Source organism: Schaalia sp. ZJ405 (genome assembly GCF_011038885.2).
Classification (GTDB): domain Bacteria; phylum Actinomycetota; class Actinomycetes; order Actinomycetales; family Actinomycetaceae; genus Pauljensenia.
Map to the genome: position 1 here is coordinate 1,841,242 of NZ_CP064952.1, position 57,169 is coordinate 1,898,410.

Annotated in this window: 64 protein-coding genes (2 of these 64 running past the window's edge); 4 read left to right on the forward strand and 60 right to left on the reverse strand. The window is 57.2% G+C overall.

Annotated elements, in window-relative coordinates:
- From G7Y41_RS07740 to groES, 4 genes are all read right to left on the reverse strand, one after another.
- Positions 1-766 carry the 5' portion of a carbohydrate ABC transporter permease gene (locus tag G7Y41_RS07740; RefSeq protein ID WP_165316087.1) on the reverse strand. 65 nt of this gene lie to the left of the window's left edge, so 766 of the gene's 831 nt are visible here — the first part of the coding sequence; its start codon is at positions 764-766; its stop codon lies beyond the left edge, outside the window.
- Positions 763-1,524: a carbohydrate ABC transporter permease gene (locus G7Y41_RS07745; RefSeq protein WP_231367272.1), complete on the reverse strand. Its 762-nt coding sequence runs from the start codon at positions 1,522-1,524 to the stop codon at positions 763-765. Before G7Y41_RS07745 ends, G7Y41_RS07740 begins: the two co-directional genes overlap by 4 nt.
- Positions 1,525-1,726: 202 nt before the next feature.
- Positions 1,727-2,779, reverse strand: a complete 1,053-nt coding sequence (locus G7Y41_RS07750; protein ID WP_165316085.1) for a LacI family DNA-binding transcriptional regulator — start codon at positions 2,777-2,779, stop codon at positions 1,727-1,729.
- Positions 2,780-3,076: 297 nt separating this feature from the next.
- The gene (gene groES / locus G7Y41_RS07755; RefSeq protein ID WP_165216346.1) at positions 3,077-3,373 is read right to left on the reverse strand and encodes a co-chaperone GroES; all 297 of its coding nucleotides are present in this window, start codon (positions 3,371-3,373) and stop codon (positions 3,077-3,079) included.
- A gap of 311 nt (positions 3,374-3,684) precedes the next feature.
- Here groES and G7Y41_RS07760 point away from each other — a divergent pair, with 311 nt between their 5' ends.
- Positions 3,685-4,941, forward strand: a complete 1,257-nt coding sequence (locus G7Y41_RS07760) for a class I SAM-dependent methyltransferase (protein ID WP_165316084.1) — start codon at positions 3,685-3,687, stop codon at positions 4,939-4,941.
- 78 nt (positions 4,942-5,019) lie between these two features.
- Entirely contained in the window at positions 5,020-6,258 is a 1,239-nt protein-coding gene (locus G7Y41_RS07765) for a glutamate--cysteine ligase (RefSeq protein WP_165316083.1), read from the forward strand.
- 340 nt (positions 6,259-6,598) lie between these two features.
- On the opposite strand, the gene G7Y41_RS07770 is transcribed toward G7Y41_RS07765, so the two are convergent.
- The 26 genes from G7Y41_RS07770 to glmS all read right to left on the reverse strand — a co-directional run bounded on the left by G7Y41_RS07770 (position 6,599) and on the right by glmS (position 37,343).
- Entirely contained in the window at positions 6,599-7,654 is a 1,056-nt protein-coding gene (locus G7Y41_RS07770; RefSeq protein ID WP_165316082.1) for a DUF4432 family protein, read from the reverse strand.
- Positions 7,651-8,706, reverse strand: a complete 1,056-nt coding sequence (locus tag G7Y41_RS07775) for an ABC transporter permease (protein ID WP_165316081.1) — start codon at positions 8,704-8,706, stop codon at positions 7,651-7,653. Before G7Y41_RS07775 ends, G7Y41_RS07770 begins: the two co-directional genes overlap by 4 nt.
- Positions 8,693-9,745, reverse strand: a complete 1,053-nt coding sequence (locus G7Y41_RS07780) for an ABC transporter permease (protein ID WP_165316080.1) — start codon at positions 9,743-9,745, stop codon at positions 8,693-8,695. Before G7Y41_RS07780 ends, G7Y41_RS07775 begins: the two co-directional genes overlap by 14 nt.
- Before the next feature lie 2 nt (positions 9,746-9,747).
- Positions 9,748-11,265 (reverse strand): sugar ABC transporter ATP-binding protein, encoded by a 1,518-nt coding sequence (locus G7Y41_RS07785; protein WP_165316079.1) that lies wholly within the window; start codon positions 11,263-11,265, stop codon positions 9,748-9,750.
- A gap of 87 nt (positions 11,266-11,352) precedes the next feature.
- The gene (locus G7Y41_RS07790; protein WP_165316078.1) at positions 11,353-12,381 is read right to left on the reverse strand and encodes a substrate-binding domain-containing protein; all 1,029 of its coding nucleotides are present in this window, start codon (positions 12,379-12,381) and stop codon (positions 11,353-11,355) included.
- Positions 12,382-12,414: 33 nt separating this feature from the next.
- A complete protein-coding gene (locus G7Y41_RS07795) occupies positions 12,415-13,164 on the reverse strand; it encodes a cupin domain-containing protein (RefSeq protein ID WP_165316077.1) in 750 nt (249 codons plus the stop codon).
- A 137-nt stretch (positions 13,165-13,301) separates the two neighbouring features.
- A complete protein-coding gene (locus tag G7Y41_RS07800) occupies positions 13,302-14,339 on the reverse strand; it encodes a LacI family DNA-binding transcriptional regulator (RefSeq protein WP_165316076.1) in 1,038 nt (345 codons plus the stop codon).
- A gap of 282 nt (positions 14,340-14,621) precedes the next feature.
- Positions 14,622-15,668: a tRNA (adenosine(37)-N6)-threonylcarbamoyltransferase complex transferase subunit TsaD gene (gene tsaD / locus G7Y41_RS07805; protein ID WP_165316075.1), complete on the reverse strand. Its 1,047-nt coding sequence runs from the start codon at positions 15,666-15,668 to the stop codon at positions 14,622-14,624.
- Complete coding sequence (locus G7Y41_RS07810; protein ID WP_165316074.1) at positions 15,661-15,900, reverse strand: hypothetical protein; 240 nt, start codon at positions 15,898-15,900, stop codon at positions 15,661-15,663. The genes tsaD and G7Y41_RS07810 overlap by 8 nt, the downstream gene beginning before the upstream one ends.
- 172 nt (positions 15,901-16,072) lie before the next feature.
- Positions 16,073-16,816: a succinate dehydrogenase/fumarate reductase iron-sulfur subunit gene (locus G7Y41_RS07815; protein WP_165216376.1), complete on the reverse strand. Its 744-nt coding sequence runs from the start codon at positions 16,814-16,816 to the stop codon at positions 16,073-16,075.
- Positions 16,813-18,792, reverse strand: coding sequence for a fumarate reductase/succinate dehydrogenase flavoprotein subunit (locus G7Y41_RS07820; RefSeq protein WP_165216379.1), 1,980 nt, complete (start codon positions 18,790-18,792; stop codon positions 16,813-16,815). Before G7Y41_RS07820 ends, G7Y41_RS07815 begins: the two co-directional genes overlap by 4 nt.
- A gap of 17 nt (positions 18,793-18,809) precedes the next feature.
- Complete coding sequence (locus G7Y41_RS07825; RefSeq protein ID WP_165316073.1) at positions 18,810-19,511, reverse strand: succinate dehydrogenase cytochrome b subunit; 702 nt, start codon at positions 19,509-19,511, stop codon at positions 18,810-18,812.
- A 330-nt stretch (positions 19,512-19,841) separates the two neighbouring features.
- Complete coding sequence (locus G7Y41_RS07830; RefSeq protein WP_165316072.1) at positions 19,842-21,011, reverse strand: FtsX-like permease family protein; 1,170 nt, start codon at positions 21,009-21,011, stop codon at positions 19,842-19,844.
- On the reverse strand, positions 21,008-21,778 hold the full coding sequence (locus tag G7Y41_RS07835) for an ABC transporter ATP-binding protein (RefSeq protein ID WP_231367273.1): 771 nt from the start codon (positions 21,776-21,778) through the stop codon (positions 21,008-21,010). Before G7Y41_RS07835 ends, G7Y41_RS07830 begins: the two co-directional genes overlap by 4 nt.
- A complete protein-coding gene (locus tag G7Y41_RS07840; RefSeq protein WP_165316070.1) occupies positions 21,771-22,997 on the reverse strand; it encodes an efflux RND transporter periplasmic adaptor subunit in 1,227 nt (408 codons plus the stop codon). The genes G7Y41_RS07835 and G7Y41_RS07840 overlap by 8 nt, the downstream gene beginning before the upstream one ends.
- A gap of 76 nt (positions 22,998-23,073) precedes the next feature.
- Positions 23,074-23,685 (reverse strand): hypothetical protein, encoded by a 612-nt coding sequence (locus G7Y41_RS07845; RefSeq protein WP_165316069.1) that lies wholly within the window; start codon positions 23,683-23,685, stop codon positions 23,074-23,076.
- Positions 23,686-23,858: 173 nt separating this feature from the next.
- Positions 23,859-24,260, reverse strand: coding sequence for a hypothetical protein (locus tag G7Y41_RS07850; protein ID WP_165316068.1), 402 nt, complete (start codon positions 24,258-24,260; stop codon positions 23,859-23,861).
- 684 nt (positions 24,261-24,944) lie between these two features.
- Positions 24,945-25,436, reverse strand: coding sequence for a ribosomal protein S18-alanine N-acetyltransferase (gene rimI, locus G7Y41_RS07855; RefSeq protein ID WP_231367274.1), 492 nt, complete (start codon positions 25,434-25,436; stop codon positions 24,945-24,947).
- The gene (gene tsaB, locus G7Y41_RS07860; RefSeq protein ID WP_165316067.1) at positions 25,433-26,128 is read right to left on the reverse strand and encodes a tRNA (adenosine(37)-N6)-threonylcarbamoyltransferase complex dimerization subunit type 1 TsaB; all 696 of its coding nucleotides are present in this window, start codon (positions 26,126-26,128) and stop codon (positions 25,433-25,435) included. The genes rimI and tsaB overlap by 4 nt, the downstream gene beginning before the upstream one ends.
- A 119-nt stretch (positions 26,129-26,247) precedes the next feature.
- Positions 26,248-26,808, reverse strand: coding sequence for a tRNA (adenosine(37)-N6)-threonylcarbamoyltransferase complex ATPase subunit type 1 TsaE (tsaE, locus tag G7Y41_RS07865; RefSeq protein ID WP_165316066.1), 561 nt, complete (start codon positions 26,806-26,808; stop codon positions 26,248-26,250).
- Positions 26,805-28,196, reverse strand: a complete 1,392-nt coding sequence (gene alr / locus G7Y41_RS07870) for an alanine racemase (RefSeq protein ID WP_231367275.1) — start codon at positions 28,194-28,196, stop codon at positions 26,805-26,807. The genes tsaE and alr overlap by 4 nt, the downstream gene beginning before the upstream one ends.
- 381 nt (positions 28,197-28,577) lie before the next feature.
- On the reverse strand, positions 28,578-29,717 hold the full coding sequence (locus G7Y41_RS07875; RefSeq protein WP_165316064.1) for a putative endonuclease domain-containing protein: 1,140 nt from the start codon (positions 29,715-29,717) through the stop codon (positions 28,578-28,580).
- A gap of 140 nt (positions 29,718-29,857) precedes the next feature.
- Positions 29,858-30,937 (reverse strand): ADP-dependent NAD(P)H-hydrate dehydratase, encoded by a 1,080-nt coding sequence (locus G7Y41_RS07880; RefSeq protein ID WP_165316063.1) that lies wholly within the window; start codon positions 30,935-30,937, stop codon positions 29,858-29,860.
- Positions 30,934-34,308, reverse strand: coding sequence for an AAA family ATPase (locus tag G7Y41_RS07885; RefSeq protein WP_165316062.1), 3,375 nt, complete (start codon positions 34,306-34,308; stop codon positions 30,934-30,936). Before G7Y41_RS07885 ends, G7Y41_RS07880 begins: the two co-directional genes overlap by 4 nt.
- A gap of 192 nt (positions 34,309-34,500) precedes the next feature.
- A complete protein-coding gene (locus tag G7Y41_RS07890; protein WP_165316061.1) occupies positions 34,501-35,433 on the reverse strand; it encodes a GRP family sugar transporter in 933 nt (310 codons plus the stop codon).
- Positions 35,430-37,343, reverse strand: coding sequence for a glutamine--fructose-6-phosphate transaminase (isomerizing) (glmS, locus tag G7Y41_RS07895; RefSeq protein ID WP_165316060.1), 1,914 nt, complete (start codon positions 37,341-37,343; stop codon positions 35,430-35,432). The genes G7Y41_RS07890 and glmS overlap by 4 nt, the downstream gene beginning before the upstream one ends.
- Before the next feature lie 118 nt (positions 37,344-37,461).
- Here glmS and coaA point away from each other — a divergent pair, with 118 nt between their 5' ends.
- A complete protein-coding gene (gene coaA / locus G7Y41_RS07900) occupies positions 37,462-38,418 on the forward strand; it encodes a type I pantothenate kinase (protein ID WP_231367276.1) in 957 nt (318 codons plus the stop codon).
- A gap of 56 nt (positions 38,419-38,474) precedes the next feature.
- On the opposite strand, the gene glmM is transcribed toward coaA, so the two are convergent.
- The 11 genes from glmM to infA form a co-directional block, all read right to left on the reverse strand.
- Positions 38,475-39,827 (reverse strand): phosphoglucosamine mutase, encoded by a 1,353-nt coding sequence (gene glmM / locus G7Y41_RS07905; RefSeq protein WP_165316058.1) that lies wholly within the window; start codon positions 39,825-39,827, stop codon positions 38,475-38,477.
- 256 nt (positions 39,828-40,083) lie between these two features.
- Positions 40,084-40,581, reverse strand: coding sequence for a 30S ribosomal protein S9 (gene rpsI / locus G7Y41_RS07910; protein WP_165216404.1), 498 nt, complete (start codon positions 40,579-40,581; stop codon positions 40,084-40,086).
- A 41-nt stretch (positions 40,582-40,622) separates the two neighbouring features.
- Positions 40,623-41,066, reverse strand: a complete 444-nt coding sequence (rplM, locus tag G7Y41_RS07915) for a 50S ribosomal protein L13 (RefSeq protein ID WP_165216407.1) — start codon at positions 41,064-41,066, stop codon at positions 40,623-40,625.
- A gap of 289 nt (positions 41,067-41,355) precedes the next feature.
- Complete coding sequence (truA, locus tag G7Y41_RS07920; protein ID WP_165316105.1) at positions 41,356-42,267, reverse strand: tRNA pseudouridine(38-40) synthase TruA; 912 nt, start codon at positions 42,265-42,267, stop codon at positions 41,356-41,358.
- Positions 42,268-42,356: 89 nt separating this feature from the next.
- Positions 42,357-43,106 carry an ROK family protein gene (locus tag G7Y41_RS07925; protein WP_165316057.1) on the reverse strand — a complete coding sequence of 250 codons (750 nt, stop codon included), beginning with the start codon at positions 43,104-43,106 and terminating at the stop codon, positions 42,357-42,359.
- Between the two features lie 166 nt (positions 43,107-43,272).
- Positions 43,273-43,845: a 50S ribosomal protein L17 gene (gene rplQ, locus G7Y41_RS07930; protein ID WP_165316056.1), complete on the reverse strand. Its 573-nt coding sequence runs from the start codon at positions 43,843-43,845 to the stop codon at positions 43,273-43,275.
- A 43-nt stretch (positions 43,846-43,888) separates the two neighbouring features.
- On the reverse strand, positions 43,889-44,884 hold the full coding sequence (locus tag G7Y41_RS07935; protein WP_165216414.1) for a DNA-directed RNA polymerase subunit alpha: 996 nt from the start codon (positions 44,882-44,884) through the stop codon (positions 43,889-43,891).
- 236 nt (positions 44,885-45,120) lie between these two features.
- Complete coding sequence (gene rpsK / locus G7Y41_RS07940) at positions 45,121-45,531, reverse strand: 30S ribosomal protein S11 (RefSeq protein ID WP_165216416.1); 411 nt, start codon at positions 45,529-45,531, stop codon at positions 45,121-45,123.
- Between the two features lie 91 nt (positions 45,532-45,622).
- Entirely contained in the window at positions 45,623-45,997 is a 375-nt protein-coding gene (gene rpsM / locus G7Y41_RS07945; RefSeq protein ID WP_165217729.1) for a 30S ribosomal protein S13, read from the reverse strand.
- Positions 45,998-46,277: 280 nt separating this feature from the next.
- On the reverse strand, positions 46,278-46,391 hold the full coding sequence (gene rpmJ, locus G7Y41_RS07950; RefSeq protein ID WP_003790577.1) for a 50S ribosomal protein L36: 114 nt from the start codon (positions 46,389-46,391) through the stop codon (positions 46,278-46,280).
- A gap of 42 nt (positions 46,392-46,433) precedes the next feature.
- On the reverse strand, positions 46,434-46,655 hold the full coding sequence (gene infA, locus G7Y41_RS07955) for a translation initiation factor IF-1 (RefSeq protein WP_003790580.1): 222 nt from the start codon (positions 46,653-46,655) through the stop codon (positions 46,434-46,436).
- A gap of 431 nt (positions 46,656-47,086) precedes the next feature.
- Between infA and G7Y41_RS07960 the strand changes: the two genes are divergently transcribed.
- Positions 47,087-47,314: a hypothetical protein gene (locus tag G7Y41_RS07960; protein WP_165216419.1), complete on the forward strand. Its 228-nt coding sequence runs from the start codon at positions 47,087-47,089 to the stop codon at positions 47,312-47,314.
- A 40-nt stretch (positions 47,315-47,354) separates the two neighbouring features.
- Here G7Y41_RS07960 and G7Y41_RS07965 read toward each other — a convergent pair whose 3' ends face one another.
- From G7Y41_RS07965 to rpsS, 19 genes are all read right to left on the reverse strand, one after another.
- Complete coding sequence (locus G7Y41_RS07965; RefSeq protein WP_165216422.1) at positions 47,355-48,275, reverse strand: type I methionyl aminopeptidase; 921 nt, start codon at positions 48,273-48,275, stop codon at positions 47,355-47,357.
- A 107-nt stretch (positions 48,276-48,382) separates the two neighbouring features.
- Positions 48,383-48,967 (reverse strand): adenylate kinase, encoded by a 585-nt coding sequence (locus G7Y41_RS07970; RefSeq protein WP_165216424.1) that lies wholly within the window; start codon positions 48,965-48,967, stop codon positions 48,383-48,385.
- Positions 48,964-50,256: a preprotein translocase subunit SecY gene (gene secY / locus G7Y41_RS07975; protein ID WP_165216427.1), complete on the reverse strand. Its 1,293-nt coding sequence runs from the start codon at positions 50,254-50,256 to the stop codon at positions 48,964-48,966. Before secY ends, G7Y41_RS07970 begins: the two co-directional genes overlap by 4 nt.
- A 346-nt stretch (positions 50,257-50,602) precedes the next feature.
- On the reverse strand, positions 50,603-51,082 hold the full coding sequence (gene rplO, locus G7Y41_RS07980) for a 50S ribosomal protein L15 (protein WP_165216430.1): 480 nt from the start codon (positions 51,080-51,082) through the stop codon (positions 50,603-50,605).
- 2 nt (positions 51,083-51,084) lie between these two features.
- Positions 51,085-51,270 carry a 50S ribosomal protein L30 gene (rpmD, locus tag G7Y41_RS07985; RefSeq protein WP_231367277.1) on the reverse strand — a complete coding sequence of 62 codons (186 nt, stop codon included), beginning with the start codon at positions 51,268-51,270 and terminating at the stop codon, positions 51,085-51,087.
- Complete coding sequence (rpsE, locus tag G7Y41_RS07990) at positions 51,267-51,959, reverse strand: 30S ribosomal protein S5 (RefSeq protein WP_165216435.1); 693 nt, start codon at positions 51,957-51,959, stop codon at positions 51,267-51,269. Before rpsE ends, rpmD begins: the two co-directional genes overlap by 4 nt.
- 28 nt (positions 51,960-51,987) lie before the next feature.
- Positions 51,988-52,359, reverse strand: coding sequence for a 50S ribosomal protein L18 (gene rplR / locus G7Y41_RS07995; protein ID WP_165217732.1), 372 nt, complete (start codon positions 52,357-52,359; stop codon positions 51,988-51,990).
- Positions 52,359-52,895 (reverse strand): 50S ribosomal protein L6, encoded by a 537-nt coding sequence (gene rplF, locus G7Y41_RS08000; RefSeq protein WP_165216438.1) that lies wholly within the window; start codon positions 52,893-52,895, stop codon positions 52,359-52,361. Before rplF ends, rplR begins: the two co-directional genes overlap by 1 nt.
- A 15-nt stretch (positions 52,896-52,910) precedes the next feature.
- Positions 52,911-53,309: a 30S ribosomal protein S8 gene (rpsH, locus tag G7Y41_RS08005; RefSeq protein ID WP_165216441.1), complete on the reverse strand. Its 399-nt coding sequence runs from the start codon at positions 53,307-53,309 to the stop codon at positions 52,911-52,913.
- 62 nt (positions 53,310-53,371) lie between these two features.
- The gene (locus G7Y41_RS08010) at positions 53,372-53,557 is read right to left on the reverse strand and encodes a type Z 30S ribosomal protein S14 (RefSeq protein WP_165216443.1); all 186 of its coding nucleotides are present in this window, start codon (positions 53,555-53,557) and stop codon (positions 53,372-53,374) included.
- 2 nt (positions 53,558-53,559) lie between these two features.
- Positions 53,560-54,105: a 50S ribosomal protein L5 gene (rplE, locus tag G7Y41_RS08015; RefSeq protein ID WP_165216453.1), complete on the reverse strand. Its 546-nt coding sequence runs from the start codon at positions 54,103-54,105 to the stop codon at positions 53,560-53,562.
- Between the two features lie 2 nt (positions 54,106-54,107).
- A complete protein-coding gene (gene rplX, locus G7Y41_RS08020) occupies positions 54,108-54,542 on the reverse strand; it encodes a 50S ribosomal protein L24 (protein WP_165216455.1) in 435 nt (144 codons plus the stop codon).
- A gap of 2 nt (positions 54,543-54,544) precedes the next feature.
- The gene (rplN, locus tag G7Y41_RS08025) at positions 54,545-54,913 is read right to left on the reverse strand and encodes a 50S ribosomal protein L14 (protein ID WP_165216457.1); all 369 of its coding nucleotides are present in this window, start codon (positions 54,911-54,913) and stop codon (positions 54,545-54,547) included.
- Positions 54,914-55,013: 100 nt separating this feature from the next.
- Complete coding sequence (gene rpsQ, locus G7Y41_RS08030) at positions 55,014-55,280, reverse strand: 30S ribosomal protein S17 (RefSeq protein WP_165216459.1); 267 nt, start codon at positions 55,278-55,280, stop codon at positions 55,014-55,016.
- Positions 55,281-55,285: 5 nt separating this feature from the next.
- Positions 55,286-55,519, reverse strand: coding sequence for a 50S ribosomal protein L29 (gene rpmC / locus G7Y41_RS08035; RefSeq protein ID WP_165216461.1), 234 nt, complete (start codon positions 55,517-55,519; stop codon positions 55,286-55,288).
- Positions 55,519-55,938 (reverse strand): 50S ribosomal protein L16, encoded by a 420-nt coding sequence (gene rplP / locus G7Y41_RS08040; protein WP_165216463.1) that lies wholly within the window; start codon positions 55,936-55,938, stop codon positions 55,519-55,521. The genes rpmC and rplP overlap by 1 nt, the downstream gene beginning before the upstream one ends.
- A 6-nt stretch (positions 55,939-55,944) precedes the next feature.
- Positions 55,945-56,751, reverse strand: coding sequence for a 30S ribosomal protein S3 (gene rpsC / locus G7Y41_RS08045; RefSeq protein WP_165216464.1), 807 nt, complete (start codon positions 56,749-56,751; stop codon positions 55,945-55,947).
- Position 56,752: 1 nt separating this feature from the next.
- Positions 56,753-57,124 (reverse strand): 50S ribosomal protein L22, encoded by a 372-nt coding sequence (gene rplV / locus G7Y41_RS08050; protein ID WP_165216465.1) that lies wholly within the window; start codon positions 57,122-57,124, stop codon positions 56,753-56,755.
- 31 nt (positions 57,125-57,155) lie between these two features.
- Positions 57,156-57,169, reverse strand: the end of a protein-coding gene (gene rpsS, locus G7Y41_RS08055; RefSeq protein ID WP_003790621.1) for a 30S ribosomal protein S19. 268 nt of this gene lie beyond the right edge of the window; the window shows 14 of its 282 coding nt (coding positions 269-282); its start codon lies off the right edge, out of view; its stop codon occupies positions 57,156-57,158.

The following is a 57,169-nucleotide window of genomic DNA, read 5'->3' on the forward strand; positions in this document are numbered from 1 at the left end:
TGATCGAAGGGATAGCGGCAAGAACGGAGCCGGCAGCGAGTGGACCGAGAGCAACCTTGCCTTCTCCACCGATGAACATCTTCAGGGTGATGGGGAGCGTGTAGTTTTCAGGGGATTGCAAAAGGACGAGTCCAAAGAAGAATTCGTTCCATGAGGAGACGAAGGCAAACAACGCTGTTGCAACGATTCCCGGGGCAAGCAGTGGGAAAACGATCTTCATGAGCACCGTCCACCTGGATGCGCCATCCATCGCACCAGCTTCTTCTAAATCGAAGGGAATATTCGCGACGTATCCCTGGAGCATCCACAAGGCAAAGGGCAATGTGTAGGTGGTATGGACAAGGGTGAGCCCGACGAGTGAATCCGTCAGGTTCATTGCCCGCAGGATGAGGAACAACGGGAGAATGATGAGGATTACTGGGAATACCTGACTAACCATCACCCACGCTGATCCAATTGCTCGGATTTTTCCACCGAACCGAGCCAGCAGGTAGGACGCGGGCAGAGAAATAGCAACAACAAGGAGCGTTGATGCTAACGCAACGAGAAGCGAATTCACTGCGGAACGTATGAGCCCTTGTTTTTCAAGCGCAACCGAGTAGTTACTCGCCGTGAATTGCTGGGGAATGATGTTGACGGATAACGAGTTGAGTTCCGCAGATGACTTGAAGGAGCATGAGATCAGCCAGATGAGAGGGAATGCCAGAAAAACGATGAACGCCGCAAGGAGAACATATTGACCGATTCGCCCAAGTGTCCGTGTCATTTCCCTTCCTTCCCTTCACGTAGTTGCAGCTTCAGGTAGATCGCAAGAAGTATCGTTACGATGACAACGAGGATGAGCCCCATTGCTGCTGCATACCCGATATTCCGATTCTTAAATGCTTCAATGTAGGTGAAGAGCATCGGAAGCATTGTTCTCCCACCGGGGCCACCTTCCGTCAGCACATAGACAAGCGAGAAGGAATTGAAGTTCCAAATAAAGTTGAGCGAGCTAATTGCTGCAATGATTGGAACCAGCGATGGAAGAGTGACGTAGCGGAATCGACTCCAAGCACCTGCGCCATCAATCTGCGCCGCTTCCATAGTTTCAACTGGAATTTGTTGAAGCCCCGCCAGCAGCGTCACCGTTGTCTGCGGCATCCCAACCCATACACCAACAACAATGACCGCTGGAAATGCAAGCGAGAATGATCCCAACCAGTTGATACCTGAGGGAAAACCGAAGAATCCTAGGAACGCATTGATCGGCCCTGCATTGGGTGAGTACAACATCCGCCACATGATTGCAACAACAACGGGCGGCATCGCCCACGGGATGAGCGCAAGAACTCGGGTCAATCCCCGAAAACGCAAATTTGCGTTGAGGAGCAGTGCGAGGATCATTCCAAGAATCATTTGGAGAACCGTGACCGAAACCGCCCAGACTAGTCCAATCTTGAAAGATTCCCAGAACATCTCGTTTCCAGCGAGCTTCTGAAAGTTATGAATTCCGACGAATTGATAGTGTGGATTACGAGTCAATCGCGCATCTGTAAATGCCAGACAAATCCCAATAAGCAGCGGTATAACAGAAAACAAAAGAACGGGAATGAGCGACGGCATCGCAAGAGCTATCGCTTCATTGCGACGTTCTTTATGCCGAAGCGATTGCGACGATCTGGAAGGCTTTCGAGCGAAGCGCTTTCGTGCAGGTTGAGATTGGTCAACCGCACGCGTGCGTGTTTCAGCTGCCATGCTCATTCATACGCTCCTCTCCGCTTGTTGATTCGGCAATGACTAACGTCGGTTCAAGGAAGGTAGCTTGGGGTTCCAGTTCAGGATTATCGAAGCGATCAAGAAGCCGCTGGGCCGCAGCCTTTCCACGATCCACAGCATGGAGCGAAACACTCGTAACGGACGGGATCATGACCTTTCCCAGGTCAATCGCATCCATTCCCGTCACCGCTACATCGGTGGGCACCGTCATTCCTGCGCGGATCAGTTCGCGAATAACACCGATAGCCAAGAGATCATTTGCAGCAATGACTGCACGCACACCCGGGACGGCAGCACTTCCTTCCCACAAACGCACAATTCTCCGGCCTGCCTGCGAACCGTCATCGAGGGTAAAGTCATCCACCCGAAGAGTCCGAGCCGACTTCACGCGACTACCAGCATCCTCGACTGCTTTATCAAAACCGTTTTGCCTAGCTGCACCCGGTCGAGTCTCCAGTGGACCATTAACGAAAACGAGGTCGGTATACCCCAATGCCAATACGTGCTCTACCGCAAGGACAATTCCCGCAGTTGAATCCGTAGCAACTGTGTCAAAGTCACCGTCCTCCACTGGCTGTCCGATGAGCACAACAGGAATGGGGCTTTCATTCAATGCGACAACCAATGCATCATTCACTCGGACCGTCGACATGATGACCGCATCGATAGAGCCATTAGAAAATGAACGCACCACGTCAAGTGCGCGGGTTGCGTCGGAATCGATAGGAAGCACGACGACTCGATATCCGGCCGGCGAGAGAACTTCGGTAATCGCCTTGAGCATCTCGACATATACCGGGTTTCCAATGTCCGGAACAGCGAAAGCGACGTTCATTGTGCGTCCTGCGCGCAAAGCACGCGCACGAAAATCGGGGATGTAGCCGAGTTCTTCAGCTACCGCATGCACTTTCGCAACAACGGCTTCGCTGGCACCCGTGCCACGCATCGCACGCGATGCCGAACCGATCGAGACTCCTGCACGCGCAGCAACTTGAGCGAGAGTTGGTTTCCGAGAGTCCATATCCTCACCTTCGAGGTTGGAAACGATTCCAATTTGACAAGATCGAGTATCACAGACTCTTCCAGCGCTTGTCAAGCACCAATGTGATTCACCTAGAATTTAGGCACAATATCGGCCAGTTTTGGACATCTAAAGCTTGGAGTACCACGTCTCATCTGCTATTGGAATCGTTTCCGCTTCAGCGGCAAACAAACCCCCGCACCCTCCCTAAGAAAACGTCATCTCATATCTGAACACACAACAAAACCCCGAGGCCTCCATACGGAGAAGCCTCGGGGTGATGGAAGACGCGTGGAGTCAGCGCTCAACGATCGCGAGCACGTCGCGAGCGGAAAGAATTTGGAACTCCTGACCGTCGTACTTGACCTCGGTGCCACCGTAGCGGCTGTAGATCACGACATCGCCGACCTTGACGTCGACGGGCACGCGGTTACCGTTGTCATCAACGCGGCCGGGGCCGACGGCAATGACTTCACCTTCCTGCGGCTTTTCTTTGGCAGTGTCAGGGATGACCAGACCGGATGCGGTGGTGGTCTCGGCCTCGACCTGGCGGATGACGATGCGGTCCTCGAGGGGCTTGATGGAGATCGACACTGTCGTACTCCCTTTCTTTTTCACGAAGAATTGGATCGTCCCTTGCCTGCCGTCGCGGGGGTCAGGAGTGGGACCCGACCGCGGCCTTGAGCCGCGTTCTATTGTCGAGTTTAGGCTTGCATTGGCACTCGAGCAAACTGAGTGCCAGTTTCGGTGTGCGCTCATCGCGAACAGGCCCTCCCCAGGTGCCGCGTCCTAAGAGATCAGGGCGATCCCTCCCCCAGCCTGGGTTCCTAGGCCCCACCTTTCCTACGAATACCCATGTGTCATTGACGAGGACGAGCGCGGCCTCAACCCCGTAGACTCATCGAGTGCCCTCGATTCTTGACCCAATCACATCGTCACCCGGCTGGCAGCTACTCCAGTCATTAGACCAGCGCCTCTCAACCCAGGAAGACCTGTCGCAGTCGCAACCCGTTGACACCGTGGCACTCGTTCACGCTTTAAGGAAGTCAGGAGTCGACGCATCATTAGCGTCCGCACTCGCCTCCCAAATTGAGCTACGCCGGCACGCGCGCACAAAATTTGGCGATTTTGCATCTTCAATGGTGTTCACCCGCGACGGCTTGGAACAGGCAACGCGAATGATGGTCGCCGCCCATCATGCGGGACGTTTCCGGGATGGGGGTGCTTCATTCGTTGCGGACCTGGGGTGTGGAATCGGTTCGGATTCCTTGGCCATCGCGGGCCTCGGGTTACGGGTACTTGCAGTGGATATTGACCCGGATGCAGCAGCTGCGGCAGCGGTGAATCTTCGGGCCTTTGACTCGGCGGAAGTCCAGCAAGGGGATATTGGGGATCTCTCCTTCGATGACCTGCGTCGGCGCGGCGTTGATGCCATCTTTGCTGATCCGGCACGCCGGTCAGGTTCCCACAAAGGTGGCGCTCGGATCACAGCCCCACAGAAGTGGTCACCGCCGCTGTCCACGGTGCTTGGCTGGGCCGATGTCATCTCGCGTGTCGGAGTGAAGGTAGCCCCGGGCCTCCCATACGACGCGATCCCGCGTGATTGGCACGCTCAGTGGGTGAGCGTCGACGGTGACCTGGTGGAAGCCTCCCTGTGGAGCCCTGCCTTGAGTCCCGAAGGTCCGGGGCGTTCGGCGCTGGTCATTTCTGGCGGACACGCCCACGTCCTGCGTGACACCTCGTCCTCGTCCCCAAATGATGCTGCGAGCGCTGTCGAGGTTGGCGATCTTGCGGACATGATTGCAGAGCCGGACCCTGCGGTGATACGTGCAGGGGGCCTGGCCACATTAGCTAACGACCTGGGTCTTCACATTGTGTCTGAGAAGATCGCCTACCTCAGCGCCAACGACATCGCACCGTCACCATTCCTCACGCGCTTTCACGTGCTCGATGTTGTCCCACTCAAAGCAAAAGCCATTGCGAACTGGTGTCACGCCCACGACATCAAGTCGCTGGAGATCAAGAAACGCGGAGTGAACATCGACCCAGCTGCGCTGCGTAAATCTCTCAAGCTCCAGGGTTCACAGTCTATTTCTGTCATATTGACACGTATCATGGGACGACATCGCGCAATTTTTGTTCAACGCTGCACAATTAAGTAATGTGCGGGCTTCCCCTTGAGGGGAGTCCACACAGCAGAAAAAGCCGGATCCGCCCTCGTCCCCGGGAGGCTGACGCTGATGACCATTGAATTCGCGGCATCTGACAGGTCGACGGTCGGCATTGAATGGGAGCTTCAGCTCATCGATGCCGAAACCAACGACCTGCGCTCAGATGCGGACACTCTCCTGCGCGCCCTGGAACAGTCGGGGCAAACGGATCACCGAATCGTCAAGGAAATGCTCCGTAACACGATCGAGCTGGTATCGGTTCCAGCTCGAAACGTCAGCGAATGTACCAAGGACCTTCAACGCCTGTTGTCGCAGGTCAAACCGTTCGCCAAGGAAATGGGCCTCGTCCTCGCCACCGCGGGCTCGCACCCCTTTGCGCACCCGCAGGACCAGGAAGTAACGGACTCAGTTCGCTACTCATCGCTGGTGAACCGGACACGCTACTGGGGACAACAGATGCTCCTCTTCGGCGTTCATGTTCACGTGGGGATCGAGGACGTCGAGAAAGTCCTTCCGATTCAGCGTGCGCTCTCAACGACCCTGGGTCAGCTGATCGCGATTTCGGCGTCATCCCCTTACTGGGATGGTATCGACACGGATTACGCATCGAATCGGACGATGATGTTTCAGCAGCTTCCAACAGCTGGGATTCCGCGTCAATTCGACACGTGGGAAGAGTTTTCTGATTTCACAGACCAGATGATCCGGGCGAACGCAATCTCCACGGTTGACGAGCTGCGGTGGGATGTCAGACCGTCTCCAAAGTTCGGGACACTCGAAGTTCGGGCATTCGACGCAGCAACAAATCTCCAAGAAGTCGGAGCATTCGCCGCCCTCACTCAGTGCCTCGTTGAGCATTTCTCCCGCCGAATCGACGCGGGCGAGCCTCTGGATTTCTTCCCCGACTGGTACATCGCGGAGAACAAGTGGCGCGCCGCTCGCTTCGGCCTCGATGCCGAACTCATCGTCGACTCACACGGGGGCCGACAGATCGCTCGTGAATGGCTCATCAACGTCGTTGCTGAGCTTCGCGCAATAGCGATCGAACTGGGGTGCCTTGAAGAACTTGACCGTGTCGGCGCCATCGCACGTCACGGCGGAGCCTACGAACGCATTCGCCACTCCGTTCACACCGGTCAGGTACCGGGCCACAAACTCCGAGACCACCACATTCGCGAGGTTCCGGCCCAAATACCTTTCAGGCCCCTTGGAGCCGTGCGCACTGAATCGCCACTTGCTTCACCGAATCTTTTCCTCGCCGTTGACCACATGCGAGAGGAAATGGAGATCGGTCACCCAATCTGGTGAGCTTAGATTCTCGTTGCGAATCCTCATGAACGAGGACGACGCGCGCCTTCGAGGCTCGTCTCCCCTACACAGCGATCATCGCTAGCTCATCAATCCAGTCATCAATCCGCTCCGATAGGTGGTCGAGCCTGCACCGGTCTTCCTCGGAAAGTGGCTTGAAGGGAAATAGGGTTGACATTCATGGAAATAAGGAACGACTAGACACAACTGGAGAAATGACCCATCCGTTCCTCGAATAAACAACCCATCTTCGCTGGCTACATAGCACACGAAAACTAGCCATATTCCTCCTCAACAGGTGATTGGAAAAAAGTCGAACGTTTGAGTGAGATCGTTATCATCATACATCGATCCGCGTGGAAAACACTCTTGATTCTCCAGGCTCAATATATAGCAATGATCCCTCTTGACGCGCTTCTTTACGCCCACCATCATGCGAAGTTGCAGGCTCAACTCCTAAGACATTGACACCTGGTGAAGGATTACGCCAAATGAGGAGATTCGACCAAGCCTCTCCATTAAAAGTCACACGAACTTTGTGCCCCTCCGGAGAGACTATCGACAGCCAACCGAATCTTGTAGCAGGTGCTAGAGAGCAATATGTTACCCCCTCTACAGCATCATTTTGAACAAGAACTGTCGGGAATTTTTCAACAACTGAGTCAGTTTTTTCGCGAAATCCCTGAATTCTGACATTAGAGTCAATGATAGATCCTGTTGAAACCAATGGAAACCCAAAATTAAGGTGATGTCTAAACATCAATCCAGAGCTGACGTAACCATCGTTAATGATACAGTCATCAACCACGATCGAACGCTGATTTAACGAAAAATGGAGCGTTCGCCTAAGCCGAAGATTCTCACGACCCAACGCCGCCTCGCGCATCTCACCTGAAATCCGTAATTCCAAACCGTCAGACCAGGATTCAAACCCACTGTTTGATGCATGTGAAAAGTGCGTTGACTCAGCGAGCTCACACGTCGACCGCTCGCAGGGAATCATTCCAATTCGTCCATGTAAACCAAACTTACGACCTCGATCTTCACTCGGCATGCCAGTAGAAACAAGACCGCATGTGGTTAGAAGTCCTCCCCCGAAGGAATGAAGCCATTCGTCGTCGATAGGATTAGTTCTTGCTGACGCAACAGTCCCTCTAGGGGAAATCCACGACAACTGACAATCGGATGCTTGCGCCCAGCCAATGTCCATACATCGATCAAGAAAAATCTCCGCAGAAATCCCTTGAGGGTTGAATACCTGTAGACACCTCATCCCATCAGCAGACCCATTTAACAATACCACCTCACGAACATGGATTAGTTGCTCAAAAGAGCCTACCAAATGACCAACTTTCTTCCTGAGTATTGTTGTCAATTCATCCGATACTGCTATCACACTTCACTCCTAAGAGGAACTGTACGAAGCTGAAATGTTCCGATCGAAATAGCCGCGATAAGAATTAAGCCGGTAACCACATATTGCCAATATGAAGCAACGCCTAAAAGATTAAGAGCATTCCCTAAAATTGTAAAAAGCACGGCACCTACGAAAGTACCCCAAACATTACCATTTCCCCCACGCATACTGGTGCCACCAATAATAACTGCCGCGATGACAGTCATTTCATATCCAATTGCCATATTACCCTCAGCAGAAGACAAGCGACCAGCAATAAATATCGAGGAAACAGAGAAACAAGACGAGGCAAATAGAAATGCAAGGATCTTTACGCGCCGAACGGGAACTCCAGCTAGATATGCAGCTCTCTCATTAGAACCAACCGCGCGGACATTGCGACCAAAATATGAGTGACGAAATAACAAGAATGTTAAAATTGCTATCACAATAAAGCAAATAAATGGAATTGGGATTCCGAAGATCGATCCATTCGTAAGTTCTCTAAAGTATTTCGACTGTATCGATAACACCTGTCCATCAGTGTAAATATAGGCAAAACCTAAAAATAGATAGAGCGAACCAAGTGTTGCAATAAATGGTGGAATTTTAATCGCCGATACTAGAATCCCATTGATCAAACCTAAAATTAGCGAAAGGAAAATCACGGCAAGTATGGCGAGACCAATCGTAGTAGAGGGCAGAATTCTAGCTAGTATGATCGAACAGATCGCGATTTGGCCACCGACTGAAAGGTCAATCAAACCGGCCGATATCAGAAGCATCATTCCCATCGCGGCAATACCGGCAAATGCACTTTGAAAAAGAACATTTGAAATATTGCCTGGACTCAAAAATGAAGACGTTAACGCTCCAAGAATCACGCATATGAGGACTAATAAGATCGTGATATAGTTGGCCTTTATAAGAGTCTTTAGTTTGCCTGCTGTAGAAACCCTTTGCTGTTCCCGATTATTTTGATTACCCATAGCACCACCCTCATATTTTACGGATCTCATCGCAATTTGTTTAGTTTGCTCAATGTCGGGCATCTCGATTTCTTTCCATCAATTGCGCTCGCTTCACGAGGGCTCGTTGAGTACTATCCAAGGCGAGGGCGAAAACCAAGAGAGCGCCCAGAGCTACGTACTGATAGAATGAGGAAACATTCAACAAGTTTAAAGATGAATAGATCATTGAGAGGACAAGCGAACCTAAGATCGTGCCAACGAATCTAGGACGCCCACCCATCATCGAGGTGCCTCCCAAAACCACAATGGCAATCGCCTTAAGTTCAAGTCCTGTTGAAATAGTGCCATTCACGATGCCAAGCTGGCTGGCCAGCAATAGACCCGCGATCCCTGTGAGGATGCCGCAAACAATGTAGGCGATGGTAACCACTCTTGCAACACTGACCCCCGAGTCCGCAGCGGCCGCAGGTGCGCTTCCAACTGCAATAACGTGCCTACCGAAAGCCGTCCGATTGAGAATCAGCCAAGAACACACGCCGACAAGAATAAGTACGACAAACGGAACCGGAACCCCAACAATCGCCGTTGTTGAAGCTGATTTGAACGCAGTAGAGGCAATGACGATAGGCGCACCCCCTGTAATGAGTAGAACTAATCCTCTGAAAATTGTCATCGTGGAAAGGGTAGCGATGAAGTCTGGAACCCTAAATTGTGTAACCAACAGAGAATTCCCAAATCCAGCGATGGCTCCTACACCAACTCCGACGGCCACTGCCGATACGGTTCCCCAATTTGCAGCTGCGATGGCTGCCGAACAAGCGATTAGTGCTTGTAGCGAACCAACTGAGAGATCCAGACCGCGAACCGCGATTACAAGAGTTTGCCCAAGACCGATAATACCGAGAATTGCAGAATCGATAAGCATATTTGTGACATTTGCTTGGGAAAGAAAATTCGGCACAAAGATCGCCGAAGTCACCAAAATGACTATAAAGGGGACGAATATACCGAGATTCTGCAGTGTATCTTTTAGGCGTGCAGCCCGTCGTGAAGCACCCTCAGACTGTATGCGATTCTGCTCGATTAACGACTCCGCGAAACCAGTATTTACTGAAGTCATCTTCAACACTCCTTTCTCAAATCTCGACCCACCGCAGCAGATACTATCGAATCTTCATTGAGCTCCGCGCCAGACAACTCAATGAATTTTTCTCCTGCAAAATACACCAAGCAACGATTACAAATTGTTGCTAGCTCGGATGCATCGGAACTCGAGATTATAATCGAGACCCCTATTTGCGAGAGACTCTTAATGAGCTGATAGATCTCAACTTTAGCTCCGACATCCACACCCCGGGTCGGTTCATTCAGGACCAGCACTGGACAGCCTGAGACGAGAGACCTCCCAAGTAAGACCTTTTGCTGATTTCCACCAGAAAGAGATGAAATACGCTGAGCATCATTTGCTACTTTTATATTCATCGATACGCGGAGCTCTTGAAATGCCTGCTTTTCTAATCGGGGAATTGGGATAATCTGATTGAGTCTAGATAGATTCTTTTTCTCTTTTGCAATTAGTGCGTTCTCAAGGACCGAAAGATGCGGAAGGATTCCTTCAGCTTTCCGATCCTCCGAAAGAGTGAAAATCCCATTCTGTATTGCGCTTCTAGGACCAGTAAGTTGAACTACCTGATTATTGATTATAATTTCCCCGTTAAGGACTGGAAGAACTCCAGATAGACACTTGCTTAGTTCAGCTCGTCCCGAGCCGACAAGACCGGCGAGCCCAAGTATCTCGCCGCGATGAAGGGTGAAACTGTGTCGGTGTGGATTTCCTGCAATTTCGATTTCATTTACCTCAAGAATAACGCTTGCGTTTTTTCGTAAACGATCTTCTTTCTGGAATTGTGCAGGCATTCTCCCCAGCATCGCAAGCACAATCGAATCCTCATTTTGCGTTTGCGAAGATGCTTCAAGAACTTTTCGTCCGTCACGCATGACGACGATGTCTGTAGATATTTTAAGAATTTCTTTTAAATGATGCGAAACATAGATTGCTGCTCGACCACTTTCTGCAATATTTTGAATAATTCTATGAAGATTTTTTGTTTCCGCCTCGTTTAACGTCGCGGACGGCTCATCCAAGATAATTAAGCTAAAGTCCAGAGATAGGGCACGCGCAATTTCGACTAGCTGCTGGTCAGCGATAGTCAATGACGATACGGATCTGGAAGGATCTAAATCGAGACCGAGCGTATCGAGCAGCATTTTTGCTCGTTCAGCGCTTTCTGCACGGTTTAGAATCACACCTTTTTTCAACTCATGTCCGAGGAAAATGTTATCTGCAACCGACATGTCTGGGACAAGTCGAAACTCTTGACTCACCACCGCAATACCAGAAGCTTGTGCCTCACTCGACGATGTGAATGTTTGAGTTGTTCCTCTTACCAAAATTCTCCCAGACTGTGGTTTTTCTATACCGCCAAGCATTTTTATAAGAGTACTTTTTCCAGCACCATTTTCACCGACAAGACCCAAAATCGTGCCACGTTTGACCGACATACTGACGTCTTTAACGGCGTGCACTCCCGGATATATCTGATTGAGATTTTCAATCCGAAGGATTTCTTCAATATCCATCCTTGTTCCTCATTCATAGTTCTGTTGCTATTGTCCCCTGATGGGGGCGTCTGCGTCCATCATACAGACGCCCCCTTTTGCGGGACATCAGTTTTGTTTCGCCTTCGATGCGAGGAACTGATCGAGAGATGAAGAATCTACCATCGTGACTGGAAAGAAGATGGTCTTCGTTTTCGAATCATCAAATTCGGGCGATTTGCCATCGAGAATTGCAAGAATTGTCTCTACGGCTTTTTTCCCTTGACCGTATGGGTCCTGAGCAACTGTTGCGCTCATTTTTCCTGACCTGATGAGATCGAGGGCTGATGGCGATCCATCAAACCCGATGAGAACAAACCCGTCAGCAACCGACTTTCCTGCTGTTTCCATTGCACGTTGCGCACCAATAGCAGAGTCGTCATTTGCAGCATAGATGACTTCAAGATCCGGATTCGCGGACAACATGTCCTGAGCTGCCGAAAATCCTCCATCTACCGTGTCATTTCCATCCAAAGACGCAACGACTTCAAGGTTGTCGGACTTTGCAATTGCATCTTTGAATCCGGAAACACGTTCTTCTCCAACAACAGATCCCGCATGAAGCTCAATGACTCCAATCTTGTGTTTACCATCGGTGTCTTTAAAGCGATCAATGAGATACTTTGCAGCAAGTTCGCCACCGTTCTTGTTGTTCGACTGGATGTAAACGTCGTAGTTTCCCCCTGTTCCGATGTCACCGATGACAACTGGGATCTTCTCCGCATGGGCAGCATCGATTGTCGACGGAAGGGCGGATGGTTGCACAGGGGTGATGATCAGTCCTGAGATCCCGCTGTTGATAAGGTCCAGGCTGCCAGACACCTGTTTCGCCTGCTCCGATTTCTGGTCAACTATCGATACCTCAACTCCAGCTTCCTTTGCTCCCGCTTTGACGCCTTCGGCATACGATTGCCAATACGAGTTCTGCAGGTCATAGACGGAGTACCCGAGTTTCAGAGGCTCTTTTTTAACAAACTCAAGCGGAGAATCCGCAGAGTTTTCACTGCCATTATTTCCTGTGTCGGCTCCTGAGGCGCAAGCGGACAACAGAAATAATGGCAAGGCCGAGAACACAGCAATTTTGCTTCGAATCTTCATGAACATCTCCTTTGATATCCAGATTGTTGTTGTTCAGATAATATTGGTCTTTAAACGCCCCGTGTTTGCTTGGGGAGCCAAAAATGTATTGTCATGCAACCCTTGCCAACCAGGTAGCGGAGCAATCTTGCCTTGCGCAGCTTCAGTGGGTTCGTGACTGTACGTCGATACCTCACGAACAACTAGAGGAACTTTCGAATCCGGAGGACACCGGAACGCATGCAGGTGTTTCCTGTGCATGACAAACTTTGGATCCCCGGCCTCGAGGCGCACATAAGATGTCAACTTTTCATAAGATTCAGCCCGCCCAACGGGTAACTCAACATTCGCTGGCCATGCCTCCCCGACTGGCATGCGCTCGAATTCCAGAAGTTCTTCGCCCATAGGATTAACTACATCCGGACAATAGAAGACCTCCATTGAGCCACTCACCACTTCGTAGCTCTCAGTCTTTCGTAGATGATAATGAGAAGCACAGAATTTTCCCGGATGTAGGATCATCAGTTTGTCACAAAGCCCTGAGTATTCCGAGTACTCCGCTGCGCCCAATGGAGCCCCATCTACAGCCGGCTCGTTCAACGACTCAAAGATGATCATCACTTCATACGGATCAGGAGTCCACAATCCATTTTCGAATGCATCGTACTGATCGTCACCGAAGACAATGCCTGCACTATCATTAATCATGTCGTCATCGACTGGGTATCTCAGTGCTTTCGCCAAGCTCGCCGCACTCAGAATCCATTCATCATACTCCCTGCGTGTAATGAAACTTCTGGACATACCGCCTCCAAATCTCGCATGGCACCATCGCCAAGATGAACCGGTTCAACGCTGAACCGGTTCAACTATACGACACCTGCGCCATGTATGTGGCCACTTTGATGTTTCTTTTTGATAACGTCAGCTCTTAAGGCGTCTCAGTAGATCTTCATCGTTGAGTTTCGAACAATAAGCTCCGGGCGGAAGGGTTCGTCTCTCAGTTCGAAGGGCTTATTGAGCAGTTGGCATGCCGCCGCAACACCAATGAGGTACGAAGGCTGGCGGACTGTCGTCAACGGAGGATTCAGCGCCGGCGCAAAGTCAACATCGTCGTAGCCAACAATCGACAGCTCATCGGGCACCAGTATTCCTAGCTCTTGGCAGGTTAATAGAACTCCAAGAGCAGTCATGTCGTTCCCACACATCACAGCCGTAATATCTGGGTTGTCTATGATCTTTCGAGCAGCTTCCCGACCTTCATTCACGGTAAGATCCCGCACAGTCATTTCTATCAGCTGTACGTTCCTGGGTGATTCAAAAGCTGCGATGGCGGAACGTGCTCCTTCCGCACGGCTGGCACACCACGGCACGAAGTGGGGACCGTTAATGAACCCGATTGTGCGGTGCCCTATTTCTAACAGATGCGACATTGCGAGTTTTGCCCCGAGCACGTCGTCTGCTCCGACAGATTCTTCTATTTCACTCCCTCCTCTCCTATGGTCCAGAGTCACGACACCGTAGGTACAGTTACCAAATTCTTCCCAATCTTCAGGCGAATCATAGATTGGCACATGAATAAGCCCATCAACCCCTTGGCTCCGATGCGCCTTGAGGATGCTCCGCTGTCGTTTCTTATCTTGGTGTGTTGAACTTACAAGCATCGTAAGATGTTCTGCCTCAATGACGCTCTCTACGCCCCGTAGTACGGAAGACCAATAGGGATTGCCAACGTCTGGAACCACAACGCCAATCTGTTTCGACCTATGCCCTCGAAGTTGTCCCGCTGCAATCGATGGAACGAACCCCAAACGGTCCATCACATCGCGAACCTTACTGAGGGTTTCTTCACCTACAATTTCGGGACGATTCAGCACGTTAGAAACGGTGCCAATGGATACACCAGCCTCTGCGGCAACTTGCCGTACACCTACAAAGCGGAACCCCGCTTTAGATTTCTTCGGTTCGTTTGAAACCAATGAATGTGGCCTTCCCGGATCCCATACTCTGTGTCACTTCGACACAACACCCATTTTGCCGCACTTTATCGTCAATCTCATGAAGAATCCTGCGGGCACGCGACAGAGTCCTTTAAACCGGATCAGTTTCGCCTAAAACTGCCATATTCTTCACTTGACTGCACGTACAGCAGATGTGTTTTCTCCTTCTACCGACACAACATCTGTCCCAACATACGTCTAGCCGAGCCTGATTCACAGCTAAGAATATGTTCAGCCCTGCGGCGAACAAGCTCCGCTCCGTTAACCCACAGAAATCTGCATGAGTGACATCCCCGAGTCAGGTGAGAACGTGTACGAGGACGGGGAGACTCCCGCACACACAAGTTCGGAACCAATCGCAGCGATCTGAGCGCCGTTATCCGTGCAGAAACGCAGCGGAGGCATCCGAACCGTCAAACCCGCAGCTGCCGCTCGTTCGGTGATGAGTTGCCGCAGACGCGAATTCGCCGAAAAACCGCCGCCGACGACGATGGTGTCGCATCCCGTATCGAGGGCAGCCCGAACAGTCTTTGCGGTGAGGGAGTCGTTGATCGACTCCGAGAATCCCGCGCAGATATCTTCGGCGTTGACAGATTCGCCGCGTTGACGAGCGCCCTCGATGTATCGAGCAACCGCCGTTTTCAGACCGGAGAATGAGAAGTCGTACTTGTGGAGTTCCTTGTCCTTGCCGGCAGCTAGGCCTCGCGGGAAACGGATGGCTTCACGATCGCCGGACTGGGAGAGACGGTCAACGTGGGGGCCTCCCGGATAGGGCAGGTCAAGCAGGCGCCCAACTTTGTCGAATGCCTCTCCCGCGGCGTCATCGAGGGTCCCTCCGAGTTCCTCAATGTCACGCGCAATGTCATTGACGAGAAGGATATTTGAGTGTCCACCAGAAACAACAAGCCCGATGAAACGCTCCGGCAACGGCCCTTCGGCCAGCTTGTCTACCGCAAGGTGCCCGATGACGTGATTAACTCCGTAAAGCGGTTTACCTAGCGAGGAAGCGAGAGCTTTCGCCGCGGAGATCCCGACCGTCAATGACCCAATGAGTCCAGGACCAGCAGCAACGGCGATAGCGTCGACGTCATCCAGGGTCACCTGGGCCTCGTCAAGCGCCGATTCAAGCACCGGGAGGAAGGATTCAAGATGAGCGCGCGAAGCAATCTCAGGGATAATTCCCCCGTACCTGGCGTATTGATCCATCGACGTCGCGGTCCGGTCAACAAGAAGCTCATTCCCACGAACCAGGCCGATACCAGTCTCATCGCAGGTTGATTCAATTCCAAGAACTAGCGGATTACTCACGATCGTCAAGTGTAGATCCGCCTACGCGCATGGACACAACGAGCATCGCGATTCCCGCGACAGCCAATGCTCCAAGCGACCACGGGAACAGCGAATCTGCAACTGCTTTAATCTCAGGTCCACCGACCATCACTCCCCCAATGAGTCCAAGGGAGAGGAGCCCGAACACAATCATCGCGGTCATGGCGATGATGCGGCCAATACGACCCGGTTTTTCTTGAGTGGTATCCATCGATATCCCTTCCGTTCGTCGCACGTTCCGACACATTCCAGGTGAAAGTTTAGTGCCCCGGAGAGATCTCATGTTCAGCGTTCTCGCCACACCGCGTCGTGCTGCACATCAAGAAACCCGGCCACCGCTCGGAGCTAGTCCGAACGATGGCCGGGCCACGTTTCACCAGGAATCAGACGCCTTTGAGGGCAGCCTTTCCAAGCTGACGGTTGAGCGTCGAAATGACATCCAGCGGGATCTGCTTCGGGCAGACGGCCGCACACTCACCAATGTTTGTGCACGAACCGAAGCCTTCTTCGTCCATCTGGTTGAGCATATTGACAACGCGCTTGTAGTTCTCCGGCTTACCCTGAGGCAGCAGCTGAAGGTGCGTGACCTTCGCGGAGGTGAAGAGCATCGCCGATGCGTTCGGGCAGGCCGCCACGCAGGCTCCGCAGCCGATGCAAGCCGCGGCTTCGAACGCGCGATCCGCATCCTGCTTGGGAACGGGGGTGGCGTGAGCATCGGGTGCCGCACCCGTGTTCACCGAGATGTAGCCACCGGCCTGGATGATCCGGTCAAGAGCCGAACGGTTGACAACGAGGTCTTTAATCACCGGGAAAGCCTCAGCGCGCCAGGGCTCAATGGTGATGGTGTCACCATCGTGGAAGGTGCGCATGTGCAGCTGACAGGTTGTCGTGACCTCCGGGCCGTGAGCGATGCCGTTGATGACGATGCCACACTGTCCGCAGATACCTTCACGGCAGTCGGAGTCAAACGCAATCGGTTCTTCACCCCGGGCGAACAGCTCTTCGTTGAGAACGTCGAGCATTTCGAGGAAGGAGGACTCTTCCGAAATCCCCTTCACTTGGTATTCGTGCATTGCGCCGCGATCTTCGGGACCGCTCTGGCGCCAGATCTTCAGTGTCAGGTTCACTTGTAGCTCCGCTGCTTCAGCTCGATGTTGTTGTAGATCAGATCTTCCTTGTGCAGGACCGGCGGCTGATCCTCGCCCGCCCATTCCCAGGCTGCGACGTAGAGGAACTTGTCGTCGTGACGCAGTGCCTCGCCCTCAGGTGTCTGAGACTCTGCACGGAAGTGACCGCCACAGGACTCTTCGCGGTGCAGGGCATCAATACACATGAGTTCGCCCAGCTCCATGAAGTCGGCGACACGGCCAGCTTTCTCAAGGGACTGGTTGAGTTCACCGATGGACTTACCGGGAACGCGGACGTTCTGCCAGTACTCCTTGCGGAGCTCACGGATCATGCCGATGGCCTTCTTCAGGCCCTCTTCGGTACGCTCCATGCCGCAGTATTCCCACATGATGTGGCCAAGTTCCTTGTGGAAGGAATCGACGGAGCGGGAACCGTTGACAGCCATGAGCCGATCGACACGAGCCTGAGCTGACTGCAACGCCTCCACAACATCCGGCGACGACTCGTCGAGCTTGGGAAGGTTAAAGCAGTGAGCAAGGTAGTCGTTGATCGTGTTCGGCAAGACGAAGTAGCCGTCCGACAGGCCCTGCATGAGCGCGGAAGCACCCAGGCGGTTAGCGCCGTGATCGGAGAAGTTTGCTTCGCCGGCAACGTACAGGCCAGGAACGTTGGATTCGAGGTCGTAGTCAACCCACAGGCCACCCATTGTGTAGTGGACAGCCGGGTAGATGCGCATCGGCACCTCGTAGGGGTTGTCACCGGTGATGCGTTCATACATGTCGAAGAGGTTGCCGTACTTGGCGGAAACAGCGTCCTTACCCATACGGCCGATCGCTTCGGCGAAGTCGAGGTAGACACCGCGAGCAACACCGTCAATCTTCGGACCAACGCCGCGGCCCTCGTCGCACATGTTCTTCGCCTGACGCGACGCAATATCGCGAGGCACCAGGTTACCGAAGGACGGGTAGATGCGTTCGAGGTAGTAGTCGCGGTCCTCTTCGGGGATTTCGCGCGGATCCTTTTCGCAGTCCTCGGCTTTCTTGGGCACCCAGATGCGACCGTCGTTACGCAGCGACTCCGACATCAGGGTGAGCTTGGACTGCTGATCACCGTGCTGCGGGATGCAGGTCGGGTGAATCTGCGTGAAGCAGGGGTTACCGAAGTAAGCGCCCTTGCGGTGTGCACGCCAGATCGCGGTTGCGTTGCATCCCATCGCGTTCGTCGACAGGAAGAAGACGTTACCGTAGCCGCCGGTGGCGAGCACAACAGCGTCAGCAACGTGGGTTTCGAGCTTACCGGTCGCCATGTCACGCGACACGATGCCTCGGGCGCGACCGTCGGACACGATGATCTCGACCATTTCGTGACGCGGATGTTCGGTGACGGTACCGGCCGCAACCTGACGCTCAAGCGCCTGGTAGGCGCCGATGAGGAGCTGCTGACCTGTCTGGCCACGCGCGTAGAAGGTACGCGACACCTGGACACCACCGAAGGACCGGTTGTCAAGGAGACCACCGTATTCACGAGCGAAGGGAACACCCTGGGCAACACACTGGTCGATGATGTTCGCGCTGACCTCAGCCAGGCGGTACACGTTGGTTTCGCGGGCGCGGTAGTCGCCACCCTTGACTGTGTCGTAGAACAGGCGGTACACGGAATCGTTGTCGTTGCGGTAGTTCTTCGCAGCGTTAATACCACCCTGCGCAGCAATGGAGTGCGCGCGGCGAGCGGAGTCCTGGTAGAAGAAAACCTCGACGTTGTAGCCCATTTCACCGAGCGAGGCAGCGGCGGCACCACCGGCGAGGCCAGTGCCGACGATGATCACGCGAAGTTTACGGCGGTTCGCCGGGTTAACCAGCGCGGCCTTGAACTTGCGTTCTTCCCAGCTCTGGGAGATCGGGACATCGAGAGGAGCCTTCGTGTCGGCGATCTTCTCGCCTTCGCGATACAGGCCCTTGATTAAGGTGTCAGACATTGTGTTTTAGACCTTCCTCAGGAAATGAACCCGGCAGCAATGGCGATCGGGGGAGCCATGAACATCACGAAGATCACGGCGCCGACGATTCCTGAAAGGACGACCATCAGGGAGCGAGTGGAGGGACGAACCCATCCCAGCGTCTGGAACATCGACCAGAAGCCGTGCGACACGTGGATGCAGGCGCATCCGACGAACAGCAGGTAAACGATGACCAGGAGCGGCGACTGGAACGAGGCGACCATGCGCTCGTACGGCGTCGCGTCGATGGTGAATCCTGTGCGGATTGTTCCGGTGGTGAAGTGAAGGATGTGGAAGACGAAGAGAAGGAAGATGATCACGCCGGACATGCGCATGGTCTGCGCGGCGTAGGCATCCGTCACCGATTTCTTCACAACGTAGCGGCTACGGCGAGCACGACGCGAACGCTTCCACGTGTAGGCCGCGGCAAATAGGTGAATGACGAGCATGAGCAGCATCGCAGCGCGGAACACCCAGATGAACCCACCCTTGGGGAAGATCGGGTAGAACGCGTCAACCTTCAGCCATTCGGCGTAGTGATCGTAGGCTTCTTGCCCCAAGAACATCTTGAGGTTGCCGTAAGCGTGGAAAAGCAGGAAGAGGACGAAGACAAAGCCCGAGATTGCCATCAGCTGCTTAATAAACACACTGGTGGTCCAAGCACGGCGCTTCTTCGTCGCGACATTTGTTGTGGCCATGCCGAAAGGATATCTGCCATCACACACCGAACCAAGGGCCCTTGTTCCCTTCGGCCCAGAATCCGGTGTTCGCGGCTGAGGTTTTCCTTGTTATTCCGCCAATTTTCTTCGTTTTTTCGGGGGACGAGGACGACTGCGCACCCCCTCAATATCGGGTGTGTGCACTCGCGAGAAAAGGAACATTTGTCAATCCATGAGTTGCTAATTTGCTGACACGGCGAAATATCCGTCAAGTCGCACCCAGAGGACGGATCGTAGGGATACGCGTGGAGGTACGAGGAACGAACACGAGGGGTATCGCAGCTCAGCCGCCGAAGAATCCCACGATATTTAGGGAACGCGCAGCTCCGTGAGCGGGTCACGCCACGCCGCCCATGTTGCGGGAATGAGCGCGGCGATGACGGAACCCGCAGCCATACCAACAACCACGGCAACATTGAAGTCCGGAGGAGGAATCACCGCTCCTTGAATCCCAAGCGCTCCGATTCCAATAGCAAATCCCGCGAGCGCACCGATAACACCGAGTGTCCACACCTGAGCGAGAACGAGGCCGACGATTGCACTGCGGCTAGCTCCCAGGGCGCGGCGCCGTCCAAAGTCCTTACGTCGCAGCAGCACAACGGTCCACACAACGATGATCGAGGCCGCACTGGCAGCCGCGAAGGAACCAATGATTAGCGTTCGGTTGGACGCGGTGATCTCCCCGGAAATCGCTGACCTCAGGTCAGCAAGCATCTTGGAGTTTGACACGGTGACGTTTTCGGATGGGACTTCCCGAAGATAACCGCGAACAATCGCGGTGACAACGTCCACATCCTCGGGGCGCGCAGCGCTGACGGCGAGTGCGGCAAGTGGTTCATCTTCACGCATCGGACGCGGGATCAGCAGCATCGGACCCATAACGTCAAGGTGTTCGGGGAGGGAGATGGAATCCGTGACAAGGATTTCCTCGCCGTCGGGAACGAATCGGGCAACGCCGACGCCGGCAGTAAATCCAAGAAGATCCGTTGCGTTCTTTGTTGACACTGCACGCGGGGGAAGCCCTGTCTCATCCGCAAACCCAAGGGTCTCCTCCGGGCTGGTTGTTTCGCCCGATTGAGATGTCTCCGCTTGGTTTAACGCGTTGACCCAATGAGGCATCCGCGTCCCGATATTTCCATAAACCGCTCGGGTACTCACGCGCGCACCTTCTGGATTGACGGCCGCAGTCACATCAGCTGCCGGCCCGAATCCGGTGACCGATTCAATGAGGTCGTAACTCTTGAGGGTTTCCACCAAAGTGGCATTGAACTCCGGCGGGTTGTTCGACACATAGACGTTGATTGTCCGCGGTGACAAGGAATCAACCGTGGACAGTACCGACGCCTGTGCGCCCGCACTCTGCCCGGCTGTGAGAATAACGGAGGCGCTTGCGCCTGCAATAAGGAGGACGAGGATAAGTGAGGTCACCGTCTGCGACCGGATCGACGCAAACACCTCGTACAGCACCGACCGGATCATTGCGCATTCCCCTCGCTCATGTAGGCAGGTACTGCGGAGACGGGTCGCGTGATGGAATCGCTCGCCGCCATGTGCTCCGGTGTCGCGCACGCGCCCTCGTCCTCGTCAATTGCGAGCGAGGGGGCGGAGAGGCTCAGGTGCACGTCGGCGCGTTGGGCAAGCCCTGGATCATGGGTGACGATGATGACCGCGGCCCCTTGGTCAGCCTGTTCACGCAACATTCCGAGGACGACGTCGGAGCTTTCTGCGTCAAGGTTCCCTGTTGGTTCGTCGGCGAAGACAACATCCGGCTGTCCGATCAGTGCGCGAGCGAGGGCAATGCGTTGGGCCTGCCCACCTGAGATCTGCCCCGGTTTGCGATCCAGAGGCACACCAACGTTCATACGTTCGAGGAGTTCGGCGGCTCGGGTTCGCGCGTTCGCGGGGCGTTCGCCTCGGTACAGGCAAGATTCGACGACATTGTCCAGCACAGATCGGGTCGCATCGAGCGCAGCATCCTGGAAAATGAAGCCGAACCTGCTGGCACGGATGCGGGCGCGCTCGGGGTCACTGAGGTTGTCCACGCGCTGACCGTCGAGGACGATCTGCCCCTCGGTGATGCGTGTCATCAGTGCGAGCAGGTAGAGGCGGGTAGATTTTCCACATCCGGAAGCTCCGGTCATTGCGGTGACTGTGCCCGGGTGGAATGTGTGACTCCACCCCTCAACAACGAATGTTCGCGCTGCGGGATAGCGGAAGTTCACGTCCTGTGCGCTCAGCTCACCCACGGGACGCATCCTGTTCACGGGAGGTTTCACCGCCGCCGGAAGTCTCCGGTTTTCCAGGATTTTCCTGCCCTTCTTCGGGGACGAGGACGGGGCTGGTGTTTCCTCCGCTATCTTCGGGGCCATTGGGCGTCTGAATGTTCGTGGATGTTCCTACGCGAAGGGTGACGTCGGCCTCGATTCCTTCGACAACGCTTTCACCCCCGACATTGGCTTTGACTGTCACGGGCTTGATGGCGCCCTCTTTGGTGACCACGGCCGTTGACCCATCGGCGGAGACGACGATCGCGGCGGTTGGCACGATGATGCCCTGTGTCGCGGGAACAACCGTGATGCTTGCGTCAATGTTCTCCGTGCCTTCGACGGGAAGCATTGAACACTGATCCGCGCAGATCGACTGTGCCCCGTCGACTGGCAGCAGCGTCGTCACAGACTCATTCTCCTCGTTCGTCACAACGCCACCGATCAGGGCATTCCATTTCTTGTCCTGGAAGGAAAGAGCAACGTTCATTCCCTCTTCCACCAGGGCGAGCTGACCCTCCGGCAATGTGATTGTGAAGCCCGGTTGAGCGGTCATGAGAGAGAACGCAGGGGAACCCTCTTCAACATGTGCGCCAACAGCGATGTCTTCCCAGGAGATTCGCGCGGGGAGAGTATCGACGAACGCAAGTTCACCCAGAGTAACGACCGGTGTGTCCTCCTGTCCGAGGGTTTTGTGCCAGTAGGCAACTGCGCTCGCGGTGTATGCGTCGAATCTGTCATTCTCATACAGTCCGGCACCGGTCACATGGTTGAGGAAGCGCTTGAGCTGGGCAACGTCCGGTCCGGTATCACCCTCCTGCATGTCCCGATAAGCCGGAACGCTCCCCTGCGCGACAATCGTCGGGGACATGTTGATGGTCATGATGGTGTCCCCCACGTTCACTTGGTCACCGTTTCCGACCTCACGCCCAGTGAGCGTGCCTGACCTGGGTGAATTCACTGCGACACCTTTGGGCCATGTCACGCGGGCTTTCAGTCGGATCGTTCGCTCAAGTGTTCCCTCATGACTTTGTGCGAGGGCATAGGGTGCTGCCTTCGGCAGCGGTGCCGGAGGAGCCAAGAGGACAGCCAATGCCCATCCACCGACTCCTCCAGCACCCAGCAGAAGAACGGAAACCAGTGCGGGAATGAGGATTCGTCGACGCCGAGGAACCCTGTCAGTATTGCGTTCACGCGTCATGTGGGGTCTTCCGTTTCATGTGTGTGTCACCCGACGACACCTTGGTGTTTCCACGCATCGTGCTGTCAGTCCTGGTTCATAGTGCGTACGGACAGGCTTTGAGCAGTTCGTCGTAGCTCATACGACCGGGGTCTGCTCGCCGTGCATCACCGCGTGGATCCCAATCGAACACTCCCTTTGCCAGGGCATCTTCGATGAGCGCTTCCTTCGACGGGATGTCCGGGACAACATAGCCCAGTTTTTCAAGGCATTGTCGAGCGCGATCCTGATCCTCCCATACGAGCTCTGCCCACTCTCGCGTCATATTTGGGAGCGGAGCTGGCGGAAATTTGCGTCGACATTTTTCGTAGTCAGCATCCATCGCATCCACTTGGTCTACGCTGCCCGCACCCATGCGGAATCCGGAATAGACACCCCCCTCATATATCAGCTCCGTGTCCATCCACCCTGCATCGTGCATGCATCGAATCAAAGCTCGATCCGCTTCTAAAGCCGCTTGCTTGTACTCTTCTGCGCTGGTGTATTCAGCGTATTCTGGCTCCTGCTCAACGGAAGACAGCGATTCACCCTGGTCACCTTGAGAGTCACCAGCATCTTTCTCGTGCGCAGCCTGCGGGCCGCTGCATGCGGGGAGCGCGAGAAGAACAACCCCCGCAGCAGCAACCATACGCATCAGCATCCTGGTCATGGCGCTCAACCTTTGTTCCTGGCGGGAAGTACCGAACAAACCCCATCGCATACGATCACATCCCCCCTGGTTTATTTCCTCAAACTTCTTTGAGTCTCACTTTTCCCAACAGCGAATACACCTGAGCCCAACGAGACACCAGCGCAGACGCCCATCATCAGTGAGGCTCCGGTTCAGAATGCATATGGGCACGCGTCAGCAAGTTCCCAATAGGTCATTTTCGACCGATCTGATTGAAGGGCATCACCGCGAGGATCCCAGTCCAAGATCCCCGTTGCAACGGCGTTTTCAATGAGCGTTTCTTTCGATGGAACATTCGGAAGAACATACCCCAGGGCTTTCACACATTCGTAGGTTTCATTCTGTTTTTCCCACGTAATTTCAGCCCACTGACGGGTCATCTTCGGCTGAACTAAGGGATAGAGTTGTTCGCATTCCTTTGTGTCCTCATCGATCACATCCCAGTTTCCGTCCGTGATCTCCGGCCCTTGATAGCCGGCGATCACCCCGCCCTCATACACAAGTTTCATCCCGGACCAGCCCCTATCTTCAAGGCAACGAATCTGATCCTTCATCCATTTCACCTGTGTTTGGTAATACTCTTCACCGCTAGAAAACTCACGTACAACTGACGGTGTGGACGATTCACTTCCGCTTTCCATCGCCTCTGGAGGGGACGAAGTGCATCCGGACATTTCGAAGCACACAACGGCGACAACGAAGGCGGAGACCACGAACGGACGGCGAGACATTTGTCATTCCTTTAACAATTCCTGACGGACATTAAGCCCGACCGGGAATGCAGTAGGCATTCGTCGACAGAATCGAGTTTGGGGTACTCACTCGCCACGGACCCCCACCAGGACGATTCGCCGAAGTCTCTCGAACTCTAGGAGTCAAGTTTCCCGGATAAGACTTTGCTATGGTTGATCCTGGCGCGGTGTGAATTGTTGGCCCAGTCGTCTGCGACCAAATCACTCCGGTTTGATTATGAGTACAGCCTTTTGGCCCACGGGCAACCGCAGCAAAAGCTCCTGGGCCCGTCAAGGCGACAATGCAGACGCCAGTCATAAGCGATGCGCCGATCGTTTGGATGATTCTTTTCATCGTCTTTCCTCCTCTGGAGTCGCCAGCCTCCCCCATCGCCGATGATGATGGAGTAACTGTTAGTCCCCAGATTACAGAAAGAAGGGTTATTCGGAAAGCCCCTAAAAGATCACGAAATGGTAAAGATATTCTATACAGGTGACCGGAGCGAACTAGCGCACCGACGGCGAGAGAGAACGCGCCATCTCAACACCATCTTCTACCGGATGACGGAAATACCCTCGTCGCACACCAATACGTGCAAAACCACAGCGTTCATACAAGCGAATCGCCGAATCATTCGATGCGCGAACCTCAAGGAACATTGACGTTGCCCCTTGAAGCTCCGCATGATCAACCAATGTCTCCATGAGCTGCGAACCGCAGCCTCGTCCTCGTCCCTCGGGAAGAACGCCGATCGTCATGACATCCGCACCATCACCGACGACCTTAACCCCGGCGTAACCCACAACCTCAAGAGGGGAGTCATCATCACCGCTCTCAGGCTCGAGGATGGCGAGGAAATACGCGGAAAAAGGCGAGTCGAGTTCGTCGGCGATCATGCCGGGAGTCCACGGATCCTCGGGGAAGATCACCTGTTCGAGGGCAACAATAATGTCGAGGGCCTCGCGGTCAGCCCGCTCGATGCGAAACCCCGAAGTCACAGGCGCTCGGTCGGTTGGCCCTGGATGTCTGGGCGGCGCAGGTAGAGAGGCTCCGTTCCCAGCAGCGATTCCTCACCGCGTTCAAGCCTGGCCGTAACGATCCGCGACATCACCGCCGGGTCGAACTGGACCATCGGCCCCAACTCAGCGCCAAGAAGAAGCTGCTCCGAATGCGCGGGGAGGCTTCCCGCGGCGACGATCAAGGCACGTTCTTCATGTAAAGAATTCACCAAAGTTTGGGCATCTCCAACTTCAAGGCGACCAATCAGTCGGACATCGTCCACGCCCTCGGCCTCGAAGTGACCCCAGTACAGTTCCTTGCGACGGGCATCCGAGAGCGCAACCACCCGAGTCCCCGGGGCCAGCAAGTCCAGAGCTTGACGGGCAATGACATCCACACTGGACACGCCGTACACGGGTACCCCCACCGCGTGAGCCGTTACTCGCGCAGAGACCAAACCCGCGCGCAAACCCGTAAACGGGGCAGGTCCCGTCCCCACGTTGACGCGCGTAATGCCGGCCTTCGCGGCCTCCTCGGGCAGACCCGCATCTGCCAGTGCCTCGCGGATCAGCGGAGTGATCGACTCCGCGTGATGGCGCCCCGACTCGTTACAGGAACGCCCTACGACCTTGCCGTCGCGCACAATTGCGACACTTGTTGCAGCGGAAGTATCCAGACACAGTTCAATCACAAGTAGAATCCTAGTTCTTTGAGAGAAAATCTCCGCGCACACATGACATACCGGCGACTCAACGCGGCGTGAACCTGCGCGCCACGTGCGCACGCTCGCACAACGACCACGGGCGCCCCTCAGTGAAGAACCCGGACATTCAGGTCCGAGGCCCGCGCCGCATCCTCAAGCTCGTGGCCCCAACGAATGCCAAAGGGGCGCAGCACGATCGTCCGATGACCGTCGTCCATCGCTTCAAGGTCAATCGCGCCGTCACTGACCGTGGCCACGCCACCGATCGGCCGCTTCACCTCAATTTCCAGGCGCTGATCAGACAGAGCTTCCGTTTTGCCCTCTCCCCATTCAACAACCGTCACAGCCTCATCCAAGCTGGAATCTAAGTCCAGGGTCTCTAAATCTTCAAGCGACGTAATTCGGTACGCGTCCGCGTGGATCAGCGCCGGACCATCCCCCAACGGCGGATGAACCCGAGCAACAATAAAGGTTGGGGACGACACTCGTCCTCGTACATTGAGGCCCTCACCCAAGCCCTGCGCGAAAGTCGTCTTCCCTGCCCCCAACTCACCCTTGAGCATGAGCAAATCACCTGCGCGCACGCTCGCAGCCAGGCAGCGCCCCAACAAACGAGTCTCGTGGGCGTCGGCGGTATCCACTTCAATGATGTGCGACTGCTCGGTCATGACTTCCTCTCACTCATACGGTCCATCACGTCGATCGCGCCGTCATCTCGTGGCATATCGCGGCCCTGGTCGAGCCTATCGGCAATCGCTCCCGAATATGTCCTGGGAACGCGCTCGCCCAGACGAGATACGACCTCGTAACTGATTGTGCCCGTCAGGTCCGCCCACTCATCAGCGTGGGGGATCAACGGATCCGCCGTGGAATCACCGAACAACACCGCAAGGTCACCCACACGCGCAGGCATCTGACCACTGCGGACGCTCGGAAGACCTTCCTCTCCATCGGCCGGTCCCAGATCCACGATGAACTGATCCATGCACACGCGCCCAACAATGTGCGTCCGTATTGGGCCGTTTAGTGAAATAACCGTCACCGGACCCGTGTTCGACGCCGCCCGCAGCACCCCGTCCGCATAGCCGATCGGGACCAGCCCCAGCCATCGACGGCCATGCGCACGCCACGTTCCTCCGTACGAGGCCGGGGCTTCGTCCTCGGTCACCTTGACGCTGGTCAACGGCGCACTCAGCGTCATCGCCGGGCGCAAACCCAACTCAGCGGACGTCGCGACCGAAGGGTCGGGGCTGAGGCCATACACCCCAATACCTGCACGAACCATGTCGTAGTGAGTCTCGGGATGCCAGAGGATTCCCGAGGTTGCAGCCAAGTGCCGGATCTGAGGACGCACCCCCGCCTGGGCAAGAATCTCTAGGCCCTGCTCGAAAATCTCCACGTGCCTGGCGGTCGATGCATTCCCCTCGTCCGACGGATCATCCGCCCTCGACAGGTGACTCCACGCACCGACAACGTCAACAAGCCCCGCGTCCTGCGCCATGCGCACAGCCGACGCTAACGCTGGGACATCCGCCAAGGTTGAGCCAGCGCGCGACATGCCCGTATCGATCTTCACGTGAATACGGGCCTTGATTTGCGCACTGTTCATTGGGGAGGCATCGTCCTCGTCCCTCTCACGCAGAGCACGCACCGCCTGACAGATTTCCGCCAGAGCCCACGTCCAGGACACCGACAGATCAATGTCTGCTGCAATGGCGGCCTGCCACTGATCCCCAGGCCGAGCAATCCACGCAAGAATCGGTGCATCCTGTCTGCGGATTCCCGCCTCGTCGAGCCCTCGCCGCAGTTCCAGGGCCTCCGTCAGCTGGGCAACCCCCAACCAATCCGCCCCCGAATGCAGCGCCGCGAGCGCAACGGGAAGCAATCCGTGACCATACGCATCGGCTTTGACCACGGCGAGTTGCTTCGCAGACGGGGCCGCACGCCTGAGAACCTGAAGATTTGCTTCGATTGCGTCAAGGTCCACGTGTGCCCTCGACGGGTAGCCTTTGGGGTCAAAGGTGGCGGATGCGTAGTCGTCGCGTTGCTGGGTCACCCGACCAGTATCCCACCACGTGTGGGCTTGCCGCGCTGTCTGCCGCTGTATCGGTTTCATTTCATGCTCGAGGCATTAAGGCACGCCAGAAAGCGCATCTCTGAAGACCCGACAGGTTCCAACGGCCCAATCGCGGCCAACAGATCGGAACGAACACAACCTCTGTCTGTGATTGTCGGACAAAAACGTCACAATGAAAAGATTCGCTGTCACACAAACGACCGAAAACCCCCACATTTCACCCGATCCGCGCCAAAAACGTCACAACGAAAAGATTCATTGCTACGCAAACGGCAGGCACCTCGAAACCGCGGTCCGCAAGCGCCGACCGTCACGCCTTCCACCGTGACGAAGCCGTGGTTGTGAGTGTGACCGTGACTGTCACCTCAGGAAAATGGCGGCGTATTCCAATGCTCGACCTCGTGGCACTCCCGCCTGAGGTGCCACGGTCAGAATCCACGCAAGCAAACGGTCCCTCAAGACGTCGGGGCTAAGCAGATCGTTCCAATTCACATGGAACACTTTGTAGCCTTGATTCTCGATGTCTGTTTGGCGTTCCATTTGCTTGTGTGTTGCTCGGATAAATTCACCCTCTGTTCGCCCCATCTTCGCGACGCCGTCGAATTCAATGACGATGCGAAATTCCGGGAAAGCGAAGTCAGCGAAGTACACACCGCGGTCCCCTCGGATGCGCAGTTGTGGCCTCATGCTCTGGGGAAACAACGTCAAGAGGACCGCCGCGAGGACACATTCACCGACACTCTCGAAGAGACCCGATGCGCTCGTCATGATTGTCCGCGCCTGATTGCCGTTTCGTAGGCGTTGCCTGTGAGCTTCGTACTCGTCAAGTCGAGCAAGGAGTTGCTCGCGCACCTCTTTCTCGCGTCGAAGCGATTCCTTCATGTCGAAGCGGTTAAAGCGTGAAAGTGAGCGAAGAATCTGGGATACCGCGACGAAAGCATGGAGGCCAGGTCGTGTCAAAGCCATGAGCACGGCGGTTTCCTCGCAGCTATCAACGTACAGACAATGATCCACCCCGTTGCTCCGGTCATCGAACGCATGGACACCGACGTCAAAGCGAGATACAGATGGAACCGTAGGCGGACCCACGACTATCCGCCTGGGTGTCACCGACATGAGTGTGCTGGCCGGGACACTCATGAATGTGCATTGACGAGTACGAGCCTCAATGATTCCACGGGGAGTCTGAATCTGATACAACTCGATGGGACGAATACGCCCCTGTGAACGAACGGTGACGGGCGGGTTCTTCTCCCACTGCCCGATACCGTGAATGATCAGCGCTGATTCATGTGTAAACGTGATCGGGGCGATGGCGGTGGAGTTGACTGCAATAACTCGCGCTGTGTTGATTGTTTGGCGGATCATCCAGTCTGGCTGGGTGAATTCACCGTCCTCAAGTTCAAGGATGGTACGCCTGGTAATCGGCACGTACGGACATGTGAGTTGACCGCGTTGTTTCTTATTGAGTACCCGTACTCGTGACGCAATTCCCTTCATCCACCGATCGTTGACTGTGGTGTTGACCGTACACAAGGACACGCAAACGACCTGTGCATCGCGGCCTTAAAAGTGAGCGCTGTGGAGAACACGCTCGTCCTCGTCAATGAAGAGGACATGGGGGAGGTCACCTGGTTCGGTCACGCAAGGAGGCCACCGATGACCGAGGGAATCTCGCGCGCAATGTCGAGCGCCGCGATAGGGCCGCCGGCTGGGCCGTGGCGTAGAGCTGCACGTTTGCCGGCTTCGGCGTGAATCCAGACGCCGGCCACCACGGTGTCCATGAACGAGGACGAGGCCGCTCCCCCTCCCCACGAGGCCCCTTCCGATTCTGTTGGGAACGAGGACGAGGCGCCTGCTGAGGCCAGCGACGACGAATCATCAGCGGACTGCGCTGACTGCGACGAACGGGCTGTTCGTGCCCGCCACCCGGCGAGGAGACCAACGAGAACTCCGGCGAGGACGTCACCGGCTCCTGCAACTCCGGTCCACCCCAGCCCCGGTCCAACAACCTCAAGAGTGCCGTGAGGAGAGGCAATGTATGTGTGTGAACCTTTAAGCACCGTGATCGCGCCGGTGTGTTCGGCGAGCATTCGCGCGGTTGTTACAGGATCGGCGTCAACGTCAGCTCGGCTGGTGCGTTGCCCAAGTGCGGACGCGAGTCGGGCGGCTTCACCGGCGTGGGGCGTGAGCACCGCAGTCTGGAGGGCCGGAGATGCTGACGGTTCCTCGGGCGGATTCGCGGTCCCGGCTGCACGGGCGGTGTCGAGGGGACGGGCCTGCACCCACGAAGGAACCACGCTCAACGCTCCGGCGTCAACAACCAGCGGTAGCTGCGATTCCAGGCAGAAGGTTGCCAGGTCGGTGGCTGCGTCAACCCGATCGTCATCCATGCCGGGGCCGATGAGGCCTGCCTGTATTTGGCCACCGGAAGTGACGATCCCCGGGTGACTTGTCAGAACCATGCGCTGAATATCAGCGGGAGCGTCGAGCCGGATCATTCCTGGCCCCGCAGCTTCGGCTCCTGCGCATGCCAGCAGCGCGGCACCCGGGTACGTGACTGAACCCACGACGAGGCCCGCAACGCCGCGCGTGTACTTGTGGTCGCGTTCGCCGGGGACGTTCAGTATGTGCCGAAAACGCACGTGATCCACAGAAACGAACTCGTCAAGAGAAGACGCATTCCCCTTACTGCGGCGGACCCTCACACCGTCAGTCATACCGACCTCTCACCATCTACCTCGACTCCATGAGTATCCGTGCTCACGGTATTCGTCCCAGGAGTGGCTCGACCGTATCGGCACGCCACCTCAGTGACGATTTCATCACGAATATGACGAAGAACCTCCGCTGGCAAGTCTGGGGTTTCGGCAATGTCAGCCTTGTGAGCCGTCACAATCTCTTCGCTGAAATTCCGAGCAAAACGCCCATTTGACCTATCTTTAACGGGCAGCGCCGAATACACACTTTCGACCGAAGAACGCACAAGATCCTCATTGACACTCCACGTCTCCCTCAGAATACGCACGACAATTTCAGCGACCTCTCCAGGCGTGTAATCTGGGAATTCGATGACGCGCGGCACACGGGAACGCAACCCTTCGTTTGCATCAAAGAACTGTTCCATCGAATGCGTGTAGCCGGCAAGAATACACACGAAACGGTGACGGTCATTCTCCAAACGTGGCAGCAGAGTCTCAATTGCCGCACGGCCGAAATCACGGGGACTATCAGGGACATAGAGGTTGTAGGCCTCGTCGATGAAAAGGACCCCACCCATCGCTTCGTCCACGGCACGCGTCGTGTTCTCTTCGGTGTGTCCAATGTAGGAGCCCACGAGTGAGGATCTGTCTACTTCTTTCACCGTGGGATTATCCAGAATCCCCAGAGAATTGAATATTTTCGCAACAATGCGGGCAACGGTGGTCTTGCCTGTACCTGGGTTGCCCGCAAAAACCATGTGGTAGGAGCGCCCTTGCGTGGTGATGCCTTGATTCTCCAAGGCTTTATTCGCCATCGTTTCTTTAACCATGTCACGCACAGCAGTCTTCACTGAATCCAGGCCGATCATCCTGTCCAGCTGCCCCAGGAGTTCGTCCAAAGTATCGGCGCGTGAGCCCTCGTGTCCATCCGCGTAGGCACGAATATCATCGGCTGTGATCATGGAAATATCGAGTCCCTCTGGGGAAATTCCAGACTGCATCTGTTCAATGAGCCGGCTACTCATCACCTGAATCAGAGAGTCATTGAGATTGCGCACCCACCGGCCATTCGACCGGTCCGAGGACGTGTGGTACTTCGCTTTGACAGTGCGCTCGTACGTGTCAGCGTCGACGGAGTAGCTCCGCGTGGCCAAGTCACGCAGACCAATATCAACGATCTCGTCAGAGGTATAGTCCTCGAATAAGAAAGAGTTCGGCAAGCGAGACCGCAGGCCGTCGTTGAGGCGCAGGAAGTCCTGCATCTTGTCCGTGTAGCCGGCGAAGATCACGACGATGTCGTCACGGTGATTCTCCATGTACGCAATGAGTTCATTGATCGCTTCGGTACCGAAATCATTGGGTCCGCCGTCAGCCAACGAGTATGCCTCGTCAACAAAAAGGACTCCGCCGCGAGCTTTTTCCAAGGCGGCGCGAGTGTTCTTCGCTGTCCCACCGATCACGTCAGCGACGAGGTCTGAGCGTTGCACCTCCACAAAAGTATCCGACTCAATCGCGCCCGCACGGTGAAGAATTGTCCCCAGCAGCCGCGCGACCGTGGTCTTTCCGGTACCTGGGTTGCCCAGGAAGAGGCTGTGCATCGTCGGCATCTGTGCGGGCAATCCCTGATCTTTACGCAGCTGGTTAAGTTTGACCACTGCAATGAAATTGCTGATCTGTTTCTTCACAGAGGCCAAGCCCGTGAGGTTATTCAGAACCTCCATCGGGTCGCTGTCAATTGGCGAGGCTCCCAGCACTGGCTGATCTGCTGGCTGGGCACTGTCCTCCCACGTGCCCACCCCCTCAGTTTCGACTTCCTGGGCAACCACGCTTGATGTCTGCTGTCCTTCGAGGACATACTCCAGGCGGATGTCCACCGATGCTTCTTCATTGTGTCGCAGGATCACCGGGCCGGGCAGATCGCCACCATTGATGCGTGTGAAGCCTCCCTGAGCGACGACAGTAAAGTTCTCAACTTCTGCCTCGATGTGGTCGATAATTGCCTGCGCATCATCAGTGATGACCATTTCAGCACTGTTTGCACTGTTGGGAATGAAGGTTGTTATTCCATCGGCTGTCACCCGACCGCTACCAACAGCTTCCAAGTGCACTATGGAACTATCTGTGAACGTGGCGCGGCCAGCATTCAACACCCATGCCAGAGCACTATTTGTTGCTGTTACACAGGAGGTTTCGTCAATGCTGAGAATCCCTCCTCCTCTGAGGGTAGTGTCCGGGATAATCGTGGAATCGCGAATCGTGGCATCACTGGAGTTTTGTAGCAAGATTGAATGATAGTTTTCCCCATAACTATCCAAACCAATCGAAACGTTATCCAGCACAAGGTTCCCGGAATCGACCGTCAGAGCACAACAATCTTCGGACCCATACAGCGATAGGCACCGAAGGGTCGCTTTCTTCCCCTCCGACACTGTGATTGAAAAATTCAGGGTTACTTCGTCTGAGCTTCCGACTCCCTCGATGGTGCAATTAGGTGGAGCGATGAGAAAATTGCCGTCCGACAGATAATAGTCACCTGGCGATAGGCGGAATACGTCATCTTTCCCCATCAACGGGAAGTATGCGGGCGAAAAGAAATCCATGTCCGGAGTAATGTTCCAGGTCTTTGGTACTCGTTGCCCCTGGGCCTTTTCTACCATCACAGCATCAGGAACACGAACTTCACTGTTTTCCCACCACACAGAGGGACGCACCGTTGCATCACTGGATAACTCGTGAATGATCAGCGTGGAATCTCGACAGAAGCACTCAACTACCTCACCACCCTGCACGACGATGGTGTGGCAGTAGATATCAGCACCGCTTTCGGCCACGATCATGCGCTTACCTGGCAGAACAGTAAAGTCTATCCTGCCGTGTCCACGAACTCGGCTCCCACCCGAGGCCGTGAGAATTGACAGAGAGCTGTCAACGAAGGTCACATCCGAACTCTTACTGATGCTCACGGGCCCCAACGAAGACTTCACGACAGATGCCGTGGCCTGTTCCAACGCCATCGCGTTCTGATTCGTTGACACGGTGACGGCATCAAGGGACAGCGTCGAATTCTCCGCATAAATCGCCGGGTACGCCTCCTCACTCTTGTGGGCAATTGCCACATTGAGGAGGAGCATATTCCCTCCGCGTAACGTCACAGCATTATCATTAAACACGTCAAGCGTCAGGTTCCTTAACTCACCCTGACCGTGACTTTGCCGAACCGCAAATTGCAGCACAGTTGCGGGACCAACACCGTATAGACCTCTCCCTTGGAGATCAACGACACCACCGGACACCCGGTAAACTCCCGCAGTGAGCGTCAGGTAGTGTCCCTCTGGTGTTTGAGCTAGGGCCCTCTCGAAGATATCTGGCGACACGTAGTTCACTGCCATGACACTCCTTCATTCTGTCACCGCCGAGTGTGACGACCTCCAAGCGCACACAGATATTCAGCAAGCTTGCGGCTCCATCTCAGTATATCTCCCCACAGTCATGCCAATAGCATCTGACCTGTACTGAGCAAGAGGACCTGAGGAAAGCGCTGGCATCACCCAAGGAAAGAAACCATCCGGGACCCTCGGCAATTACCCGGCAGCGTCGATCCCTTTCGCAACACCGGCGAGGACGGCTCCGATGAGCACACAGACAACGCCGCCCGCAGTCCACAGGAGCTCACGCTTGGTGCGAGTTTCTCCGAGCCACCAGATGCCCAGAGGTGTCGAAATGAGGATGCCGAGCTGGGTGAGTGTGAAGCCGGAGGCAACACCGACCCGCGCTGAGCCAACCTGAAGCAGGACCACGGCGATGCACCAGATGATGCCGACGCTCATGAGTGTGAGGGTGTTAAAGTTCCGAATTTTCAGGGGCTCACGCGCCGTGGATCCCACGGGAGAACGCAGTGCGTGAAGCCCGAAGTAGCCGAAGCAGTATGACGTGTAGCCGATTGCCTGGGGCAGGAGGATGGCCGCGCCCTCGACGCCGAACCAACGTCCAATGAGAACGTAAGCAACCAGGCCAATCGTTGACGTGATGAGCAGCCGAGTGCCTCGCCCCCAGTCAAGGTCGGACGCTTGGGAACCGGCCTCGGTGCGAGACACCAGCCAGATACCCGCGCTCAGCAAGATAATCGAAAGAACTCCAACGGGGAGGGATAACCCGTTTCGCCACTCACCAAAGAGAAGGATCCCGGCCAGGGACATCAACCCCAGCTGCCCACCCGTGGTGATGGGGATGGTTCGTGAAACCCCGAGCACGGCAAAGCATGTGAGCTGTTCACACAGGCCCCAGCCGAGAAATAGTCCGGAAATCAACGCCACGGCGACGTCACGCAGATTCCAGTTCACGTGAAGGAACGGCGTGATCGCAGCGGCGGTCAACAGGCCACCGGACACCACTCCGAGGATGCGTTGGCGGTCCGACGCCTGGATTTTCCCAATGAATGTTGTCTGAAGTCCAAACAGGATGGACGGAAGGACAGCGAGGAAATAATCCAGAGCTGTCGGCGCAGTCGCGCTCACTCGACCGTCACAGACTTGGCCAGGTTACGCGGCTGATCCACATCCAAGCCTTTCGCGGTCGCCAGTTCGCAGGCAAAAATCTGGAGTGGCACGACGGCCAGGAGCGGAGCGTAGAGCGTGGGAACCTGGGGAACTCGGAAGACAATTTCAGCGAATTCATCCACCGAGGAGTCTCCCTCTTCCGCCACGACGATTGTCCGTGCTCCGCGAGCACGCACTTCCTGAATGTTTGCCAGGACCTTGTTGTGCAGCTCAGGGCGACGCGGCGTCGGCACGATGATGATCACAGGCTGACCTTCGTCCACCAGAGCAATAGGTCCGTGCTTGAGTTCGCCAGCGGCAAATCCTTCGGCGTGGATATAGCAGATTTCTTTAAGTTTCAGTGCGCCTTCGAGGGCAACGGGGAATCCGACGTGACGGCCCAGGTAAATGACCGAGGTCGCATCAACCATCGTCCGTGCGAACTGACGCACCGTTTCACCCTGGTCAAGGATCTGCTGAATTTTCCCGGGAACCTCGCCGAGCTTCTCCATGTAGTCCGCGACCTCGTCGGCGAACTTATTGCCACGAACCTGAGAGAGGAACAGGCCAAGAATGAAGCAGGCGGTGACCTGCGCGGTGAATGCCTTCGTCGAAGCGACGGCAATCTCCGGGCCGGCGTGGGTGAGGAGCACAGCGTCGGACTCGCGAGAAATCGTTGACCCCGGGGTGTTGACGATGGCAACGACTTTCGCTCCCTGCTCACGAGCATGACGGATCGCCATGATCGTGTCCATTGTTTCACCCGATTGGGAGATTGCGACAACCAGGGTTTTTTCTGTGACCACGGGGTCGCGGTAACGGAACTCGCTGGAGAGTTCGACCTCCACGGGGATGCGGCACCAGTGTTCAATCGCGTAACGCGCCACCTGACCGGCGTATGAGGCGGTTCCGCAGCCAATCATGACGATCTTGTCGACGCTGCGTAGGACGTCCTCGGAAATGCGTAGTTCGTCGAGGGCGAGGCGCGAATGGGAGTCGAGACGATCGGCGAGGGTATTGGCCACGCCCTCGGGCTGCTCGTTAATCTCCTTGTCCATGAAGGTGGGCCAGCCGCCCTTTGTTGCACGATCGGACGTGAAGTCGACCTCGTACTCTTTCAGGGGCACGCGCTGTCCGCTCTGATCGAGGACAGTGACACCCCGCGCGGTGACGGCAACGATCTGGTCCTGATCGATCTCAACGGCGCGGGACGTGTGTTCAACGAAAGCGAGGACGTCAGACCCGAGGAAGTTCTCGTTTTCACCCAGGCCGATGACCAGCGGTGAGGAACGGCGAGCAGCAACGATGATGTTGGGGCAGTCCGAGGTCACGACCAGCAGAGTGAATGTGCCCTCAAGACGGGCCGTCACCTGACGCATTGCAGCGATGAGACGCGCCCCCACACTGTGAGTGTGTTCATCGGCGCCGTCGATTGTGCCGTCCCATTGAGGAGTCTCGGCGCAGTCGTAGGCCTCCTGAATGAGATGAACAACGACTTCGGTGTCAGTCTGAGAGGAAAACTCGCGACCGCTGGCCTGAAGCTGGGCGCGCAGGGCATCTGCATTTTCAATGATCCCGTTATGCACCAGGGAGAAACGCCCGTCCGGGGTGGAATGGGGATGCGCATTTGCCACGGTCGGACGACCGTGCGTTGCCCACCGGGTGTGTCCGATACCCGCGAGCGCATCCTCGGGGTGACCCGCATCGATGGCGTCCTGGAGGTTGACCAGTTTACCGACGGCACGGATGACGTCGATTCCGTTGTCATTCGCCAACGCAATACCCGCCGAATCGTATCCGCGGTATTCCAGGCGAGCCAGGCCCCCCATGACAACTTCACGAGAACGCTGAGCCCCGATACAGCCCACATGTCCAACAATTCCACACATGGGGTCTATTTCAGCACACCCTTCAGCCGGTGACACGATTATTTCTCACTGCGTCAGGCGTGTCGCTTCACTCACAGAGAATTTCACGAGCTGCCACCCGATACGCCACAATAAGATCGTGACCGTTGACGCTGGAGATGAACTACTCAGCCCGTACACGCTCTTCGAGAGATCAGCGTGGGACCGGCTTGGGGCAAAAACTCCCCTGCCGCTCACCCAGGATGACATCGACCGGATTGCCTCGCTGGGTGATCCCATTGACATGAGCGAGGTCGATGCGATTTACCGTCCTTTGTCCGCGCTGCTTCAGGTCTACATCGAAGGAGCCCGCCGCACCGCCCGCGAGCGCCACGCTTTCCTCGGTGAGTCCCCTCATGAGCGTGTTCCTTTCATCATCGGGATCGCCGGGTCCGTGGCTGTGGGCAAGTCTACGGTTGCGCGTCTTCTCCAGCTGCTGCTTGATCGATGGCAGTCGACTCCGCGCGTGGATCTGGTGACAACGGACGGGTTCCTCTATCCCAACAGCGTGCTTGAGGACAAGGGAATCCTTGCGCGCAAGGGTTTCCCCGAGTCCTATGACCGTCAGGAACTCATCCATTTCCTTGCCCGCGTCAAGGCCGGGAACGAGGACGTCCCCGTTCCCACGTACTCTCACGTTCTCTACGATGTGGTTCCCGGGGTGTTTCACCACGTACGTCGCCCCGATATTCTCATTGTCGAGGGCGTCAACGTCCTTCAACCTCCCCGAACACTCCCGGGGACCATTTCGACTGCTGTGTCCGATTACTTTGATTTCTCAATCTACGTGGATGCCGACGAAGCCCACATTGAGCAGTGGTATGTTGATCGTTTCCTCAAGCTCCGCCAGACAGCGTTCTCACGTGAGGACTCATTCTTCCGCACCTACGCAGGATTAACGGACGTCGAGGCAGAGTCAACAGCCCGGATGATTTGGGCGGCGATTAACCTGCCTAACCTCAGGGAGAACATTCTGCCGACACGTGAGAGGGCAACGATGATCTTCACCAAGGGTGAGGATCATCGCGTCGAATCCCTCTACTTGCGTAAGGAATAGCCTCACTGACGCGCCCGCAGACGGGTGGGTGGCCGCCCCAGCGCGGAGCGTTCGCGTTAAATCGCGAGGTTCTCCTTGACGACGTCGGCCAGGCGCGCTGCCACAGCATCAGCCTGATCCTGAGTTGCCGCTTCAACCATGACGCGAACGAGGGGCTCCGTACCGGAGGGACGCAGTAGAACTCGTCCCGTGTCTCCCAGTTCGGCCTCGGCTGCGGCAACCGCGTCGGCAACAGCCGCGTTCTGAGCAGCGGCATAGCGATCAACGCCACCGACATTGATCAAGGTCTGCGGGAGTCGTTTGATGAAGTCTGTCAGTTCCGCCAGGTTGCGTCCGGATTCTTTGACCATGCGGGCGATGAGCAGGGATGAGAGGATTCCATCCCCCGTGGTTGCATGGTCGTGGGCAATGATATGACCGGATTGTTCCCCGCCGAGCGCATATCCCCCGCGAAGCATTTCCTCAAGGACATAACGATCCCCAACGGCTGTTTGCACGGTCTGGATGCCGGCCTCACGCATGGCAAGAATCAAACCGAGATTCGACATGACGGTAACAACCAGAGTGTCGTGAGGAAGTGCGCCGCGATCGCGGGCGTCAAGGGCAAGCGCTCCCATGATTTTGTCACCGTCAATGAGGGTGCCGTTGTGGTCAACAGCGAGGCAACGGTCCGCATCCCCGTCGTAGGCAACACCGAAGTCTGCTCCGGAAGCAACAACGGTTTCTTGCAGTTCCTCGGGGTGTGTGGACCCGCAGTTGAGGTTAATGTTGCGCCCGTCAGCTTCAGCGTTAATGACAACGGTTTCAGCGCCCAACGCTTGCAGAGCCTCCGGTCCGAATGCGCAGGCGCCACCGTTGGCGCAGTCAACGGCGATGCGTAGACCGGAAAGGTCGGTGCCCACGGACTCAACGAGGTGGTTGATGTAGGACTTTTCCGCCCACGTCGGTTCCTCGGTGACCTCGCCAACGGCTGCACCGGTGGGACGATCCCAGTCCTGGCCAACGAGGGATTCGATGTCGTCCTCGACTGCGTCGGGGAGCTTGTAGCCGCCGCTGGCGAAGAATTTGATGCCGTTGTCGGGCATGGGGTTGTGGGATGCGGAGATCATGACGCCCAGGTCAACGTCCTGCGTTGAGGCCGTCAGGTGGGCCACCGTTGGCGTGGTGACAACACCGATGCGCGTGACATCCATGCCGGCGGAAGCCAAGCCTGCGGCAAGTGCATGATCGAGGAACTCACCGGAGATTCGGGTATCACGACCGATGATCGCACGCGGTTTACGCCCTTCATCCGTGTGGGCGTCAACGACGCGTCTGGCAGCCGCTTCTCCAAGGTTGAGTGCAAGCGTTGCTGTCAGGTCAGCATTTGCCAGTCCACGCACACCGTCCGTGCCGAACATCCTGGGCATAGTTTCTCCTTGTGATCCTGTGAATCGTTCCCGGTGAACGTCACCTTCTCATCACATTCCATCAGTGACGAGGACGAGTTGCGCTGCGTCAACTGCCTCCTAGGCTACCCGTTTGGGGAGCCTGCGAACTTGCGACACTGAGCGTTTTCTTCACACATGTGTTTCTTCACGCTGTCGTACAGCACGGTGCCCCGTCCTCGTCAATCATCGACGAGAACGGGGCACCGGGCAAAGGCAACGAAAACTGCGAGTTCGATCAGCGCTTCGAGTACTGAGGCGCCTTACGGGCCTTCTTGAGGCCTGCCTTCTTGCGTTCGATCGCACGAGCGTCACGCGTGAGGAACCCGGCCTTCTTCAGAGCAGGACGGTTCGCGTCGCGGTCGATCTCGTTGAGGGCGCGGGAAATTCCCAGGCGCAGCGCGCCGGCCTGACCGGAGATGCCGCCGCCGTTGATGCGGGCGATGACGTCGAAGCGGCCGTCAAGGTCAAGCAGAACGAAAGGCGACTTCACGAGCTGCTGGTGCAGCTTGTTCGGGAAGTAATCCTCGAGTTCGCGGCCGTTGATTGTCCACTTGCCGGTTCCGGGAACCAGGCGGACACGGGCAACGGCCTCTTTACGGCGGCCAAGGCCCGCGCCGGGCGCGGTGATGGACTGACCCGCACCCTGGGGAGCGGTCTCAGTTTCGGACGTGTACGAGCTGGGGACGTTTTCTTCGTCCAGCTCGATTTCAATGGATTCGGTGGTCTCAGCCACGGTTCTCCTCAATGCTTTTCAAAGGTGCTTGGAGCCGAAGCTCACTGAGCAACCTGGGTGATTTCGTAGGGAACCGGCGACTGGCCGGCGTGGGGATGCTCAGCACCGACGTACACGTGCAGCTTCTTGAACTGCTTGCGGCCGAGGCTGTTGTGGGGAAGCATTCCGCGGATTGCCTTCTCAACGGCGCGCTCCGGAGCTTTCTCCATGAGTTCGCGGTACGGCGTGGCGGTGAGACCACCGGGACGGCCGGAGTGACGGTAGGCGAACTTCTGCTCAAGCTTCTTACCGGTCAGGACGACCTTTTCCGCGTTGATAATGATGACATTGTCGCCCATGTCCATGTGAGGGGCGAACGTCGGCTTGTGCTTCCCACGAAGGATCGCAGCAACTTGTGCTGCAAGGCGTCCGAGGACGACGTCGGTGGCGTCAATGACGTACCACTTCTTGTCTGCGTCCCCAGGCTTGGGTGAATAGGTGCGCACGGGCGTAACCTTCAATTCTGTCGGTCATGGAGCGCCGCCTCCTGTTGCGGAAGGGCACTCGCGATTCATACGTTTCGCGCGAGGCATCAGCGAGCGTCTCCGCAGCGAGTGGGAAACACCGCGGGGCTGCTAACGCACAGCGTCTGCCATTTTATCCATGCGTCATGTACGGGTCAAAGCACAGCGGCCTTTGTGGTCGATCACTCACGACACGTCGTCATTCGTCAGGCTGTCAGGAGCACACGATGTCGTCAACAGTATTCTTCTGACACCGCGCAGATGAACTCCGTCAGTCGTCCTCGCCACAGCAGTCACGTCGCCGTCGGGCAGCCTGGGCACGACTCCCCCACTGATCCTCAGGGGGATACTCCACACGCATCAGCGTCAGCCCGTGCGCCGGAGCAATCGGTGCCGCTTCCTGACGCGAACGTGCCGCAAGAATCTGCGAGGGCCACTCCACCCCACGCTTGCCCGACCCAACAAGCAGCATGGCCCCCACAAGTGAACGCACCATCGAATGACAAAAGGCATCGGCTTGAACACTCACGCGGATCACCGAGGGATCGCGCGGATCTCGCTCAAAAGACAGTCGGCGCAGTGTTCGGATCGTCGTTGCACCTTCACGCGGACGACAAAAACCAAGGAAATCATGCTCGCCCAGCAATCCCCAAGCGGCACTATTCATTGCCTCAACGTCCAGCACACCGTCAACCCACAGGTGATTGCGTCGCAGCAGCACATCGCCGTGTCCATCGACGATCCGATATTCATAGGAACGCGACAGCGCTGAAAAACGCGCATCGAAGCTCGGATCAACAACCTCAGCGCTCATCACACGAACATCCGTGGTTCCTTTGGGTTCGCGCAGGTCGTGGGCCCGGGCGAAGCGACCTCGTCCTCGTGACAGAAGCCCGTTGACCCGGCGCACGAGCCCGCGACATGCCGACGTGGGTGAGGGCTCAGAGCCATCACGAGGAGCCAAGGCCGCCAAAGCATCGGCGGGAACATCCACATGAACAACCTGGTGGCGAGCGTGCACCCCGGCGTCGGTTCGACCAGCAACAACCACATCGACCCGAGTACGCACAATCGTTGCCAGCGCGTCTTCGAGCTCTCCTTGAACCGTCCGCAGGCCCGGTTGAGCTGCCCATCCGTGGAAGTCTGTGCCGTCATACCCCAGGTCTATGCGCAGGCGGATCAGTGAATCCACCGGGGAAATGGACGACTGCGTGGATCTGTCCGCAACCGTTGCCGGAGCAGTTTCGCTTCCTCGGTCTACAGTTCCCAGGTCTACAGTTCCCACGCGCGCACTCCCCCGATGATTCCAGCGTCGTTGGGCACAATGATGACCTCACCGCCGAGTTTCGTGCGCGCCGTCGGCGTGATGCGACGTGAGTTGCCACCTCCGAGGTAAAGGCGATCCCACATGTACATGCGGCGCAGTGAGTCAACGATCCGACGTACCCGCCGCGACCAGTGAACATCCCCCAAGCGGAGGCGTTCATGCTCTCCGATGTAGTCGTCGAAGGTCAGTCCCCACCGGACGAATCCCTGTGACACCTCAACGTGGGGGGCGAGGACGCCGCCGTCAAAGACGGCGTTTCCCAGTCCCGTGCCCAGCGTGATAATCATTTCAAGGCCGGTGCCAACGATGACACCGGCACCCGCAACCTCGGCGTCGTTGAGTACTTTCGTGGGCAGACCGAGACGATCCGTGATCGCCCGACGCATATCGAAGTGACGCCACTGATCAACGAGGGCTGGGATCACCTTCGATCGCGGCCCCTCTTTCGTCACATAGTGCGGTGTGTCAATGACGATGCCGTGGCGGATCATTCCGGGCATCCCCATTGTCACACGCGTGGCCTGAGGGAGTTGGGCAGCAAGATCAGCGACCGTGGAGACGAGAAGCTCAGGGGGAAGCGGATAGGGCGTCGGAGTACGCCTCGCCGGTGCGATCATCGTTCCCCGGTCATCAACAACGGATGCCTTGATCCCGCCGCCACCGCAGTCGACAGCCAAAGTCAGTTGCTCGGTCATGGGGACAAGCGTAGTCGCGTGTCCTAAAGAAAACCGAAGGGCCGGCAACCTTTCACGGTTGCCGGCCCCGTCCTCGTCCCCTCAGACACGAGGACAACGTACCGGTGATGTCGCGCTGCTTCCCCTAAAACTTAGGAGGCTTCGCAACGATCAGCGACGCTTGAGCTCACTTCTCGTCAGCTTCAGCGGCCTCTTCGGCCTCATCCGCGTCCGCGGCGGCCTCGGCGGTAGCTTCTTCAGCCTCTGTGGTGGCCTCTTCGGCGTCAGCGGTGGCTTCTTCAACCTCGGTCGTCTCTTCGGCGACCTCCTCAGCCTCAACCTTGCTCGAAGCGGCCTTCGCCGTCTTCTCAGCAGCCGCCACAACGGCCTTCTTCTCGACCTTCTCCATGACGAGCTCAATGCGCATCAGGGGAGCATTGTCGCCCTTACGGTTACCGACGCGGATCAGGCGGGTGTAGCCGCCCTGACGCTCGGAATCCATCGCGGGAACGATCTCGTCGAAGAGCATGTAGACAGCGTCCTTCGAGTGGATCTTCTTCGCGACGATACGGCGAGAGTGAATGTCACCGCGCTTGGCCTTCGTCACGAGCTTCTCGAAGTAAGGCTGAAGCAGCTTCGCCTTCGCTTCGGTCGTCGTCAGCGCGCGGTTCTCAATGAGGCTCACAGCCAGGTTCGACAGGATGAGCTTCTGGTGGGCCGGGCTACCGCCCAGGCGTGCGCCCTTCTTTGGAGTGGGCATGATTATCTCCTACGGGGTGGATGCGTCCATCGGACGCAATGGGTCAGATGGACTGGTCGTCACTGAAGATCGAACCGGAATCGCCGTCACCGAAGTTCGGCATGATCGAATCCTTCAGCGTCATACCAAGAGCAGCGAGGGCTTCCTTGATTTCCTCGATCGACTTCGTGCCGAAGTTACGGATGTCAAGCAGGTCCGCTTCCGAATGGGCAACAAGCTCGCCAACAGTGAGAATGCCGCGGCGACGCAGGGCGTTGTAGGAACGCGACTGGAGGTTCAGGCTCTCAATCGGCAGCGCAAGATCGGCAGCGAGAGTCTCGTCCGTCGTGGACGGGCCAACCTCGATGCCTTCGGCTTCCTCGTTGAGCTCACGCATGAGTCCGAAGAGTTCAACGAGGGTCTTGCCCGCCGATGCCAGCGCGTCACGCGGGGTGATTGCCGGTTTCGTCTCAACGTCGATCACGAGACGGTCAAAGTCGGTGCGCTGCTCAACACGCGTTGCCTCAACCTTGTACGTCACCTTGACGACGGGAGAGTAAATCGAATCAATCGGAATACGTGAAATTTCCGCCTGCGGATCCTTGTTCTGAGCTGCCGACACGTAGCCGCGGCCACGCTCAACAGTCAGTTCGATCTCCAGCTTGCCTTTCTCGTTGAGAGTGGCCAGGTGCAGATCCGGGTTGTGGATCTCCACGCCGGCCGGAGGCGTGATGTCTCCGGCAACCACCTCACCCGGGCCTGCCTTACGCAGGTACATGACCACGGGTTCGTCGTTCTCGGAGGACAGAACGATCTGCTTGATCGCGAGGATGATCTCAGCGACATCTTCCTTCACGCCGTCAATCGTCCGGAACTCGTGGGGAACACCTTCGATGCGGATAGAGGTCACCGCGGCGCCGGGAATTGACGACAGCAGGGTACGGCGCAGGGAGTTACCCAGCGTGTATCCGAACCCGGGTTCGAGGGGCTCCAGGGTGAAGCGGGAGCGCAGGTCGCTGACCTTTTCTTCAGTCAGGATGGGTCGCTCTGCAATGAGCACGTCTTAGTCCTTTCTTACCGACGCCCGCCATATGACGTCGGGGTTGGAATCCCGCGTGAAGCGCGAGACAGGGGGATTGAGGCTCCACAGGCGTGGAGGGCTCAGACGTGAGGACGCTCGTTCGCGTGCCCCACCGATCGGTTCGTCACGCTCAGCAGTGTGTGCCGAGCATCTGGGCTCAAGTGGCCCAGCCGATGATCGGAGGTGCCGCTCATGGGCGTCTCGATGCGAAAAGGTCAGACGCGACGACGCTTGGGAGGACGAGCGCCGTTGTGAGCCTGGGGGGTGACGTCCTGAATCGACCCGACTTCCAGGCCGGCAGCCTGGAGCGAACGGATCGCGGTCTCACGGCCGGAGCCGGGGCCTTTCACAAAAACGTCAACCTTCTTCATGCCGTGCTCCTGGGCGCGACGAGCCGCAGCCTCAGCCGCAAGCTGCGCGGCGAAGGGAGTGGACTTACGCGAGCCCTTGAAGCCCACCTGACCTGACGATGCCCACGCGATAACAGCGCCGGTGGTGTCGGTCAGGGAAACGATGGTGTTGTTGAACGTCGACTTGATGTACGCATGTCCATGCGTGACGTTCTTCGAGACTTTGCGGCGCGGCTTGCGAGCGGCACCGGACCGTGAGGTCTTTGCAGCAGCCATGATGTCTATCAGTTCCTTTGTAGTCGTGGACGAGGACGAACGCTGAGTTTTTCCGTAACGTTCCAGTCCTCAGGGTCAGTGACCCTTGGCCTTACTTGGCCTTCTTCTTTCCTGCAACGGTGCGCTTGGGGCCCTTACGGGTACGAGCGTTTGTCTTGGTCCGCTGACCGTGGACCGGCAGGCCACGACGGTGACGAAGGCCCTGGTAGGAACCGATCTCGATCTTGCGTCGAATATCGGCCTGAACCTCACGGCGAAGGTCACCCTCGACCTTGAAGTTCGCATCGATGTATTCACGAAGCTTGACGAGGTCTTCCTCGGTGGCGTCTTTGACGCGCACATCCGGGCTGACGCCCGTCGCTTCGAGAGTCTCGACGGCGCGGGTGTGGCCCACACCGTAAATGTAGGTAAGCGCAATCTCCATCCGCTTTTCGCGCGGAAGGTCAACGCCGGCAATACGTGCCATTTTCTGTTGCTCCAGTTTTTCCTCGGAGGTCGTCATCGCTCCACCCGGGTGAGCACCCGGCCCCGGCCTCCGAACCGGGGGTGACCACTCGTCCTCGTCCCCTGTGCGTGTTCTGCACTGTCTGCCAGCGCAACCGGTGGACGCATTTTCGTTGCGTCTTCAGTGCTCTTGGCCTCACTGCATGTCACGAATTGAATGGGGTTCGTGGGGTATGTGGTTATGGGAGTGATGCTGTCGGGCCATGTTGGCCCGGGGTCGCATTCAAGCAGATGCCCGGGGATCAGCCCTGACGCTGCTTGTGCCTGGGGTTGTCACAGATGACCATGACGTTGCCGTGGCGACGAATCACCTTGCATTTGTCACAGATCTTCTTGACACTCGGCTTGACCTTCATGGTGTTTACCTCCACCGCCCGTAGGCGGTCAGTGTCGGTTGGTCACTTGTAGCGGTAGACGATACGGCCTCGGGAAAGGTCGTAAGGGCTCAGCTCGACGACAACTCGGTCCTCGGGAAGAATGCGAATGTAGTGCTGACGCATCTTGCCAGCAATATGGCCAAGCACAACATGACCATTCTTGAGTTCCACACGGAACATCGCATTCGGCAGAGCCTCAACGACTGTTCCTTCCATTTCGATGACGCCGTCTTTTTTCGCCATGTCCTCCGTCTGTCCTCTACATGTCTTGGATAAGATACGGCCCGTCAGGACCGCGGGAGTTTCCGCACAAGGTACAGATACGCCCGACGAGCCAGTCTACGTGATCGGCGTGGCGACTTGAAAGTTCAGGCGCTGTATTTTCGCTCACCTCGCGCGTCATCGCTTCGACGGCGGCGCAACTGAAGACAGGGTGCGAACCGCGCCACCTCTCTGGTGCAACTGTCATCCCTCGACAAACCCTCTCTTCGCACCCCCAGTTTCTCGGTCAATCTATTCGCTCATACGAGAAAAATCCTCACCCAGAGCGATTACTATAAAACTGTAGTCAGTCGATCCCGAACAAAGGAGTTCAGAATGGGTCACACGACACGACGATGCTGTGGAATTGTGTGCGGTCTCCTGCTGGCGTTCTCACCCGTGGGTGCAACATCATGTCCATAAAAGATACGCCTTCAGTTGGCGAAGAGACGCTGTGGACGCTCAGCACGACGATCTTCATTACGCTCATGGCATTCACCGCGCGAGGCCTCAACTTCATCTTTGTGCTCGGCGCAGTGGTATACGCGGTACGCACCGCATACCTTGGATACCGCTGGTACCGCAGTCGGGAGAGCATTGATAGCACGACGTCAACAACACATTCGTCGCTTCACAGCTGAGATCCGGAATCAACCACAACACGATTCCATCGAACGCGTTTCAGCCTTCAACAACTACCGGCGTCACACCGTAGGGAGCCAAACCCGCTGCCCCGAAATCCGGGGCCGTCAGCACACTGATGCCGTCCTCAAGGATCGCGACGGTGTGTTCCCAGTGGGCGGCGTCCTGTCCGTCACGCGTGCGGACCGTCCACTCATCAGCATCCGTGTCCGTAACAATCGATCCCCCGACGAGCATCGGCTCAACCGCGAGCACCATGCCTGGACGGAGCTTCGGTGACAACCCTCGTGCCCGGAAGTTCACCACGTCCGGCTCCTGATGCATCGCGGTCCCGATGCCGTGTCCCGTGTACTCCTCAATGATCCCCGGTTCCCATCCGAAGGTCACCGTGGCCTCGGCAACGACATTCTCCACAGCATCGCCGACCGCGAAGACTCGACGGCCCGATGCAAGAGCAGCTAACGCCGCCCACAGGCTTTCGCGCGTGACGTCGTTGAGCTGACGGCGTTTCACCATCGCGGGCAACGAGGACGACGCCGCATCGTCACCGTAGTCAGCGCTCCGCTCCCCCGCAGCAAACGCCGCGTCGTCGATCCACGGTTCGCCCACGATGATCGAAAAAGCGGCGTCGCCGTGCCACTGAAGTCCGGAACGCTCAACCCATGCCCCGCAGTCGAAGCTGACAATGTCGCCGGCCTGGAGCCGGTAGTCGCCGGGGATACCGTGAACAACAACGTCATTCACTGAGATGCAGACCGTTGCCGGATAGCCGTAGTAGTTGAGGAAGTTTGAGTGCGCTCCCCCAGCACGAATGGCTTCGGCACTCACCGCATCAAGCTCGCGGGTCGTCACGCCCTCAACCGCAGCCTCCCGCAGCGCACGGTGTATCTGTGCAACAACGAGGCCGGCCTCGCGCATCCAGGCGACCTGTCGGCGGGTCTTCAACTCAATACGTGGCACAGCCCATCACTTCCCAACACATTGCGCGACGATCGAATGCCGCGATACGTGAAATTTTAGGGGCGTACACCATCAACGGCGCACGCCCCAACGAAGATCACAAAGGATCAGGCCCGAGGCCCGACCATCCGATCAAGAATCTCAACGATCCGCGCCCACACATCGTCAATCGAGCCCGAACCATCCACGACCTCAAGCAGGTCCTGATCAACGTAGTACGTCGCCACCGGCACCGTCTGCTCGTGGTAAACCTCCATGCGATGACGGATCACCGGTTCCGTGTCATCGGCTCGATGCTGCTCCTGCGCACGCTTGAGCATGCGGGACACCACCTCGTCCTCGTCAACCTGAATTTCGAGGACGAGGTCCACGGGGCGACCAAGTTTCGCCGTGATATCCCGAAGCACCTGCGCCTGCTCAACGGTGCGCGGGTATCCGTCGAGAAGGAACCCTCCCTGGACATCCGGGGCTTCGAGGCGCGCCTCAACCATCGCATTGACAACGGAATCGGGAACGAACTCGCCGCGATCCATGTAGGACTGAGCTTTCTTGCCGATCTCTGTGCCCGCGGCAATGTTCGCGCGGAAAATCTCACCCGTCGAAACCGCGGGGATATTGAGGTATTCGGCAATGCGTGCGGCTTGGGTGCCCTTACCGGCTCCGGGAGGACCGAGAAGAACAATCGACATCATTGGAGGAACCCCTCGTAGTGATGCTGCTGAAGCTGAGTGTTAATTTCCTTGACCGTCTGGAGACCAACACCAACGATAATCAGGAGCGTTGTTCCACCGAAAGGCATCTGGCCGCTGGAGAGCTTGAGCGGAATAATCATCAACGACGGAATCAGGGCAATGACCACGAGGTACAGGGCACCGGCTGTGGTGATGCGGTTAATGACGTAGCGCAGGAAATTGGCCGTCGGCTTACCGGCGCGGTATCCGGGAATGAAGCCACCGTAGCGCTTCATATTGTCTGCAACCTCGTCAGGGTTGAAGGTGATCGCCGTGTAGAAGAAGGCGAAGAACAGAGTGAGGAGGGCGTAAAGCGTCAGGTAGAACCAGTTGGTGTGCGTGAAGTGAGCGCTGATCCACTGGACCCAGCCAGCCTCCTGCTTACCGAACTGGGCAATCATCGCCGGCATCGCGAGGATCGAGGTCGCGAAGATCACCGGGATAACGCCCGACATATTGATCTTCAGCGGAATGTACGTTGTGGTCCCTCCGTATTGGCGTCGACCAATCATCCGCTTCGCGTACTGCACAGGAATACGGCGCTGCGCCTGTTCAACGAAGACAACGGCCGCTGCCACCGCGAGAAGCATGAGGAGAATTGCCACAACCGCGCCCCACTTGTCGCCCTGTCCGATCGACAGAAGCTGAGAAGGCATACGCGCCGCAATTGACGTGAAGATCAACAGGGACATGCCGTTGCCGATGCCGCGCTCGGTGATGAGTTCGCCGAACCACATGATGACGCCGGTTCCCGCCATCATGACGATGACCATGACCACGTACATGCCCACGGAATCATCAGACATGATGGATTCTTTACACGAGGGGAACATCCGGCCCGAACGCGCAAGTGCGATCGTTGTTGTTGCCTGAAGTGCTCCAAGGAAGAGCGTGAGATACCTCGTGTATTGCGTGAGTTTTGCCTGTCCGGTTTGCCCCTCTTTGTGGAGGTCATCAAAACGCGGGATGACAACGCGCAGCAGCTGGATGATGATCGAGGCCGTGATGTAGGGCATGATGCCCAGGGCGAAGATCGACAGCTGAAGAAGCGCACCACCCGAGAACAGGTTCACCAGGTCGAGCAGCGAAGCCTGCTGCTCCACGGCCAGACACTTCTGGACCGCAACCGAGTCAACTCCCGGAGACGGGATGTAGGACCCCAGGCGGAAAATCGCCATGATGAACAAAGTGAACAGGAGCTTCCGACGTAGGTCGGGAGTACGGAACGCCTGGGCGAATGCACCGAGCAAGGCTTCCTCCTTGGATGATGAGCATACCGGCTGAGCCGGACAGACTGTGCAAGCCTACCGCGAAATCATGGCAGGATGCGAGGTGCGTCCACAATCATGCACAACCTACGCACACAACTGCGGGCGAGTAAAGCAGCACGTGACCACACGAGACCGGTCCCCTTCGGGATCACCTTCGCAGGTCGTGCCAGGTTTTCCTCGTGACTGATGTCAGGTACGAGGACGAGCGCGCACCCTGGCCTGTAGATGCGCGACCTTGGGCCGGAGCATCGTGGGCAAATCAGCGGCATATCCTCGCATGCTGTTGGGGGTGGTTCGACTCGTCGAACCACCCCCAACAGTGACGTCAGCGAGCCGAAACGGTTCCTCCGGCTGCGGTGATCTTCGCCTCGGCGGATGAGGACCAGGAATCAACCTCGACCTCGACCTTGACGGAGATCTCGCCGGTTCCGAGAATCTTCACCGGCTTACCGTCGCGCACTGCGCGCTTGGCAACAAGATCCTCAACCGTCACCTTGCCGCCCTCGGGGTAAAGCTCCTGGAGCTTGCCCACGTTGACAACCTGGTATTCGACGCGGAAGGGGTTCTTGAATCCACGAAGCTTCGGCAGACGCATGTGAATCGGCATCTGGCCGCCCTCGAATCGAGCGGGAACCTGGTAGCGGGCCTTCGTGCCCTTAGTTCCACGGCCCGCGGTCTTACCCTTAGAGCCTTCACCGCGACCAACGCGGGTCTTCGCGGTCTTAGCTCCTGGCGCGGGACGAAGGTGGTGCAGCTTGGTGATCTGAACCTTTTCGCCCTGCTGGGTCTTCTTGGAGTCCGCCATTGTCAGTCGACCTCCTCAACTGTCACAAGGTGACGCACGGTACGGACCGCGCCGCGAACGACGTCGGTGTCCTCGCGAACGACACTCTGACCAATTTTGCGCAGACCAAGCGTACGAAGGGTCTCCTTCATGTTCTGCTTGGCGCCAATTGTGGACTTGACCTGTGTGATCTTGAGATTCGCCATCACTCAGCCACCCCCGCTGCTGCCTTGTCAGCCTCAGCCTTTTCAGCCTTGGCACGCTTGTCGGCTTCACCCTCAGCGCGAGCGCGCAGCATCGAAGCCGGCGCAACGCGTTCGAGCGGAAGTCCACGGCGAGCCGCAACAGCCTCGGGCTGTTCGAGCTGCTTGAGGGCGTCCACGGTTGCGTGAACGATGTTGATCGCGTTTGAGGAGCCCAGCGACTTGCTCAGCACGTCGTGGACACCCGCAGCCTCGAGCACCGCACGCACCGGACCACCGGCGATAACACCGGTACCGGGAGCGGCAGGACGCAGGAGCACAACGCCAGCGGCGTCGCGGCCCTCGACCAGGTGCGTGATCGTGCGGCGGATCATCGGGACGCGGAAGAAATTCTTCTTGGCCTCCTCGACACCCTTGGAAATAGCCTGGGGAACTTCCTTGGCCTTTCCGTAGCCGACACCGACGGTGCCCTCACCGTCACCAACCACGACGAGTGCCGTGAAGGAGAAACGACGTCCACCCTTCACAACCTTCGACACGCGGTTGATCGTCACGACGCGCTCGATGTATTCGTTCTTTTCGTTATTGCCACGGCGGTTATCGCGGTCGTTACCGCGACCGGAGCGGCGGTCGCGGCGCTGTTCGCCGTCGCCCGCGCCTCCCTGGCCGTTCCTGTCTCGCTGCTGTGCAGCCATCAGTATTCTCGCTTTCCTTGAGGCTCGTTCACAGCTCGAGTCCGCCCTCACGGGCGGCTTCGGCGACAGCCGCGACGCGGCCGGAGTACTTGTTTCCACCACGGTCAAAGACGACCGACGAAATGCCGGCGTCCTTCGCACGCTCGGCAACGAGCGCGCCAACCTTGCGGGCCTTCTCCACCTTGGTGCCGGCCTGCGAAGCCAGTGCCTCTTCCATGTCGGAAGCAGACACCAGGGTGTGACCGACGGTGTCGTCGATCACCTGAGCAACCATGTGACGGTTGGAACGAGTGACGACCAGGCGGGGCCGTTCGGCCGTGCCCTGAATCTTCTTGCGGAGGCGCTGGTGGCGACGCTTGCGCGCAACAACCTTGCCTTTGCCCTTGATCGAGTAAGCCATCACTTACCAGCCTTTCCGACCTTGCGACGGATCGTCTCGCCCACGTAGTGGATACCCTTGCCCTTGTAGGGTTCAGGCTTCTTCAGCTTGCGGATGCGAGCTGCGGTCTCACCGACGAGCTGCTTGTCGATACCCGACACGGTAAACAGCGTCTGAGATTCAACGGAGAACTCGATACCTTCGGGAGCCTCAACCGGGACGGTGTGCGAGAAACCGAGGGACAGTTCAATGCCCTTGCCCTTGGCAACAACGCGGTAACCGGTACCGGTAATTTCCAGCTGCTTCTTGTATCCCTCTGTCACGCCAATGATCATGTTGGCGATGAGGGTACGGGTGAGGCCATGCAGAGCGCGAGAATCGCGTTCGTCGTTGGGACGCTCAACCAGGATCTGGCCGTCCTCAACCTTAGCGGTGATCGGAGCGGCAATCACGTGGTGAAGTTCGCCCTTGGGGCCCTTGACCTTGACGTCAGAGCCGTTGATGGACACCTCAACGTTTCCGGGGACAGCGATCGGATTCTTACCAATTCGCGACATTATTCAGCCTCCTCATCACCAGACGTAAGCGAGGACTTCCCCGCCTACACCTTTATCGGCTGCCTGACGGTCGGTGAGCAGACCGGAGGACGTGGACAGAATGGCCACGCCCAGGCCGCCGCGGACCTTGGGCAGGTTGGTGGATTTGGCATACACGCGCAGACCCGGCTTAGAAACGCGTTCAAGACCCTCGATGGCGGCTTCACGGTGTGAGCCGTACTTGAGTGTCAGCGTCAGCGTCTTGCCAACACGTGCGTCCTCGACGGAAATGGAGGCAATGTAGCCTTCTTCGACGAGGATCTCGGCGATCGCGTTCTTCAGCTTCGAATACGGCATCGACACCGTATCGTGGTGCGCACGATTCGCATTGCGCAGACGCGTCAGCATGTCTGCGATGGGATCGGTCATTGTCATGGGGTTTCATTCCCCTTCCTCGTCGCGGTTTCTCCGGCGCACCGGGACCTGCGACGTCAGTATTACCAGCTGCTCTTAGTGACTCCGGGGAGTTCGCCACGCAGGGCGAGCTCGCGAAGGCACACGCGGCACAGTCCGAACTTGCGGTACACCGAACGCGGACGACCGCAACGGTTGCACCGGGTGTAGCCGCGCACGCCGAACTTCGGCTGACGAGCGGCTTTGATCTTCAGAGACGTCTTCGCCATGATCAGTCCTCCTTGAAGGGGAAGCCGAGGTGGCGCAGAAGCGCACGCCCCTCTTCATCGGTCGAGGCCGAGGTGACGATCGTGATGTCCATGCCGCGCACTCGGTCAATCGAGTCCTGGTCGATCTCGTGGAACATTGACTGTTCCGTCAGACCGAAGGTGTAGTTTCCGTGTCCATCGAATTGCTTCGGGGACAGGCCACGGAAGTCACGAATACGCGGAAGAGCCGTCGAGAGTAAACGGTCGAGGAACTCCCACATGCGGTCACCGCGCAGCGTCACATGAGCGCCGATCGGCTGGCCCTCACGCAGCTTGAACTGCGCGATGGACTTCTTCGCCTTCGTGGTCATCGGCTTCTGGCCGGTGATCGCGGTGAGATCGCGGATCGCACCTTCAAGAGCTTTGGAGTCGCGCGCAGCTTCTCCAACACCCATGTTGACGACGATCTTCGTCAGTCCACCAACCTGCATGATGTTCTCGTGCTTGAACTCTTCACGCAGCGCGGAACGAATCTCTGAAACGTACTTTTCTTTGAGACGAGGGGCCATTGTCAGATCTCCTTGCCCTGCTCGATACCGCGCTTAGCACCACCGCGGGTCACGCGGACGCGAACCGTACGGGTACGGCCGTCGCGTTCAACGGTGTCCTCACGGAAACCAACGCGGACGCGCTGCTTGGTCTCAGGATCAACCAGAGCAACCTTTGACAGCGAGATCGGTGCTTCGATCGTCTCGATGCCGCCGGTGGATCCCTGGGTCTGGCCCTGACGCACGTGACGTGTCTTGAGGTTCACGCCCTCGACAAGCACCTTCTGCTCGGCCGGGAACACCTTGATGACGCGTCCCTGCTTGCCCTTGTCGCCGGGCTTGAGGGGCTCAAGGCCTTCCTCGAGGCGACGGGCATTGCGCTTCTCCAGTGCCTTCTCATCCGAGGTACGTCCACGAACGACCTCAACAAGATCACCTTTACGGATCTTGGCTGCCATGATCAGATCACCTCCGGTGCGAGGGAGACGATACGCATGAACTTCTTGTCGCGCAGCTCGCGGCCAACCGGGCCGAAGATACGCGTGCCACGCGGCTCGCCGTTCGAGTTGATGATGACGGCCGCGTTCTCATCGAAGCGAATGTAGGAACCGTCAGCGCGGCGGGATTCTTTGCGCGTACGGACGACGACGGCCTTGACGACCTCGCCCTTCTTAACGTTGCCGCCGGGGATCGCATCCTTGACGGTGGCGACGATCGTGTCGCCAACGCCCGCGTAGCGTCGACCCGAGCCACCGAGAACACGGATGGTGAGGATTTCCTTAGCACCAGTGTTATCGGCGACCTTCAGTCGCGACTCCTGCTGAATCATTTCTTTTGACTCCTGTCGTCGAGCCGGTTCTCTGCTGGACTCACCCTAAGGTCAGTCCAGCCGAGCCTTGCCGAACGGATTTTGGTCTGAGGGGCGAAGATCACTTCGCCTTTTCGAGGATCTCCACCAGACGCCAGCGCTTCGTCGCTGACAGCGGGCGGGTCTCCATGATGCGGACGAGATCGCCGATGGCGGCCTCATTGGCCTCATCGTGAACCTTGACCTTCTTGTTCTTGCGCATAACCTTGCCGTAGAGAGCGTGCTTCACACGGTCCTCAATCTGAACGACAATTGTCTTGTCCATCTTGTCGCTGACAACGTAGCCACGACGGACCTTGCGCTCATTGCGCTGGGTTGTTTCAGCCATCTCGGTCACTCCTCAGTGCTCGGGGCGGTGCGGTAGCCAAGCTCCCGTTCGCGCGCAATCGTGTAGATCCGGGCAATGTTACGACGCACGGTCTTCATGCGTCCGTGATCTTCGAGGCTACCGACGGCCTGCGCGAAACGCAGGTTGAATAGCTCGGCTTTTGCCTTCTCGAGTTCTTTGGACAGCTGGGCGTCGTCCATGGCATCGAGGTCGGCGGCGGTCAGACCCTTGTCGGCCATCAGATGTCACCACCCTCTCGGACCACGAAGCGGGTCTTCATTGGGAGCTTGTGCTGGGCGCGGCGCAGAGCCTCGCGAGCGAGTGCCTCATCGACACCACCCAGCTCGAACAGGATTCGTCCCGGCTTGACGGGGGCAACCCACCACTCGGGAGCACCCTTACCGGAACCCATACGGGTTTCGGCGGGCTTCTTGGTCAGCGGGCGGTCCGGGAAGATGTTGATCCACACCTTGCCGCCACGCTTGATGTGACGTGTCACGGCGATACGAGCGGCCTCGATCTGACGGTTCGTGATGTACGCGCCTTCGAGAGCCTGAATTCCGAAATCGCCGAACGCCAGTTCGGTGCCGCCGCTGGCATTGCCTGTGCGGTGGGGACGGTGCTGCTTACGGTACTTTGTCCGACGGGGAATGAGCATTGGGGCTCAGGCCTCCGATCCGGTCTCGGCAGCAGCGGGTGCCTCGGCCTGAGCCTTGGTCTGCTGCTGGGTATTGTCTTGGGTGTTGCGTCCGCCTCGACGAGGTCCGCCACGGCGATCCCCGCGGCGTCCGCCTCGGTTGGCCTGCTCGGCCTGCTGGCGAGCGAACTCACGCTCGGTGATGTCACCCTTGTAGATCCAGACCTTGACGCCAATGCGACCAAAGGTCGTGCGTGCCTCGTGGAATCCGTAGTCGATGTTCGCGCGGAGCGTGTGCAACGGCACGCGACCCTCGCGGTAGAACTCGGAACGGCTCATTTCGGCGCCGCCCAAACGACCGGAGACCTGGACACGAATGCCCTTGGCTCCCGCACGCTGTGCGGACTGAATGCCCTTACGCATCGCGCGCCTAAATGACACGCGGGCGGCGAGCTGCTCGGCGATGCCCTGAGCAACGAGCTGGGCGTTAATGTCGGGGTTCTTCACCTCGAGAATGTTGAGCTGCACCTGCTTGCCGGTGAGCTTCTCAAGGCTCTGACGAAGACGATCTGCCTCAGCTCCACGGCGACCGATGACGATACCGGGGCGAGCGGTGTGCAGGTCGACGCGCACACGGTCACGGGTACGCTCAATGTCAACCTTCGCGATGCCTGCGCGCTCGAGGCTATCGACCAGTGTCTTACGGATCGCGACGTCCTCGGCAACGTAATCCGAGTAGCGCTGACCCTTGGTGGTGGAGTCGGAGAACCAGCGAGACCGGTGGTCAGTGGTGATTCCCAGACGGAACCCAGTGGGGTTAACCTTCTGGCCCATCTCAGTGGTCTCCCTTCTTCTTGTCTTCCTTCGTGCCCACAACGATGGTGATGTGGCTGGACCGCTTGAGGATACGTCCCGCACGGCCCTGGGCCCGAGGGCGGAACCGCTTCATTGTGGGACCTTCATCAACGTAGGCTTCCAGAACCTGGAGATCTGCCTCGTTGAAGGTTTCTCCGGCTAGCTCAGCCTTGACCTTCGAGTTGGCCACGGCACTGAGCAGCACCTTGCGGACATCGGTGGCGACGGCCTGCGGGGCGAACCGCAGAATGTCGGCGGCCTCGAGAGCAGCCTTTCCGCGAACTTCGTTCACGACTCGACGTGCTTTCTGAGGCGTGACGCGAACGTAACGCGCCTGCGCCTTGGCTTCCATGAAATCTGCCTCTTCTTCCGTAGGAGCCGGCTCAGCGCCGACGTC

Bases quoted from the DNA above. Each gene is read 5' to 3' on its own strand.
- G7Y41_RS07750 (WP_165316085.1), bottom strand. From the start codon at position 2,779: ATGGACTCTCGGAAACCAACTCTCGCTCAAGTTGCTGCGCGTGCAGGA.
- G7Y41_RS07765 (WP_165316083.1), top strand. From the start codon at position 5,020: ATGACCATTGAATTCGCGGCATCTGACAGGTCGACGGTCGGCATTGAA.
- G7Y41_RS07775 (WP_165316081.1), bottom strand. From the start codon at position 8,706: ATGCCCGACATTGAGCAAACTAAACAAATTGCGATGAGATCCGTAAAA.
- G7Y41_RS07780 (WP_165316080.1), bottom strand. From the start codon at position 9,745: ATGACTTCAGTAAATACTGGTTTCGCGGAGTCGTTAATCGAGCAGAAT.
- G7Y41_RS07785 (WP_165316079.1), bottom strand. From the start codon at position 11,265: ATGGATATTGAAGAAATCCTTCGGATTGAAAATCTCAATCAGATATAT.
- G7Y41_RS07790 (WP_165316078.1), bottom strand. From the start codon at position 12,381: ATGAAGATTCGAAGCAAAATTGCTGTGTTCTCGGCCTTGCCATTATTT.
- G7Y41_RS07795 (WP_165316077.1), bottom strand. From the start codon at position 13,164: ATGTCCAGAAGTTTCATTACACGCAGGGAGTATGATGAATGGATTCTG.
- G7Y41_RS07810 (WP_165316074.1), bottom strand. From the start codon at position 15,900: ATGGATACCACTCAAGAAAAACCGGGTCGTATTGGCCGCATCATCGCC.
- G7Y41_RS07820 (WP_165216379.1), bottom strand. From the start codon at position 18,792: ATGTCTGACACCTTAATCAAGGGCCTGTATCGCGAAGGCGAGAAGATC.
- G7Y41_RS07825 (WP_165316073.1), bottom strand. From the start codon at position 19,511: ATGGCCACAACAAATGTCGCGACGAAGAAGCGCCGTGCTTGGACCACC.
- G7Y41_RS07830 (WP_165316072.1), bottom strand. From the start codon at position 21,011: ATGATCCGGTCGGTGCTGTACGAGGTGTTTGCGTCGATCCGGTCGCAG.
- G7Y41_RS07840 (WP_165316070.1), bottom strand. From the start codon at position 22,997: ATGACGCGTGAACGCAATACTGACAGGGTTCCTCGGCGTCGACGAATC.
- G7Y41_RS07845 (WP_165316069.1), bottom strand. From the start codon at position 23,685: ATGACCAGGATGCTGATGCGTATGGTTGCTGCTGCGGGGGTTGTTCTT.
- G7Y41_RS07850 (WP_165316068.1), bottom strand. From the start codon at position 24,260: ATGAAGGATCAGATTCGTTGCCTTGAAGATAGGGGCTGGTCCGGGATG.
- tsaE (WP_165316066.1), bottom strand. From the start codon at position 26,808: ATGACCGAGCAGTCGCACATCATTGAAGTGGATACCGCCGACGCCCAC.
- G7Y41_RS07875 (WP_165316064.1), bottom strand. From the start codon at position 29,717: ATGAAGGGAATTGCGTCACGAGTACGGGTACTCAATAAGAAACAACGC.
- G7Y41_RS07880 (WP_165316063.1), bottom strand. From the start codon at position 30,937: ATGACTGACGGTGTGAGGGTCCGCCGCAGTAAGGGGAATGCGTCTTCT.
- G7Y41_RS07885 (WP_165316062.1), bottom strand. From the start codon at position 34,308: ATGGCAGTGAACTACGTGTCGCCAGATATCTTCGAGAGGGCCCTAGCT.
- glmS (WP_165316060.1), bottom strand. From the start codon at position 37,343: ATGTGTGGAATTGTTGGACATGTGGGCTGTATCGGGGCTCAGCGTTCT.
- glmM (WP_165316058.1), bottom strand. From the start codon at position 39,827: ATGCCCAGGATGTTCGGCACGGACGGTGTGCGTGGACTGGCAAATGCT.
- G7Y41_RS07925 (WP_165316057.1), bottom strand. From the start codon at position 43,106: ATGACCGAGCAACTGACTTTGGCTGTCGACTGCGGTGGCGGCGGGATC.
- rplQ (WP_165316056.1), bottom strand. From the start codon at position 43,845: ATGCCCACTCCAAAGAAGGGCGCACGCCTGGGCGGTAGCCCGGCCCAC.
- rpsK (WP_165216416.1), bottom strand. From the start codon at position 45,531: ATGGCTGCTGCAAAGACCTCACGGTCCGGTGCCGCTCGCAAGCCGCGC.
- rpsM (WP_165217729.1), bottom strand. From the start codon at position 45,997: ATGGCACGTATTGCCGGCGTTGACCTTCCGCGCGAAAAGCGGATGGAG.
- rpmJ (WP_003790577.1), bottom strand. From the start codon at position 46,391: ATGAAGGTCAAGCCGAGTGTCAAGAAGATCTGTGACAAATGCAAGGTG.
- infA (WP_003790580.1), bottom strand. From the start codon at position 46,655: ATGGCGAAAAAAGACGGCGTCATCGAAATGGAAGGAACAGTCGTTGAG.
- G7Y41_RS07960 (WP_165216419.1), top strand. From the start codon at position 47,087: ATGTCCATAAAAGATACGCCTTCAGTTGGCGAAGAGACGCTGTGGACG.
- G7Y41_RS07970 (WP_165216424.1), bottom strand. From the start codon at position 48,967: ATGATGTCGATTGTTCTTCTCGGTCCTCCCGGAGCCGGTAAGGGCACC.
- rplO (WP_165216430.1), bottom strand. From the start codon at position 51,082: ATGGCGGACTCCAAGAAGACCCAGCAGGGCGAAAAGGTTCAGATCACC.
- rpsE (WP_165216435.1), bottom strand. From the start codon at position 51,959: ATGGCTGCACAGCAGCGAGACAGGAACGGCCAGGGAGGCGCGGGCGAC.
- rplR (WP_165217732.1), bottom strand. From the start codon at position 52,359: ATGGCTTACTCGATCAAGGGCAAAGGCAAGGTTGTTGCGCGCAAGCGT.
- rplF (WP_165216438.1), bottom strand. From the start codon at position 52,895: ATGTCGCGAATTGGTAAGAATCCGATCGCTGTCCCCGGAAACGTTGAG.
- rpsH (WP_165216441.1), bottom strand. From the start codon at position 53,309: ATGACAATGACCGATCCCATCGCAGACATGCTGACGCGTCTGCGCAAT.
- G7Y41_RS08010 (WP_165216443.1), bottom strand. From the start codon at position 53,557: ATGGCGAAGACGTCTCTGAAGATCAAAGCCGCTCGTCAGCCGAAGTTC.
- rplE (WP_165216453.1), bottom strand. From the start codon at position 54,105: ATGGCCCCTCGTCTCAAAGAAAAGTACGTTTCAGAGATTCGTTCCGCG.
- rplX (WP_165216455.1), bottom strand. From the start codon at position 54,542: ATGGCAGCCAAGATCCGTAAAGGTGATCTTGTTGAGGTCGTTCGTGGA.
- rplN (WP_165216457.1), bottom strand. From the start codon at position 54,913: ATGATTCAGCAGGAGTCGCGACTGAAGGTCGCCGATAACACTGGTGCT.
- rpsQ (WP_165216459.1), bottom strand. From the start codon at position 55,280: ATGGCTGAAACAACCCAGCGCAATGAGCGCAAGGTCCGTCGTGGCTAC.
- rpmC (WP_165216461.1), bottom strand. From the start codon at position 55,519: ATGGCCGACAAGGGTCTGACCGCCGCCGACCTCGATGCCATGGACGAC.
- rplP (WP_165216463.1), bottom strand. From the start codon at position 55,938: ATGCTCATTCCCCGTCGGACAAAGTACCGTAAGCAGCACCGTCCCCAC.
- rpsC (WP_165216464.1), bottom strand. From the start codon at position 56,751: ATGGGCCAGAAGGTTAACCCCACTGGGTTCCGTCTGGGAATCACCACT.
- rplV (WP_165216465.1), bottom strand. From the start codon at position 57,124: ATGGAAGCCAAGGCGCAGGCGCGTTACGTTCGCGTCACGCCTCAGAAA.